The sequence below is a fragment of the Microcoleus sp. SVA1B4 genome (assembly GCF_036700545.1).
GTDB lineage: Bacteria > Cyanobacteriota > Cyanobacteriia > Cyanobacteriales > Microcoleaceae > Microcoleus.
The window spans coordinates 1-40972 of record NZ_JAUBPB010000063.1 but is presented as its reverse complement, the minus strand read 5'-3'; the positions used below and the strand labels follow the sequence as shown (position 1 = coordinate 40972).

37 protein-coding genes and 1 tRNA gene are annotated in these 40972 nt (G+C 46.2%); 20 read left to right on the top strand and 18 right to left on the bottom strand.

Features of this window, described 5'->3' with window-relative positions; all coding sequences use genetic code 11:
• Window positions 1–354: 354 nt before the first annotated feature.
• Both QT987_RS23430 and QT987_RS23425 read right to left on the bottom strand, forming a co-directional pair.
• Entirely contained in the window at window positions 355–1113 is a 759-nt protein-coding gene (locus tag QT987_RS23430) for a phycobilisome rod-core linker polypeptide (RefSeq protein ID WP_333244967.1), read from the bottom strand.
• Between the two features lie 262 nt (window positions 1114–1375).
• Entirely contained in the window at window positions 1376–1972 is a 597-nt protein-coding gene (locus tag QT987_RS23425) for a phycobiliprotein lyase (RefSeq protein WP_333244964.1), read from the bottom strand.
• Between the two features lie 135 nt (window positions 1973–2107).
• Between QT987_RS23425 and QT987_RS30045 the strand changes: the two genes are divergently transcribed.
• Window positions 2108–2371 carry an NblA/ycf18 family protein gene (locus QT987_RS30045; RefSeq protein ID WP_445242989.1) on the top strand — a complete coding sequence of 88 codons (264 nt, stop codon included), beginning with the start codon at window positions 2108–2110 and terminating at the stop codon, window positions 2369–2371.
• A gap of 231 nt (window positions 2372–2602) precedes the next feature.
• Here QT987_RS30045 and pstB read toward each other — a convergent pair whose 3' ends face one another.
• The 4 genes from pstB to pstS form a co-directional block, all read right to left on the bottom strand.
• Window positions 2603–3403 (bottom strand): phosphate ABC transporter ATP-binding protein PstB, encoded by an 801-nt coding sequence (gene pstB / locus QT987_RS23415; protein WP_333244973.1) that lies wholly within the window; start codon window positions 3401–3403, stop codon window positions 2603–2605.
• Between the two features lie 137 nt (window positions 3404–3540).
• Window positions 3541–4437 (bottom strand): phosphate ABC transporter permease PstA, encoded by an 897-nt coding sequence (pstA, locus tag QT987_RS23410; RefSeq protein ID WP_333244960.1) that lies wholly within the window; start codon window positions 4435–4437, stop codon window positions 3541–3543.
• A gap of 34 nt (window positions 4438–4471) precedes the next feature.
• On the bottom strand, window positions 4472–5428 hold the full coding sequence (gene pstC, locus QT987_RS23405; RefSeq protein ID WP_333244957.1) for a phosphate ABC transporter permease subunit PstC: 957 nt from the start codon (window positions 5426–5428) through the stop codon (window positions 4472–4474).
• 325 nt (window positions 5429–5753) lie between these two features.
• Window positions 5754–6929 (bottom strand): phosphate ABC transporter substrate-binding protein PstS, encoded by a 1176-nt coding sequence (gene pstS, locus QT987_RS23400; protein ID WP_333244954.1) that lies wholly within the window; start codon window positions 6927–6929, stop codon window positions 5754–5756.
• Between the two features lie 476 nt (window positions 6930–7405).
• Here pstS and QT987_RS23395 point away from each other — a divergent pair, with 476 nt between their 5' ends.
• The 9 genes from QT987_RS23395 (at window position 7406) to QT987_RS23355 (ending at window position 13019) form a co-directional block, all read left to right on the top strand.
• Window positions 7406–7984: a biotin transporter BioY gene (locus tag QT987_RS23395; protein ID WP_333244950.1), complete on the top strand. Its 579-nt coding sequence runs from the start codon at window positions 7406–7408 to the stop codon at window positions 7982–7984.
• 198 nt (window positions 7985–8182) lie between these two features.
• Entirely contained in the window at window positions 8183–8695 is a 513-nt protein-coding gene (gene lspA / locus QT987_RS23390) for a signal peptidase II (protein ID WP_333244948.1), read from the top strand.
• Window positions 8696–9268: 573 nt separating this feature from the next.
• Entirely contained in the window at window positions 9269–10924 is a 1656-nt protein-coding gene (locus QT987_RS23385; RefSeq protein WP_333244945.1) for a radical SAM protein, read from the top strand.
• Window positions 10925–10946: 22 nt separating this feature from the next.
• Complete coding sequence (locus QT987_RS23380) at window positions 10947–11255, top strand: type II toxin-antitoxin system HigB family toxin (RefSeq protein WP_333133871.1); 309 nt, start codon at window positions 10947–10949, stop codon at window positions 11253–11255.
• Window positions 11230–11643, top strand: a complete 414-nt coding sequence (locus QT987_RS23375) for a transcriptional regulator (protein WP_333244942.1) — start codon at window positions 11230–11232, stop codon at window positions 11641–11643. Before QT987_RS23380 ends, QT987_RS23375 begins: the two co-directional genes overlap by 26 nt.
• 41 nt (window positions 11644–11684) lie before the next feature.
• Complete coding sequence (locus QT987_RS23370) at window positions 11685–12014, top strand: type II toxin-antitoxin system RelE/ParE family toxin (RefSeq protein ID WP_333244940.1); 330 nt, start codon at window positions 11685–11687, stop codon at window positions 12012–12014.
• Window positions 12015–12018: 4 nt separating this feature from the next.
• Entirely contained in the window at window positions 12019–12372 is a 354-nt protein-coding gene (locus QT987_RS23365) for a transcriptional regulator (protein WP_333244937.1), read from the top strand.
• A gap of 13 nt (window positions 12373–12385) precedes the next feature.
• Window positions 12386–12847 (top strand): SRPBCC family protein, encoded by a 462-nt coding sequence (locus QT987_RS23360; protein WP_333244935.1) that lies wholly within the window; start codon window positions 12386–12388, stop codon window positions 12845–12847.
• Window positions 12831–13019 carry a CPXCG motif-containing cysteine-rich protein gene (locus tag QT987_RS23355; protein ID WP_006635525.1) on the top strand — a complete coding sequence of 63 codons (189 nt, stop codon included), beginning with the start codon at window positions 12831–12833 and terminating at the stop codon, window positions 13017–13019. Before QT987_RS23360 ends, QT987_RS23355 begins: the two co-directional genes overlap by 17 nt.
• 4 nt (window positions 13020–13023) lie before the next feature.
• Here QT987_RS23355 and QT987_RS23350 read toward each other — a convergent pair whose 3' ends face one another.
• From QT987_RS23350 to QT987_RS23340, 3 genes are all read right to left on the bottom strand, one after another.
• Window positions 13024–13776: a gamma-glutamyl-gamma-aminobutyrate hydrolase family protein gene (locus QT987_RS23350; protein WP_333244932.1), complete on the bottom strand. Its 753-nt coding sequence runs from the start codon at window positions 13774–13776 to the stop codon at window positions 13024–13026.
• A 229-nt stretch (window positions 13777–14005) separates the two neighbouring features.
• Window positions 14006–14668, bottom strand: coding sequence for a DUF2834 domain-containing protein (locus QT987_RS23345; protein WP_333244929.1), 663 nt, complete (start codon window positions 14666–14668; stop codon window positions 14006–14008).
• Between the two features lie 126 nt (window positions 14669–14794).
• Window positions 14795–16048 carry an FAD-dependent oxidoreductase gene (locus QT987_RS23340; protein WP_333244927.1) on the bottom strand — a complete coding sequence of 418 codons (1254 nt, stop codon included), beginning with the start codon at window positions 16046–16048 and terminating at the stop codon, window positions 14795–14797.
• A 364-nt stretch (window positions 16049–16412) separates the two neighbouring features.
• Here QT987_RS23340 and QT987_RS23335 point away from each other — a divergent pair, with 364 nt between their 5' ends.
• The 3 genes from QT987_RS23335 (at window position 16413) to QT987_RS23325 (ending at window position 19353) form a co-directional block, all read left to right on the top strand.
• Complete coding sequence (locus QT987_RS23335; protein WP_333244924.1) at window positions 16413–16637, top strand: hypothetical protein; 225 nt, start codon at window positions 16413–16415, stop codon at window positions 16635–16637.
• Window positions 16634–18025 (top strand): glycoside hydrolase family 10 protein, encoded by a 1392-nt coding sequence (locus QT987_RS23330; RefSeq protein WP_333244970.1) that lies wholly within the window; start codon window positions 16634–16636, stop codon window positions 18023–18025. The genes QT987_RS23335 and QT987_RS23330 overlap by 4 nt, the downstream gene beginning before the upstream one ends.
• A gap of 347 nt (window positions 18026–18372) precedes the next feature.
• A complete protein-coding gene (locus tag QT987_RS23325) occupies window positions 18373–19353 on the top strand; it encodes an aldo/keto reductase (protein WP_333244921.1) in 981 nt (326 codons plus the stop codon).
• Window positions 19354–19561: 208 nt separating this feature from the next.
• Here the strand turns inward: QT987_RS23325 and QT987_RS23320 are convergent, their stop codons facing one another.
• From QT987_RS23320 to QT987_RS23305, 4 genes are all read right to left on the bottom strand, one after another.
• Window positions 19562–20779 (bottom strand): M20 family metallopeptidase, encoded by a 1218-nt coding sequence (locus QT987_RS23320; protein ID WP_333244918.1) that lies wholly within the window; start codon window positions 20777–20779, stop codon window positions 19562–19564.
• A gap of 194 nt (window positions 20780–20973) precedes the next feature.
• Window positions 20974–21681: a dethiobiotin synthase gene (bioD, locus tag QT987_RS23315; RefSeq protein WP_333244915.1), complete on the bottom strand. Its 708-nt coding sequence runs from the start codon at window positions 21679–21681 to the stop codon at window positions 20974–20976.
• Window positions 21682–21741: 60 nt separating this feature from the next.
• Window positions 21742–23418, bottom strand: a complete 1677-nt coding sequence (locus QT987_RS23310; protein ID WP_333244912.1) for a serine/threonine-protein kinase — start codon at window positions 23416–23418, stop codon at window positions 21742–21744.
• Between the two features lie 418 nt (window positions 23419–23836).
• A complete protein-coding gene (locus QT987_RS23305) occupies window positions 23837–24295 on the bottom strand; it encodes a GatB/YqeY domain-containing protein (protein WP_333207777.1) in 459 nt (152 codons plus the stop codon).
• Window positions 24296–24903: 608 nt separating this feature from the next.
• Here QT987_RS23305 and QT987_RS23300 point away from each other — a divergent pair.
• The 3 genes from QT987_RS23300 to QT987_RS23290 all read left to right on the top strand — a co-directional run bounded on the left by QT987_RS23300 (window position 24904) and on the right by QT987_RS23290 (window position 27473).
• Window positions 24904–25896 carry a ribose-phosphate pyrophosphokinase gene (locus QT987_RS23300; RefSeq protein WP_333244908.1) on the top strand — a complete coding sequence of 331 codons (993 nt, stop codon included), beginning with the start codon at window positions 24904–24906 and terminating at the stop codon, window positions 25894–25896.
• A gap of 433 nt (window positions 25897–26329) precedes the next feature.
• Window positions 26330–27025 (top strand): DUF3747 domain-containing protein, encoded by a 696-nt coding sequence (locus tag QT987_RS23295; RefSeq protein ID WP_333244903.1) that lies wholly within the window; start codon window positions 26330–26332, stop codon window positions 27023–27025.
• A gap of 70 nt (window positions 27026–27095) precedes the next feature.
• On the top strand, window positions 27096–27473 hold the full coding sequence (locus tag QT987_RS23290; protein WP_333244900.1) for an S-layer homology domain-containing protein: 378 nt from the start codon (window positions 27096–27098) through the stop codon (window positions 27471–27473).
• 268 nt (window positions 27474–27741) lie between these two features.
• Here the strand turns inward: QT987_RS23290 and QT987_RS23285 are convergent, their stop codons facing one another.
• The 4 genes from QT987_RS23285 to QT987_RS23270 all read right to left on the bottom strand — a co-directional run bounded on the left by QT987_RS23285 (window position 27742) and on the right by QT987_RS23270 (window position 33373).
• A complete protein-coding gene (locus tag QT987_RS23285; RefSeq protein WP_333244897.1) occupies window positions 27742–28623 on the bottom strand; it encodes a hypothetical protein in 882 nt (293 codons plus the stop codon).
• A complete protein-coding gene (locus tag QT987_RS23280) occupies window positions 28601–32905 on the bottom strand; it encodes an AAA domain-containing protein (protein ID WP_333244894.1) in 4305 nt (1434 codons plus the stop codon). The genes QT987_RS23285 and QT987_RS23280 overlap by 23 nt, the downstream gene beginning before the upstream one ends.
• A 183-nt stretch (window positions 32906–33088) precedes the next feature.
• Window positions 33089–33161 (bottom strand) — tRNA-His (locus tag QT987_RS23275).
• Between the two features lie 29 nt (window positions 33162–33190).
• The gene (locus QT987_RS23270; protein ID WP_333244891.1) at window positions 33191–33373 is read right to left on the bottom strand and encodes a hypothetical protein; all 183 of its coding nucleotides are present in this window, start codon (window positions 33371–33373) and stop codon (window positions 33191–33193) included.
• A gap of 582 nt (window positions 33374–33955) precedes the next feature.
• Between QT987_RS23270 and QT987_RS23265 the strand changes: the two genes are divergently transcribed.
• From QT987_RS23265 to cobA, 4 genes are all read left to right on the top strand, one after another.
• Entirely contained in the window at window positions 33956–35491 is a 1536-nt protein-coding gene (locus QT987_RS23265) for a serine/threonine-protein kinase (protein ID WP_333244888.1), read from the top strand.
• Between the two features lie 196 nt (window positions 35492–35687).
• Window positions 35688–36371 (top strand): manganese catalase family protein, encoded by a 684-nt coding sequence (locus QT987_RS23260; protein WP_333244885.1) that lies wholly within the window; start codon window positions 35688–35690, stop codon window positions 36369–36371.
• 305 nt (window positions 36372–36676) lie between these two features.
• A complete protein-coding gene (locus QT987_RS23255; RefSeq protein ID WP_333244882.1) occupies window positions 36677–37420 on the top strand; it encodes a sirohydrochlorin chelatase in 744 nt (247 codons plus the stop codon).
• Window positions 37417–38226, top strand: a complete 810-nt coding sequence (gene cobA, locus QT987_RS23250) for a uroporphyrinogen-III C-methyltransferase (RefSeq protein WP_333244879.1) — start codon at window positions 37417–37419, stop codon at window positions 38224–38226. Before QT987_RS23255 ends, cobA begins: the two co-directional genes overlap by 4 nt.
• 82 nt (window positions 38227–38308) lie before the next feature.
• Here the strand turns inward: cobA and QT987_RS23245 are convergent, their stop codons facing one another.
• Complete coding sequence (locus QT987_RS23245; RefSeq protein WP_333244876.1) at window positions 38309–40561, bottom strand: transglycosylase domain-containing protein; 2253 nt, start codon at window positions 40559–40561, stop codon at window positions 38309–38311.
• Window positions 40562–40972: the final 411 nt, after the last annotated feature.

The window sequence follows — 40972 nt, the reverse complement described above, 5'->3', positions numbered from 1 at the left end:
CGCCCGTCCAAAAAGGACGGGCGGGACGCCCATCCCACAATAACAATTAAAATTGTAAGTTATTTAATTCGCGATCCGATGAAGGCAGATGCACGCAGAGGAACGCAGATACATTTCAAGATAGGAGAGCAAAGAATAGCTTCAATTCAAGTCTAATATTTATCGGTTAAATCCTGTAGATTGCTCGTTGCCGAACTTCCTTTTTTCCCCAAAAATTATGAGCCCTGAGTTTTGGATTCCAAGTTTATCAAAAAACTCAAACCTCAAAACTCAAGACTCAAAACTCTCTCAGCCTAAAAGCCGATCGATTCAGTCGATCGCCCGACACAAATAATCGCATCAGGGCAGCATCAATTACCGGCGACGGGGAACCATCGTGTCGATATTGATATTAGCCAGAGGCACGCGCTGGGGCGGAGTAGCAGGCATGGGCATATTGCGCGCCATACCCAAATAGTTCGACGGATCGCCAGCTTTCGGCTGCTGTTCTTGAGGAACAAAACGGCGGACACTTGTTTGCCAGATGATTTGCGGGAAGCCAAGCTGCGAACGGTGGTATTCGCTGTAGCGGGGCGTCTTCAAGTTGAAAGGAGTGTCTCCTCCAACTCGCTGAGGCAAAATTCGGCGCTGCTGGTAAGGTATTGTGTCATAACCGAACTTATCCAGGTACTCTTCGCTATTGACCAACTCGTCAATAAAGCCTTGAGGCCCCTTATTGGCTACGACGATCGACCAAGCAATCTTTTCGCGCTCGCTGTACACATCCCGACCCAAAATGCGCTGCACGCACATTTCTACAAATCGGTAATTGCTGTTAGTTTGATAATTCCGCTCCAAGAAAGGAGAAGAAGTCGCCAAACCGCGAATAAAGTCCCGCACAGTAATTTGGCCGAACTTGAGTTGCGACTCCAAAGACTTTTGGCGGTTGCTCTTGAGGATTTGGTGTTCGCTGTAAATCTGGCGATATCCAGCCCAAATCAAATTTTCCATGTCTCCAGACGAGAGCACATTTTCAGTTGTGAAAATTCTCGGCTGCTCGTCGCCGCCCACTTCATAACCAGCAACGCGCTGGTTTTGGCTCTTGGGGGCGTAGCTTAATAAAGGAAGCGCCACGTTAAAATCTCCGTTATCTCAAATTTCAGAAATAGTTGACACCGTGAGCTGCCAGCAAAACGGATACAACTAACCAACATACAGATTAGGGGATTCCCGCAATCTAAATCTGATTTTCCTGAATTTTTGCAACAATCTGTAACATTTGTTGACTGTTGTCAGTGGGCAGTTGGCAGTTGGCAGTGGGCAGTTGGCAGTTGGCAGATTTTAGTCAACCGTAAACAGTCAACCATAAACAGTCAACCGTTCACAGTCAAATAAATTACCAACCCAGAGCCGAATAAAACTCGCTGCCGGCCACTTGATCGGCGGCTGCTTCTGATGTTGCATCCGAGTCTGGTTGCACCCGAATTTCGGTACAAAAAGTCGATGTGCTGAAACCGCCAAAGCGCTTTACGGTACTTGTCCGCATCCGCACGTTCGGATTAGCAAACCAAAAACGCTCGATCGAACTCATCGTCTCGTATTCGGTAATCAGCAGCAGCCCATCCTCGTCATCCATCTCAAAACGGCCAGCCACCGGCACAATTTCCGCATAGCCCCGTTCGCGCAACATCAAGCCCTGTCGGGGATTTTCAGGATCGGGGACGATCGCGAACACCGTAGACCCTTTATGATTCTCATCATCCTTATCCCACGCCATCGAGCCGTGCCAAGTCACAAAAGCCCCCCCAGCAGCCCGGCTCGGATCGACTTCGTGCATCTTGCAAATATCGGCGACTCGCGCGTCATCCGCAGCTAGGGCTGTTACCTGAATATTTGAATCCCCAATCTCCGCTTGGCGGAAAGCGAGGTGGTGAGTGCTGCGCTGAGAACGCCACTCCCCAGCACTGCTTTGAAAAAACTCCATGGCATCCATACGAACTAGCTCCTTTGGCTTAGGCTTCCCTGTCTTTACGCCTTTTTATGATAAGGCTCCCCTCACTTTGATGTACTTTTGCGACACAAATTAGTTTCAAAATGTCTACTTTGGACATATTGTCAAGGGAATGTTATGATAGTTTACAATGTAGGAGACACAACAAATCCTGCGAAAGGTCATTCCGATCAATTTCGCATTAATCTCAGCAAACTGGAGGAGCGATTTATGGATATGCCTACAACCAACCTCAGCATGGAACAGCAGTTCAAACTTCAAGTGCTGCGCGAAGAAGTCAAAAGGTTAAGCCAAGACCAAGCTCAGGAATACTTGCTCGAAGTTATGCGGCAAAGTATGGTAAAAGAAAACCTGTTCAAGCATTGGATGAAGAATATGTGAACTCTTCGAGCATTTCTTCACAACAATCAGTGGCTTGTATCTGCAAAAAGTACGATCGAGCTTTTAATCATAAAACGCAGAATCCCGCTTTCTCCAAGAAAGCGGGATTCTCAATTCAGGAAAGTTTTACGCAGTTTTTTTTGTCGCTACCAGACTCAGCAAATTAAATATTTTTAATCTCTTAGAAACAAACTTCGTTTGTGTAGCGACAGGTTTCAACCTGTCGGGGACTCAACCAAAACGACCGCTGACATAATCTAAAGTAGACTCTTCTTTCGGACTTTGGAAAATTATCTCAGTCTTGTCACACTCCACAAGATAGCCAAACCGCTTCCCATCGTCAGAAAGTTTAGCATTGAAAAAAGCAGTCAGGTCAGAAACCCTAGAAGCCTGCTGCATATTGTGAGTAACGATCACAATCGTATACTTCTCCTTAAGTTCCCGCATCAACTCCTCAATCTTAATCGTAGAAATCGGGTCAAGAGAAGCGCAAGGTTCATCCATTAACACTACATCAGGATTAATCGCGATCGCCCTAGCAATACACAAACGCTGCTGCTGGCCACCCGAAAGAGAAAAACCGCTTTGCTTCAACTTATCCTTCACTTCATCCCACAAATAAGCTTGGCGGAGCGATTTTTCCACCAGCTCATCCATATCCCCCTTATAATTGTTTACCCTCGCACCGTAAGCAATATTGTCATAAATCGACTTCGGGAAAGGATTCGGCTTTTGGAATACCATCCCAATCTTGCGGCGCACCTCTACAGCATCAATATCAGGAGCGTAAAGATTTTGATCGTAGTAATCAATTCTACCCTCTAAACGAAAACCGTTAACTAAATCGTTGAGGCGGTTAAAACATCGCAGAATTGTACTTTTACCGCAGCCAGACGGCCCAATCAAAGCAGTAATGCGATTTTTAGGAATCTCCATACAAACATTTTTAACCGCGTGAAAAGCGCCGTAAAAAATATTGATATTTTCTGTCCGTAAAATTGTTTCCGTTTGCTGGTCTAAATCCATCATCATACTGCTAATTATCCAATCGAATTTTACAAAATAACAAGAAGGCGAGACTGGGAGACACAGAAAGTAGGAGACGAAAGGAAAAACAGTTAAATTCATCCGTGTATCGGTGTCCAAATCCGTGTCGTGCCCTTCTTCCTTCAATAAACTTTTTGGCGAGTAGCCCAGCGAGAAAGAATACTCGTCAGCAAAACCATAATCACCAAAATCAAAGATGCCGCCCAGGCCAATTCTTTCTGTGCCTTAAAAGGAACCGTTGCAAAGTTGTACACCAAAACCGAAAGACTCGGAGTTGGCTTATCAAATCCAGCCGGCCAAAAAGGCGAATTCAGCGCCGTAAAAATCAAAGGAGCAGTTTCTCCAGCAGCGCGAGCAATTGCCAGCGTCACGCCCGTTAAAATAGCCGGAATTGCCGCAGGCAAAACCACCTGCAATACCGTCTGATAATTAGAAGCACCCACACCAACCGACGCCCATCTAATATCTTGCGGGACGATTTGTAGAGCTTCGTCAGTAGTCCGCACAATCGTCGGCAACATCAGCACAGCCAGCGCCGCGCCTCCTGCAATTGCCGAAAAACCTCCCATATTTACCACGAACAAACCGTAGGCAAATACCCCGGCAATAATCGAAGGAACGCCACTGAGGACATTAGTAGCAAACCGCACCCAGCGAGCGATTTGGCCGCTGCTGAATTCCGATAAATAAACGGCTGCCAATACACCAAAAGGAACAGCAATTAAAGAAGCAATTCCCACCGTCATCAATGTACCGACAATTGCATTAGCAATACCGCCTCCCGATAGTCCGGGCGCCGGTGGCAGCTTGGTAAACAAGTCTAGATTCAGGCGATTGAAACCTTGAACGATGACGTAAGAAAGCACTGCAAACAAAGGCAAAAGACTAATTGCCAAACAGGCTCCTGCTAGTCCCGTCATCGCGATATTGAACAGCGATTGCGGAGTGCCTTTAACCTTCTTCAAACTGCCTGTATTCGAGGCATAAGGATTGTGATCTTCCGATGAGATATTTGACATAAATCAACACTGTATGGGAAACTGCGGCCAACTTTTAGTTGTACTTCGCTCTGACTTGAGAAACAATCCACTCTGCCAAAATATTAACAATCAGTGTCAGAATAAACAGAATTAGGCCCGTGTACATCAGAGCTGCTACTTGCAATCCCGAAGCTTCCGCAAATTGATTTGCCATCAAAGAAGCAATAGTATTTGCTGGAGCTAGCACAGAAAGACTTAACTGATTGGAATTGCCAATTAACAGAGTTGCAGCCATTGTTTCTCCCATAGCGCGACCGAGCCCAAGCATAATTCCGCCGACAATGCCGGAAAAAGCCGCCGGTACGAGCACTCTAAAAATTGTTGTCCAGCGAGTAGCTCCTAAACCCAGAGATGCTTGCCGTAATTCGGGCGGGAGACTTGCCAAAGAGTCGCGGGAGATAGCAGTAATAATGGGCAAAGTCATGACTCCCAAAATTACTCCGGCTGGTAACATTCCCGGGCCCACTGGCGGGGTGCTAAAAATCGGCAGCCATCCGAAAGTGCTGTTGAGAAACCTGCCGAGAGTGGTAATCAGGGGAATCAATACAGCAATTCCCCACAAACCGTAGACTACGCTGGGAATGGCGGCTAAAAGTTCTACTAAAAAAACTAAAGCTGTACGCACTGGCAGCGGCAAAAAATCTTCACTCAAGAAGATGGCAGTCCCTACTCCTAATGGTACAGCAATTAGGAGCGCGATCGCCGAACTGACGATCGTCCCGTAAATCATTGGCAGCGCACCGTACTCTTCCTTAACCGGATTCCAGCTACTGCCAAATAGAAATCCCAAACCGTACTGTTGAATCGCCGGTAAAGCCCGATAAGCAACGGTGAGCGCGATTAGCAGCAATATTACACCAACTCCTATACCCAAAATCCGAGTCAGCCAGATAAAGCCTTCGTCTAAAGACTTTTCTGCCCCAGAGCGCGATCTGCTCTGTGATTGAGCGCTGTGATTGTCTGAAATCATAGAAAAAAAACCAAATATATAGTAGCGGAAAATAGTCTGTTTCGGAAAAAGCTAGAAGGAAGCAGAAAGAAAGACCATAAATAAAATCAAAGAGGGGCGGGTTTATTAATCCCCTGACTTTTCAACAATTATTTTTGGTAAAACCTGACCATTGTATTTTGAAAGAGGTAAATGGCGATTTACCGTTGGGTGGGGCGGGTCGATCGGATTATTGATTTTAGGCAATTATTGTCGGTGAACCCGCCCCTACACAAATATCTCTCTTGCTTTTTTCTTTCCCCTTTTTTCCAACAGTCAACAGTCAACAGTCAACAGTCAACAATTACTATTTGGCAACCTCAATTTTGTAGTCGGGGCTGATGCCGTCGGCGGCCGCTGCTACTTTTTCTTTAACGTTTTGGGGCAGAGGAACGTAGCCCAATTCAGGGCTGACCTTTTGACCTTCATTCAAGCCGTATTCAATCATAGCTTCGATTGATTTGGCTTTGTTGGGGTCAGCAACTGTTTTGGGGATGAGCATCCAAGTGTAGCTAACAATAGGATAGGACTCTGCCCCTTCCGGATCGGGAATGAACGCCCGGAGATTCTCCGGTAGTACCACTGCTTCAAGGGTTTTGGCCCCCGCTGCGTCGTTGTAGACTACAAAATTGCCGGCTTTATTCTCCAGGGCCGCAAACTTGATATTGTTGTTCTTTGCGTAGCCGTACTCAATGTAGCCTATAGCGCCAACGGTTTGTTGAATAGAAGCTGTCACACCTTCATTCCCCTTGCCACCAATCTTACCGGCAGAAGGCCACTCTACTGTCTTGCCTTCCCCTACTTTTTCTTTCCATTCTGGACTGATGGCGCTGAGGTGTTTTGTGAATACGTCTGTCGTACCACTGCCGTCAGAACGGTGTACAACTGTGATATTTTGGTCGGGCAGTTTAGCACCCGGGTTAGCTGCTGCAATTTTGGGGTCGTTCCACTTGGTGATGTTCCCCAAGAAGATATCTGTGTAAACGGCTCTTGGCAACTTCAGTTCGGGTACGTCTGGCAGGTTGTAGGCGATCACGATACTACCAGCCGACATCGGCAGCAAGAGCACGCCTCTGTCGGCGGGCACCTTCCCAATTTCCTCGTCACTCATGGCGGTGTCGCTGGCTCCAAAGTCTACCGTACCTTTGGTAAACTGTTCGACTCCGGCGCCGCTGCCTACTGATTGATAATTGATCTGTAATTTGGGATTGGCTGTGTTGAAATCTTGAAACCAGCGCTGGTACAGGGGTGCTGGAAATGACGCGCCGGCACCCGTCAGGGCTAAGTTTGAGGCTAGGGCGAGTTTGGTGTTTGGTGCTGTGCCGGTGGCTGCAACGGGGCTAGCTGCGGTGTCGCCGGGGCTGGGGCTGCTGCCTGTTGTTGTGCTTGGGCTGCTGCAAGCTGCTACACTGAGGGCGATCGCCATACCGGAAATTGCAGTAGTCAGACGGTTTGGATTAATCAAGTTAAGACGAAAAAGCATAGGTATACAAAAGCTGCGATCGTTATATGGGTGTCCCGCATCAGCATAGCGCGCAAAAGTAAAGCTTGGGTTAAGAATCTTTACATTTAATGGCAATTTAATATTAATTAATATTATTAATTAAGAGATGATCTTGACAATTGTGATTTCATGAGATATAGGCAAGATAGATTTGTACGGAAACCAGTCGATCGCCCGTTAGCGAAGCCCTCGAAGAGGATCGCGAAAAATTCCCCATTAAATTATCACAAGATCGAGGCTTGAGAGCCAGAAAACCATACAATGGTGGTTATTTTGACAGTAGTGCTAGTATTAAGGATTTAAAAGCTGCGGGCATAGAAGCTTGCATCTGACAAATACATTCTGACGAATGCCGTTTGATGATATAGCAACCGCCCTGACGGTTAGGACGTTCTTAATTGCACAAACATAAACGGTCGATTGCAACTTCGGTCTTCCTTCTTTCTTCTGCTATAATGCCTGCTCCTATTGAATTAATCTGGGCTGTTATTGGTTTGCTCCTGACGATAGGAGGCACTTTTTTGCCTGCATCTGTCACAATTCCCATTGGGTTGTGGGACGATCGAGGACTTCAGGCCTACTCTTTAGGTGTTACCTATCAAATTGGCGCCGTCTTGCTAGTAGGCTGCATGGGGGGGAAAAATGCTGCGGCTCTCTCGCAAATTGCCTATTTGGCATTAGGATTAACTTTGTGGCCAGTTTTTTCTCAAGGCGGCGGCATTGGCTATCTCAAAGAAGCGAGTTTTGGGTATTTGCTGGGTTTTGTTCCTGGTGCTTGGGTGTGTGGCTGGGTGGCTTTTAAGGTAGCTTCGCGACTGGAATCTATGGCTTTTAGCTGTTTGTGTGGTTTGTTCACTGTTCACGCGATCGGCTTAATTTATCTAATTTTTACTTACTTGCTGCCTCCGGCAAAAAAAACACCTTTATTTGATGAGATTCTTAAATATTCGGTTTATCCTCTGCCGGGACAATTGGCGGTAGTTTGTGCGATCGCAGTGTTGTCATTTACTTTGCGCCGCTTGATGTTTTATTGATTGGGTAATTGGGAATTGGGAATTGGTAATCGGGGATTGGTTGTTGTGTCAAATAAGGTTATACTATACATTGCCCAACGAGAGAGTCATCGCGCTGCGGCTGGGATTGCTTTCCTGCACTGCATTCTGCTCATAATGACACGTGAGATTGGAGTAAATTCTCTCATGCCCGATGCCCCATTTTCTATTGCTTAATTCATGCGTTTTAAAAGAAATCCTTTGTTCTGGGTTGCTGCTGTTATCAGTTTAGTTTTAGACCACCTGGCTAAGTTTTGGGTGGTGCAAAATTTTGAATTGACGGTTCCTCCGCAGACGCAGCCGCTGTTACCCGGAGTGTTTCACTTCACTTATGTTGTTAATACCGGTGCGGCTTTTAGTCTGTTCAGCAATGGCGGGGCGATTTGGTTGCGGTGGCTGTCTTTGGCCGTTAGTGTGGGATTGATGGTGCTGGCTTGGTTCGGGCCGCGAATAAACCGCTGGGAACAAGCTGGATACGGTTTGATTTTGGGGGGAGCACTAGGGAATGGGATCGATCGATTTGTTTCGGGCCATGTTGTAGATTTTATCGATTTTCGGCTCATTCGGTTCCCCGTATTTAATCTAGCCGATGTGTTTATTAATGCTGGGATTATCTGTTTGCTGATTGCAACTTTTCACAGTGCACCGCCGACTCCGAAAAGTCAGGACGATCGCGATTCTATTTCAGACTAACTTTGGGCAAGTCAATCGATTTTCGATTTTCGATTTTCGATTTTCGATTAACCACCCACGGGCTGTACCGTTCTCAGGTTTATGGGATGCCGAGCTTTTTTTGCTTAGGCTCGCGAATTAAATAACTTACAATTTTAATTGTTCTTGTGGGATGGCCGTCCCGCCCGTCCAAACAGGCCGGGCGGGACGCCCATCCCACTTTCAAGAGTGGAAGTTATTTGATTCTCATTCCTTATCCGCTGATGAATCCGGCGGCCTCGCAACCAATTGTTTTCGGTCATTTGTCAGTTGTCTGTTACCAGAAGGTACAGGTGTCAACTTCAGGTTAGAGTCATTTATGAGCTATAATTAGATTTTTTATTGCTAAGGCTAAACTTGCCCGCGATCAAAAGCAATTTGGTCACAAACTCCCGGATTTATCCGTGGGATAAATTCCCTAAGCTGTCACGCATTTAAATTGCATATTCAGGGCGGGCGAGACGCCCACCCCACAAGAATTAGATTGTTTTTTGACATTCTATTTAAATGCACAACAGCTTAATCTAAAATCTAAAATCTAAAATCTAAAATCGGATGAATCCTAATCCATTTGCCCAAGAACGCTTACTATTTGCCCCAGCAACCCCCGATGCTGATGCTATCCCGACTATTTTTGCTTTTCCCAACGAGTACACGGTGGGTATTACCAGTCTCGGCTATCAGATAGTGTGGGCCACTTTGGCTGTGCGATCGGATATTGAAGTGGGCCGCTTATTTACAGATATCCGCGAACAACTTCCCCGACATCCAGAATTACTGGGATTTTCGCTGTCTTGGGAACTAGACTATGTAAATATTCTCAATTTATTGGAATCTCTAGAAATTCCGATTTGGGCGTCAAAACGAACTGATAATCATCCGATAGTCTTCGGGGGTGGCCCGGTTTTTACTGCGAATCCAGAACCTTTTGCCGATTTTTTTGATGTGATTTTGCTGGGAGATGGCGAACATCTCATTGACAATTTTATTGATGCTTATAAAGAAGTCCGTAGCGCCGACAGACAAACTAAATTGCGGCATTTAGCCCAAGTTCCGGGAGTTTACGTCCCCAGTTTGTACGAAGTAACTTATCTGGATGCGGCTGAGGGGATTAAATCGATTCAGCCTGTCGATTCGGGAATTCCCAGTATGGTTGAAAAACAGACGTACCGCGGCAATACTTTATCTGCTTCCACTGTGGTGACAGAAAAAGCTGCTTGGGAAAATATTTACATGGTGGAAGTGGTTCGTAGTTGTCCAGAAATGTGCCGTTTTTGTTTGGCAAGTTATCTGACTTTGCCGTTTAGAACTGCGAGTTTGGAGGATTCGTTAATTCCGGCGATCGATCGGGGTTTAGCTGTAACTAATCGTTTGGGTTTGTTGGGTGCTTCGGTGACTCAGCACCCGGAATTTGAAGCGTTGCTGGATCATTTGAATCATCCGAAATACGACGGCGTGCGGTTGAGTCTTTCTTCGGTAAGGACGAATACGGTGACAGTTAAGCTAGCAGAAATATTGACCAACAGAGACAGCAAATCTGTGACGATTGCCGTGGAAAGCGGGAGCGATCGCCTCCGCAAAATCGTTAACAAAAAACTCACAAATGACGAAATTATTCAAGCTGCTATCAATGCTAAGGCTGGCGGATTAAAGGGAATTAAACTTTACGGGATGGCGGGAATTCCCGGCGAAGAAATGGAGGATTTAGAGGAAACGGTGGCGATGATGCGGGCGATTAGAAAAGCTGTTCCCGGTTTGCGGTTGACTCTGGGATGCAGCACTTTTGTCCCGAAATCTCACACTCCTTTTCAGTGGTTTGGAGTGAATAAAGATGCGGAGAAGAGGCTGAAGTTTTTAGATAAAGAATTGCGGAAGTTGGGTTTAGAATTTAGACCTGAAAGCTATAACTGGTCTGTGATTCAGGGTTTGTTGTCAAAGGGCGATCGGCGGTTGTCTCGGCTGTTGGAATTAGTGCGGCATTACGGCGATACTTTGGGCAGTTATCGGCGAGCATTTAAGGAGTTGCGGGGACAGTTGCCGGAGATGGATTTTTATGTTTTTCAAGAGTGGGAATTGGATCAGGTTTTGCCTTGGAGTCATTTAAAAGGGCCGCTACCGGAGGCGACTTTGAAGAAGCATTTGGCTGAGGCGATGACTCATACAACACGACAGCCAAATCAAGAATGTGAGAATTCACTAAGTCGCGTTTAGTAAATTAGATTATAATAGTCTCATGCGTGTCATTAGCCGAAAACGACTAAAAGAATTTTGGGAAACACACCCCAATGCTGAAACAAGTCTGTTGCTATGGTATCAGCGTAGTTGTGATGCTGAATGGCAAAGTTTAGTAGATATTCGTAAAGTATTTCCTTCGGCTGACTTAGTAGGTAACTTTACGGTATTTAATATTGGTGGCAATAACTATCGGTTAATTGCTTTTATCGATTATGAATACCAGATAGTGTTTGTCCGCTGTGTTTTAACTCATGCAGAATATAATAAGGAGAACTGGAAAAATGACGACTGGTTTGAAAACTCCTAGTAGCTACTATATTGAGATAATCACAACTTTTCCACCGCGTCCCATTACTTGTGAAGCTGAGTTAATCGCTACACAAAATCGGATTGATTCTATTGTGAGTCGGAGAAATCTCACGCAGGACGATCGGGATTACTTAAACGTGTTGGGTAGTCTTGTTTATGATTACGAACAAAAACATGAGCCAATGCCAGTCTTGAAAGGTATCGCACTACTGAAAGCATTGATGGTTGAAGACAATATTCAAGAAAAAGATTTGGTTGATATTTTTGAATCCGAGTCTTGGGTATCTGAGGTGATGAATGGAAAGCGGGAACTGACGGCGGGTCAAATTCACAAGTTAGCTAAGTTTTTCCATCTTTCCCCTGTGGCATTTCTTGAGTATAATTAATTGCCAGGATACTGGGATGAGTGACGCACTATAATATAATTATGCCCGAAGTCCAACCGAAAGACATTCAGCGTTATACTACGCCAGATAACAAAGTGCCTTTCGATCAGTGGTTTGATTCGCTGAGAGATATCAATGCTCAAGCCAAGATTATATCTAGGCTTAACCGAATTGCTGATGGTAATTTAGGAGACTATCGCTCCGTGGGGGAAGGCGTATGCGAACTCAAAATCAATTATGGGCCAGGCTACCGAATCTATTTTGGACAAATAGCAATGACAATTGTGATTCTCATCTGCGGAGGCGATAAAAGCACTCAAGACAGAGATATCCGCCAAGCTAAAGAATACTGGACAGATTATAGGAGTTAAGACAATGCCTAAAAGCCTACCTTATCATCCGTTTTTGATTGAATCTCTGAGAAAAAACCCGGCATTGTCAGCCGCCTATATAACGGCGACATTAGAGGAGGAAGAGCCGGAAGCTGAACTGCTAAAACGAGCTCTCAGCGATGTAGCAGAAGCTCTCGGTCAACCAAAAATGACTCCTGAACAATATGAATTGCACTTAAAAAAACTGGATGAATTGCTGTCGCAGCAAGGAAGTGATGCGATTTATAATCTGGGCACTTGGCTGAATGCTTTGGGATTGAAACTAACAGTTGCTGTTTCTACTGAGACAGAGGATAATACTGCAAATGCGGAAACGCGATCGCAAATAACTGTTTAACTGAATCTAGAAAATGCCTAATTTTCGATATTCCTCCTTAATTAATGCCACCGTTGAAGCAGTATGGAACTTTCACGAAAGGCCCGACATTCTGCAACTTTTGACTCCGCCTTGGCAACCGGTGAAAATCATTCGCCGCGAAGGGGGACTTGATGTGGGTGCTGTATCAGAATTTCGCCTGTTATTGGGGCCGATTCCTGTAAAATGGGTGGCGACTCACACTCAGTGCGAACAATATCGCTTGTTTGTTGATGAACAAACTGAGGGGCCGATGGCAAGTTGGACTCACCGACACGAGTTTACCTCAGAAAATGGCAAAACTAGATTAACAGATGCGATCGCATTTTCGATACCGGGCGGCCCAATTGTCGATTTGTTGTTAGGTTGGTGGGTGGAAATGCGGTTAACAGATATGTTTCGCTACCGCCACGAAGTCACAAAAAGAGAGTGCGAGAAAAATGCAAACAACGGCTGAATATTACTGTGCTTTCTGCGGCGAACCGAGTACAACTTTTGTTGATATCAGCGGTGGTATGGAACAATCTTATATCGAAGATTGTCAGGTTTGCTGTCGCCCGAATGTTCTTTATGTCAGAATAGATGAAGATACCCTGGATATTGAAATAGATACTGACTATCAAGAATAAGTGACTATAAAAAGGTCGGAATTGCCTTTGATGCTGACTTGGTAGAATTCATAAATCTTGAAGCGGCTGCTTCTACGAAGGCCTGAAAAATTCGAGAGTTTACCGAACAGTTTGGCGACATTTCTGGGTGCCATTGAATTGCTATCATCCAAGGGTGATAGCAGTGCTCCATTGCTTCTACCAAAGTGTCAGGTGCATCGGCTACAATTCGCCAATCGGATGTTACCTTTCGCACTGCTTGATGATGCCAGGAAACAACTGTTGTTGAAGTTTTTCCCATAATTTTTGCTAGCCGACTGTTGGGTTCAATTTCAATGGTATGCTCGATCGCACGCGGGGGAATTCCCGATCCGTGATTAACCTTGTCTCCGTAAGCATCGGGTACGTGAATCACCAAACTGCCACCGCTGGCTACGTTCAGGATTTGCATACCCCGGCAAATCCCCAACACAGGTATGTCAGCCTTCAAAGCTAGCTTTGCTAAGCTTAATTCAAAATTGTCGCGTTCTGCATTAACCGAGTAAACTGTGCGATCGACATAACCGCCATAAAGTTCTGGGTTGATATCTCCGCCCCCGGAAAAAATCAACCCATCTACTGCATCCAAAATACTAGCCGGATCTAATTGATTGGGCGGCAGTAAAATCGGAATGCCACCAGCCGCCTGAACTGCATCAATATAAGTTCCATTTAAGCGATATTCGCCTGCTGGACAGCGGTTGTATGTTGTGATGCCAACGATAGGAAATTTTTTCATTTGCTACAGGGCGGGAGATAATTAATTGTGGAAGGTGCGGGCGGGCTAGAAGCCCACCCCACAAGAATATTTACTCATTGTGGAACAGGCATCTTGCCTGTTTCTTTGGGCCGGCTAGAAGCCCACCCACCATAAACTTACTTATTGTGGAACAGGCATCTTGCCTGTTTCTTGTCTGATTTATTGTAATTGATTCCTAGATTAAACTAAGAATTTCCTACACGGCTGTCTAATTTGTAACAGTTTTAGTATTAGTTTCCGGCAGCGGTTTGCGCGTACACAGATAAGCCAACGGCCCGAACAGCGGCACTAATGTTACTGCCCAAAATGCTGTAGAACTCTGCATTCCTCGGCGGGTCATATCGTCTCCTAATAAGGCAGGAAATAGTAGGCCAAGCATACAAAAGTCTAAACTCATTACATGGATAAAACGGCTGGTTTGCCACTGCCCAATAAAATCAGACCAATCGCCGTTTGTCAAGCCAAAGGCAACTAAACCAACAGCAGCTAATGTTAAGAAAAATCCAGTAAAACGGGAGTCTAATATCTTTAAAAAGATATTTTTTTGACCGGGAAATTCTGGATTAGGTTCGCGCAGGGCTAAATAAGGCAGCAAGGCAACGGCGCCGACGCCAAAGGATAAAGTGGCAAATAACCATGCAGGTATTTTCTGGCCCCTGCCGTCAGCAAATAAGACGCAACTGTAGATGAGCGGCCAGACTCCCATGAGGTTGAATAACGCTACAATTAAAGGGTTGATGTCTGCTATTTTGCCTGTGGAAATATTGGTAATTAGTGTGATGGTTTTTTCTGGGCTGTCGGGTGGTGCAAATACAAAGGCGTAGGTGATAAATGCAATCCAAAGCAGCCCAAATCCAATTTTTATGAACATAGTTAGTTTTTCTGACTTCTGATATTACTATAGCAAGCTTAAAGGGTTTTTGAATAATACTTTTTTTCTTTACCGCAGAGGACGCAGAGAACGCAGAGGAACAGAGGAGAATATTTGAATGTCTTGCTATTTGGCATTGCGGGTTTTGGGTAGATTGCTAAATTTTTGCATAAATTGGCGATCGATCCAATCTTTCCAGTACCACAGCAGCCCCGATTCCCACATGAAAGATCCGCGAGATGCGATCGCCCTTTTATTCCCAGTACCAATTAACCCTAGGTACTGTTCCTGGGGTGCAAAGGGTTTCAGCGGTTTTTCTAATAAAAACTGCTGCAAATTTTCAAACAGCGGTTTGCCCTGACGCACGGCAAACACGCCTGCTTTGGGGCGCGGATAATTAACCATCGCAGCGATATCGCCAGCCCCAAATACATTGGGGTGAGAGACTGATTGCAGGCAATCGTTGACTTGCATAAAGCCGTTTGAGTCGGCTGCTAAACCGGATTCTCTTATCCAATTGGCTGCCGATGCTTGTGTCACCCAAAATATGCGATCGCACTCTAATTTTAAACCAGATTCACAGGAAATTTGGTAATTGGTAGGGAAGTGAAGAGTGGTTTCCCTCTCGATTTTTTTTACAGCACAAACTTTTTCCTTTAAATGCAATTGAATGCCGCGACGTATGAGAATTTCTTGAAGGCGGCGACGCACTCGATGGTTATGTGCAGGCATTAATTCAGCACCGCTGTGCAACAAATGTATTTCTAGTTCTTCTTCTTTTTTCCCCCTTGCCTCTTCCCTGAATCCCCATCCGTTAAATCCGTTAAATCCGTTACACAATCTGTTGCCGAACCCTTCTTCCTTCCCCAATCGAAACTGCATATTTAATGCTAATTCTACGCCGCCTGCACCGCCGCCCACAATGGCAATTCGCAGCGGTTTCTGGGGATGGTTTTGCCTTTCGGAAATTAACTGATTCCAGCTAGTTAAAAACTCCGGTACGGGTTTAGCTGCAATTGTATATTCTGCCGCACCCGGTACAGATAAAGTCGCAGGAGTGCTGCCGATATCCACAGAAAGCACATCAAAATTAATCGGAGGCCGAGTTTGACAAATAACTAAATTTTTGTTAAGGTCGATCGCGATCGCCCGATCGATTAATATTTGACATCCGGCAAATTCCGCGAGCGATCGCAAATCGATGTGACATTCATCATAATCGTAAAACCCGGCAACGTGTCCCGGCAGCATCCCCGAATAAGGTGCGTGCAGCACGTCGCTAATCAGAGTCAAACGCACTCCCGGCAGCGGGTTGATACCGAACATTTTTAATACGATAGCATGACTGTGACCGCCGCCAATTAACACTAAATGTTTCACCAAAAAACTGGGTCTGAAGCCCCGTCCTTATAGGACGGCTTTACATTGAATTAAATCCCCTTTCGGGGTCGGAGAGGGAATTTAATGCAACCTCTCCGATTTTTGGGGAATGGTTGCCCCAAACTCCCATTTCTGGGGTAAAGTTAGCTTCGACAAAGTTATAAAGGCTTGTTAGGCTAGCAGCACTGTCTCAGTGACCTTAAGACTGTTTAACCACTAGCGACAGAGCAAGGGACTAGCTTCGCATCCCAGGGTGTCGTGACCTAAATAACATAGCTATTTAAAGCTTAGTCTGGTCAGAATGGCCTGTTAGATTTCTCTTTCAAGCCTCACGCCTTTAGGCTGAGGTTTCTGACAATTACAGATGTTCGATCGAGATGTTCCAGCACCGATATTGTACAGCACTTGCACTCCTTGGGCCGCAGAGTCCGGTAAGGATAGCTGGCAGTGCGTAATTAATGATTTCCCAGCAGTTAGACAGAATGCTCTCACTTACCCTCTGTCTCAGAGATTATACGGAGCTCAGTTGCGATCGCAGCACATCAATTCACCCATTTCAGTTAACCGATTCCACATTCAGCGCAAATAGCTGTAGACTGTAGAGCGAGCAAATTTTATCACCAAATTATGCCAGGGTGTGTTTCAATAGCTAACTCACCATTCAAAACTATGACATTACGCATCATTCCGCGCCGTTGGCAGCGATCTATTAAAACTCTTTTCCCGCTTCTGTTTGCCCTCTCATTCATTATAGTATTGCTGGCGAACAACTTCATTCCGGCGATCGCCCAGCCACCCCGCCAGGAAATTCGCGGCGTTTGGATGACGACAAACGACAAAGACATCCTCAGAGATCGTCGCAAACTAGGAGATGCTGTCAGCAAACTAAAACGGTTAAATTTCAACACAATCTATCCCGTAGTCTGGAATTCAGGCTATGCAATGTATCCCAGCAATGTAGCGCAGCAAAAAGACATTCAACCCTTTGTTTACAGAGGGTTAGAGGGACAAGATATGATCGGAGATTTGATAGCTCAATCTCACCGCCAAGGCCTGCTAGTAATTCCTTGGTTTGAGTTTGGTTTCATGGCTCCTCCCACCTCAGAATTAGCCTTAAATCATCCCGATTGGCTGACACAAAAACAGGACGGCAGCCAAACATCAATCGGTGCAGGTGGCGAAGTAGTTTGGCTCAATCCCTTTCATCCAGAAGTTCAGCAATTCATTACCAAACTCGTACTAGAAATTACCACTCAATATAACGCCGACGGCATTCAATTTGACGATCACATGAGTTTGCCGTCTGAATTTGGATACGATGACTACACAGTTGCTTTGTATACCAAAGAAACCAAAAAAGCTCCGCCCAAAGATTTTCAAAACCCAGCATGGGTGCAATGGCGAGCCAATAAAATTACCGCTTTTATGTCACAGCTAAATCAAGCCGTCAAAGCAGTCAAACCCAATGCAATTTTCTCAATTTCTCCCAATTACTACGAGTTTGCTTACAAACATCACCTGCAAGATTGGCTGGCTTGGGTGCGTTTGGATATTGCCGACGAGCTAATCGTGCAAGTCTACCGTTCCAATCTAGAATCATTTGTAGACAAGCTTAACCGTCCAGAAATGCAAGAAGCACAGCAAAAAATTCCCACCGGAGTTGGGATTATGACTGGTTTGAGAAATAACCCAGTACCGATTCAGCAAATTAAATCTCAGGTGCAAGCAGTCCAAGAATACGGCTTAGGCGCCGCTTTCTTCTACTACGAAAGCTTGTGGGAATATGCACCAGAACCTCTAGCAGTTCGACTTTCTCAATTTAGTGCTTTCTTCCCGTCTTCTGCATTCCGAACAGCGCTACAAATACCCAGACGCGCGGCGACTTTCCCTCCGCCTGCGCCACCAAAACCAGACCCCAAAGCTAAGCCAGAGGAACCTACCAAAAACAGCCCACCTTCGCCATCACCAACCACGTAAAAGAATTAAAGAGTCATCAGTCATTAGTAACTTTGTAGGGTGTGCAAGTAGTCCGACAGTCCGACAGGGGTTTAAACCCCTGTCTCATAGCTGAAGTCGTCTTTAGACGACTGTAGCAATTCTATCAAAGCTGTTTTTCTATAGAGTTAGCGCAGAATATATGTGTAACTCTACTTTTGAAAATTGAGATTACTATTTGAGTCGGTTTTAACCGACTTATGCTATTAGACAGGGACTTGAGTCCCTGGCGGCCAGTGGCAGAATGAAACAGCTCTGCTGGGGGCGAGGGGATACCGAGTTATGTTCCTATAAAATATCCGTATTACCAACAACTACCCTCAATAAAAATGCCAACAAAGCAAAAATTTTTACTGCCAAAAATGGGCTGCGGCACTTGGGCCTGGGGCAACAGATTGCTCTGGGGATACAATGAAAGTATGGACGAGGAATTGCAAGTCGTTTTCAATCTTTGTGTTAGTAACGGTGTCACCTTATTCGATACTGGCGACTCTTACGGAACTGGGAAATTAAATGGACGCAGCGAACAGCTTTTGGGGCAGTTTTCTCAACAATATCAAGGTGCAAACAAAGACAGTATTTGTATTGCGACAAAACTGGCTGCTTATCCTTGGAGACTGACGCGACAATCAATGATATCGGCTTGCAAAGCCTCTGCTGCGCGCCTCGGAAAAAATGTAGATTTGGTGCAAATGCACTGGTCTACAGCTAATTACGCTCCTTGGCAAGAAAGCGCTCTTTTAGACGGTTTGGCTGACCTTTATGAGCAAGGATTGGTCAAGGGAGTGGGCTTGTCTAATTACGGGCCGAAACGGCTGAAATGGGTGCATCAAAGATTTAGCGATCGCCAAATTCCTATTGTTACTTTACAAGTGCAATATTCGCTACTTTCCACCTATCCCGTGACCGAACTAGGGTTGAAAGATGTTTGCGATGAATTGGGGATTAAAATGATTGCTTACAGTCCTCTAGCCTTGGGGTTGCTGACGGGTAAATATTCCGAAAACGGCTCTCTTCCTAAAGGTATCCGAGGTTTGGCGTGCAAGCAGCTACTTCCGGGAATGCGATCGCTTCTGGAGTGTTTGCGAGAAATAGCGGCATTCAGAAACAAGACTGTTTCGCAGGTAGCAATCAACTGGTGTATCTGCAAAGAAACTATTCCGATTCCGGGGGCGAAATCTGCTGCACAGGCGATGGATAATATTGGTGCTTTGGGCTGGGAGTTAGACTCCGGGGAGATTGCCGAATTGGATAAGGCGGCGGCGAGTGTAGATAAGAAAATGGTGCAGAATATCTTTCAAACTCGGTAAAAAGACTCTCGCGTGGGGTGGGGGCGGGTTTATTTAAGCTGTCTGCATTCTTTAAATCTTTTGGTGAACCCGCCCCTACAGTTTTTTGACGGCGGGTGTAAGAGATCGGGTTAAATAGATATGATTGCTGTAGGGGCGGGTTTTACAAACTATCATTGCCTAAAATCAATAATCTCATAAACCCGCCCCCACCGGATGACACAATCTTTCATTGATTCACACAAAAATTTTCCACACACCGCACAAACATTTCTACACCCATCCCCAGCGCAGTTTCATCAAAATCAAAGCGCGGGTGATGGTGCGGGTAAGCCAAGTTTTTCTCTGGATTTGCTGAACCCAAAAAGAAATAGCAACCGGGGACTTCTTGCAAAAAGAACGACATATCCTCGCCGCCCATTGTTTGACATTCGGGAACGATTCCGGCAGGAGTTTCGACGACGGATTCTGCCACGTCGCGCACCAATTCAGCTATTCTCGAATCATTAATAACTGGCGGATAAAGCGCACAATAATCTAATTGGTAATTAGCGCCGTGACTCTGACAAATTCCGGCAATTACTTGCTCGATTCGGTTTGCAAAATAACCTTGATATGCTGGATTGAAATAGCGCACCGTGCCACCGATTTGAGCAGTATCGGCAATCACGTTGTGGGTGTGGCCTGCGTGGAATTTGCCGACAGTTACTACCGCTGAGTCGATCGGGTCAATATTCCGCGCGACAATTGCCTGCAAAGCGCTGACAATTTGGGCTGTAACTACGATCGAGTCCACAGTCTGATGTGGCATTGCGCCGTGTCCACCTTTGCCAAAAATCGTGCAGTCAAAAACTTCCACAGCCGCCATCAGCGCGCCGCTGCGGACGCCTACAGTGCCTAAAGGTAGATTGTTCCACAAATGCAAGCCGACGATCGCATCAACATCAGGATTCTTCAAAACACCCGCCTCAATCATCGGTTTTGCGCCTCCTGGCCCTTCTTCGGCGGGCTGAAAGATAAATTTTACTTTACCCGAAAAGCTGTGTTTGTGCTTGGCAAGATAACAAACAGTACCAAGGGCGATCGCAATGTGGCCGTCGTGGCCGCAAGCGTGCATAATTCCATCATGCTGCGATCGATAATCCACCTCATTTTCCTCTTGAATCGGCAAAGCATCCATATCAGCCCGAATTGCCAAAACCCGCCCCGGTTTGCCGCTGTCTATAGTGGCGACAATACCAGTTTGAGCAATATTAGTTTCATGATCTATTCCCCATTCCTGCAACTTTTGTGAGATAAACTGCGCCGTTAAATTTTCATCAAAACTCAACTCCGGCCTTTGATGCAAAAGGCGACGCCATTCAACTAGCTGAGGCTGCAAATTTCTAATTTCCAGCCGCAACTGAGATAAATCGACAGAGGTTAAATTCGGTAAAGTAGAAACCATGTTTTATTCTCCTTATAGCAATTTGTAAAACTCTCTCTTTTCTTTCTCTGTGCTCTCTGCGCTCTCTGCGGTTAAAAGAAAATCTTCTTCAATCCTATCTGAGTTGTGCCGGAGATTTTTTTTTAATGAACCGCAGAGGACGCAGAGTACGCAGAGGAAGAGAAGAATGAGAAAGAGATGTGTTGAGAATAGGGTTATTTAGAAGTCTGAGGAACTAAATTAACCCCTGGTAGCAACCGCTCTAAATCTAAATCTGAAGCAACTTTAGCTAATTTAGCAAGGTCAGTCGGGTCATCTAAATGCGGCAAAATACCCAACACAGGTATTTGAGTCAGCGACTGGATTAAATCAACGGGCGCTAAATCGGCAATTTCTTGTTCAGAATAAGCTTTAACGCAATTGAGCACAATTCCTCTCAGCTTAAAACCAGTGTGTTTGGCGAGAGCAACATTCGCCACAGCTTGCCCGATCGCCCCCAACTTCACAGGTACTACCAAAACCCCTCTCAGCCGCCAATCCCTAGCAATATCGGCCACCGTCAGTTCCCACGTTACAGGCGATCCCAGCCCTCCCAAAGCTTCCACCAACACAAAATCCTTGCGTTCAGAGAGGCTTTGCCACGCTGTCCAGACCTTTTCGAGTTCGATACGTCTCCCCTCCCGTTCGGCCGCAATCGGCGGTGCTAGAGGCGCATCAAAGTGCACCGGATTGAGTTCTTGGGGGGATTGGTCGAGGGAAAACAAACGGGTGTAAAGTTCGCGATCGCCCGTTCCTGTTTGCAACAGCTTCATAATTCCCAAACTGCGATCGGGAAAATACATTTGCCAATAAGCAGCCAGAGCGCTGGTCAAAACAGTTTTGCCCGCGTCGGTATCAGTTCCAGTAATTAGCAGCGAGTTCATTGGCAAAAAGCTAACAAATAATTGGCCTCAACCTCAGTCTAGGGGAATTTTGCCAGAAGTTTAGAGTTCTGGTGATGGTGCGGGTGTTGGTGCTGGTTCGGGTTCCGGCGCGGGCTCCGGTTCGGGTTCCGGCGCGGGTTCCGGTTCCGGTTCCGGCGACGGTGCCGGAGTTGGGGCAGGTTCCGGCGATGGTGCTGGTGTTGGGGCAGGTTCCGGTGTTGGTGCGGGTGTTGGTGCGGGTGTTGGTGCTGGTGTTGGCGACGGCGCGGGTGTTGGTTTGGGTGCGGGCGCCGGTTTGGGCGCTGGAGTCGGCGCTGGAGTCGGCGCTGGAGTCGGCGCTGGAGTCGGAGTTGGCGCTGGGCTTGGTTCTGGGCTTGGTTCTGGTAAAGGTTCTGGGCTTGGTTCAGGCAAAGGTTCTGGGTTCGGTTCTGGTAAAGGTTCTGGGCTTGGTTCCGGCAAAGGTTCTAGGGTTGGTTCCGGCAAAGGTTCTGGGCTTGGTTCTGGCACAGGTTCTGGGCTTGGGGTTGCCAAAGGTTGCGGGGTTGGGGTTGGCAAAGGTAGCGGGTTTGGTACCGGAGTTAGTGTCGGCGTCGGACTTGTAAGTGCTGGCGGTGTCGGAGTGGGTTTGGGGCGCGAATTGTTGAGAAATGAGCCGACTAAAGCCCAGGAACCAAAGCCAGTCAAGATTACTAAGCCGGCCAGCAGTCCGATCGCAGCGATGGGATTGTCCCAAAAAGAGCCCCCAACAGGCTCACTTAACGGGTCTGGCTGGTTTGGCGGGGGGGAACTCTGGGCGACGGGCTCTGGCGGCCTGCCCACGGCCACCGTTGCTATTAGCGAAGGGTTTGTCTGCACCACTACTGGCGCGGGCGGTACAGTTGGCTGGCTAGGTTTAGGATTAGTTTGGGCGTCGAGTGCTTGGGCGACTTCGCTGACAGATTGATATCGATCGCCCGGAGATCGGCTCAACATCCGATTTAGCACCAAAGCCAAACCCGTGCTCACCTGCGCTTGCTGCTGCCAATTCCACTGCAGCGTTGTTTGATCGAGCAATTCCTGCGGTTCTTTGCCTGTCAGCAGGACGATCGCCGTTACGGCTAAAGCGTAGAGGTCGCTGCTGGCAGTTGCCCGCCCGCTTTGCAACTGTTCCATCGGCGCGTAGCCGATTTTACCGACAGTTGTCGCGTGGGCTGTTCCTTCGGGAGACTGGACTTTGGTGGCGAGTTCTTTTACCACTCCAAAGTCAATCAGCACCGGCAACTGGTCGTTTTCCCGCCGAATTATATTTTCTGGGGAGATGTCGCGGTGGATGATGCCGCGGGCGTGGATGTGAGCGAGTACCGGCAACATTTGCCGGATAAATACCAAGACTTCGGCTTCAGTGAAACTGCGACCATTGGAAGTTCGATCGAGCAACAGTTCGCGGTAAGTCATCCCTTCCACGTAATCCTGCACTAAAAACAAACGCTGGTTCTCTTCAAATATTGCTCGAAACTGGGGAATTTGTGGGTGCCCAATTTGGTAAAGTATTGCCGCCTCTCTTTGGAACAATTCCTTCGATTTTTCCAAAACGTATGGCCCGCTTTGCACCGGGATCAATTCCTTCAGGGCGCACCGTTCTTGAAACCGTCCCAAATCTTCTACTAAATAAGTCCGGCCAAATCCTCCTTGACCTAAAATATTCACCAAGCGGTAGCGGTTTTGTAGGAGAGTTCCAATAGCAATAGGTGGCTGCATAAGTTTAAGTAGAAACTGTTAAAAAATAGACGATCGCTCACAGACTTAGTAATGCTAGGTCTTTAATGCTCTTGAGCATACTTCACTATCTGTAGTCCCCAGTCCCGACCAAAGTTAGTATTTTACATTTTTTATGACATTCTTGGACGCAATGATGGTCAGAAACCGGGTTTTTTCACGAAAACACAGAGGTTGCCACCTGCAGATCCGATCAAAAACCCGGTTTCTGCGTCAATATCTCAAGGGAGAAATGCACGATTTTTCGTAGAAACCGGGTTTTTTGGCCTTAGCCCTAATAAATTGTCGCCCCTCGGCCTAAGCCATACATCTCTATAAAGCTTGAGATGATTTATCGGAGATGTCTAATGACTAATGACTACTGACTACTGACTACTGACTACTGACTACTGACTACTGACTAAGGACTAAGCTTTGCTTTCACCATGTCTTGAATTCTGTTACCGTCTGCTTTGCCCTTAAGCTGCTGCATTGCCTTGCCCATCACCTTGCCCATATCTTTTGCAGAAGTAGCGCCAACCGAAGCAATCACTTCGTCAACTACTTGACTCACCTCTTCGTCTGACATCTGCGCCGGCAAATACTCTTCAACAATTGCCAACTCCGCCTCCTCTTGTGCCACTAAATCTTCGCGGCCACCTTTGCGGTATTGTTCGATCGAATCCCGGCGCTGTTTGGCTATTTGCATCAAAATTTCCATTTCTTGAGCTTCTGTCAGCGTTTCTTGCCCGGAGGGACGGAGGCTGACTTCTTTTTCGAGAATAAATTTCTTGATGCCGCGAACTGTTTCCAAGCGAACTTTGTCCTTGGACTTCATGGCTGCTTTGATTTCTGCGTCAATGCGTTCTCTTAAGCTCATCGATTTCTACCTTGCTTTGCCCGATCTCAAAAATCTGAAGTATGCTTCCGATTCTTAACTTTTTTTACAGTATTTTTCAAGTTTATTGCCTGTTGGTGGCTTTTTTATCGCATGGAACCCGGATGCCTTCGACTTTCGACTGAATTTTGGGCCGCTAGACTTCCCGCCTCAGCCCCAAATTGACTCACGGTAGAACTTTTAGACCCAGGGACACCAGTGCGATCGTACTTCTGCCATTACAGAGAGCGCTAGAACCCACATTCCGCACGCTGGGCTGTCACACAGCATAATTACGCAGAATGCTTGATCTTTACAGTAATAAATTATGCCTTTAAAAAGTAATTTATCCGTTAATGTACGGTATTATAGTATAACTTATAGTTTTATGGGTGGATAAAAATAAGTAAAAACCGATTGTGACCGTTGAGGGTGCCGAAAGAGGGCTAGAAACCCGGTTTCTCGGACATATTTCTGCAAGTCCTATTCAATTCGCCTAACTTCACACTTGTGGTCGCCTCGAAAGTTAAATCTATTAAAAAATTGGCTGAATATTTCTAGTTTCAGATGGTAAGATAGCGATGGAATAAACGTCCTGCAAGAGGCCTGCTGTGATCCGTTCTGCTACTTTACCGCTTCCGCTTCCCGAGCCGCCGGTTTCCGCTCATGACCGTCTGCGGCTGTTCTCCGGTTCTGCTAATATTCCCCTCGCCCAAGAGGTGGCTCGCTATCTGGGGATTGATTTGGGGCCGATGGTTCGCAAGCGGTTTGCTGATGGGGAACTCTACGTTCAAATTCAAGAATCGATTCGGGGTTGCGATGTTTACTTGATTCAGCCAACTTGCTGTCCGGTAAACGATCGCCTGATGGAATTGTTAATTATGATCGATGCTTGTCGCCGCGCTTCGGCTAGACAAATTACTGCTGTCATTCCCTATTACGGATATGCTAGGGCTGACCGCAAAACGGCCGGAAGAGAGTCGATTACGGCAAAATTAGTGGCTAATTTGATTACGGAAGCTGGGGCAGGTCGCATTTTGGCGATGGATTTGCACTCGGCTCAAATTCAAGGTTATTTTGACATTCCTTTCGATCACGTTTACGGTTCGCCGGTGCTTTTGGATTATCTGGCGAGCAAGCAATTGACGGATATTGTTGTGGTTTCGCCGGATGTTGGCGGAGTCGCTAGGGCGAGAGCTTTTGCCAAAAAGCTTGGTGATGCTCCCCTGGCAATTATTGACAAGCGCCGCCAAGCTCACAACGTCGCCGAAGTGATGAACCTCATCGGTGATGTCAGGGGCAAAACTGCTGTGTTGGTGGACGACATGATCGATACTGCCGGCACGATTTCTGAGGGCGCGAGATTGTTGCGCCACGAGGGTGCGAGGCAGGTTTATGCTTGTGCTACTCATGCGGTGTTTTCGCCTCCAGCCATCGAGCGTTTGTCTAGCGGGGTTTTGGAAGAGGTAATTGTTACGAATACAATTCCTGTACCGGAAGAAAACCGTTTTGAGCAGTTGACGGTGCTTTCGGTAGCCAATTTGCTCGGAGAAACTATTTGGCGGATTCACGAAGATAGTTCTGTTAGCAGTATGTTCCGCTAGAGGGCAAAGACACTTTTTGAATGTTTGTTTGAGGGTGCGTTAACAAGAGTGTAACGCACCGTTTTTTTTGTGAATAGTGCGATCGTTTCCCGCAAGTAATCAGCCCAGGCTCATCTAAATTTTACTGTCAAGTCCCCTCAAATTCTTGTGGAGTGGGCGTCCCGCCCGCCCGGAAAATACAATTTAGATGCCGAACAGCTTATCAAGTTCCTCGGTAAAATAACGGTTATAAGTTTGTACTGAGGACTCAAGTCCTCATACAATTCGCTCGGACTTGAGTTTTCACTACGAACCAATTTGACGATCGCCGATCGATCGCACTTGGTACCACCGGAACAAGAGATGGTAAAATTCTATCTTGTTGTTGGAAGAGGGCGACTTTTTTATATTCTAGATAAGTCTCATCACAATAAGGAGCCAATAGGGAAAAATCATGAAACATTCACTTGTACGAACAGTGGCCGCACTGGCAGGTTCAGCAATTTTAACACTTGGCGCGATCGGTTCGGCTAAAGCATTTACTTTTGACGAAACCGAAATTAACCAAGACCGAGTAATTGTCATCGCCCAACCCCGCCCTTCCGGCGGCTACCAATTGCTAATTGTAGAACAGGTATCTAACACGCGACAATGCTGGAGCGAAAGTGGCTCTAATCCCGTGAAAGTCGATCCATTATTAGTTAGTTTTGATTTCACCGGTATTTGTGGTCGCGCAACAGACAGCAACGGCTTTTCAATTCGCATGGCAGGCACCGATTTAGCATTAAAATACGCCCTGACTTTGGAAATTGTTGATGGCAATGTTCTACTAATTGGAACTCCCGTAGATTACCAAGGTAAATCGGTGGTGATAGGCCGCACAAATGGCGATGCTAACGAATTTATGAAAATCACTCTCGATCCTGCTTGGCGCTTGAGCAAAAGAGCTTATCAAGGCCGCACATTAGGTCACTTTTATTTCACTACCAATCAACCCGCACCGGAAGAAATTGGCAATACCGGAGGCAATACCGGAGGCAATACCGAAGTAATACCGCAGCCAATACCAATACCAATACCGCAGCCAATACCGCAGGAAATACCGCAGCCAATACCGCAGGAAATACCGCAGGAAATACCAATACCGTAGGCAATACTAGCTTTTCTACAACTCGGAGATAGCTACCGAGGATATCTACGCTTCCGAAATTAAAGAAGCTGTGGGCTTTGGGTTTGTAGCCCGGTTTTTTCACAATAATACCTTTCGATCGCAATTTGCGGTTACCAGAGAGCAATTGGTATCTTTAGTTTGGGAATCTTTGAAAGGAATACAATGTGGTAATATCACATTTCCTAGCTATGTTTCTATCCCTCCCTATAGCGACGTTCCTATTTCCCACTGGAGTGCCGGAAAACTTCTATTTGCGCGGGACAACAAGATAGTTAGCGGCTATCAAGATGGAACTTTTAAACCTACCCAGCCCGTCACTCGCGCTGAATTGATGGGGGTGCGCCGTCGAGAGGCGGAATTCGGTTTTTCGGCGGGAATGCAGCCAAATTTAGTTGCTAAAGAGCCGTCTAAAACTTTTTTAGAATAACGGCTCATTAATGTCTGAAGGTATTGACGATATTGATCTAGTCTGTCCCTTATACAATCACCTCATTTGTGGGTTAATAGTTATATGTTGTACTCTTGTCAAGAACGGGCAAGATGCCCGTTCCACAAAATTTGATTTTATTGTGGAATGGGCATCTTGCCCGTTCCTAAACAAGTAATTGAGAAGGGTGCAAGATATCAGTTAATCAGGACTAAAGTCCTGATTACAAACCAGTTCGTAATCAGGACTTTAGATTTCATCATATCGTTTACTTGGGTTTCTTCTTAGATAGCTTTTTAGGAGTTTTCGGAACCGGGATTGTCTCTAATTCTTGCTGTGCGATATCTGAGGTTGAGTTACAAAAGTCATTTAAGGAAAGTTTTTGTTGCGATTCAAGTTCGTTTAGCAAGTTTGAAGCAGTTTCTAATATTTGCTTTCCCTGTCGGACTTGAATAGTAGTTTTATTTTCGATCGCATCTAGCAACACAAAAATCGAGACTGTTTGCCAAATATCTAAATCGTCGCCCACGACATCGCAAGCAGAGACAATTTTGCCGTTTTGTGGGGCGTGAATTCCTAAGCCGGAATCTTGAATTAACGGCTGGATTTCTGCTAGACTTAAATTCGCAAGGTCGCTAATTTTATGTTCGAGCGATACTAAATCTGCTAAATCGGGTAAGTTGACAGATTCGGCCGCTAAAGCATCGAACTTGAAGGTAAGAGTTTGATTCAGCGGATCGGAAATGGCATAAAGTGATTGAATTTGCGATCGACTAACCGCACCTTTCTCGAAAAAATCTCTACCTTGCGGGGCGATCGCAATTTTTCCATTTTCAGCCACCTCCAAGGTTTCCAAACTAACCAGAGTCGCCGCCGTAGTCTTCACAAAAATCTCGTCCAACCCCAGCAAATCCGCCAATTCCTTCAAAGTTGGCGCAGGTTCAAACTCAACGCCCGCCCGCAAAATGAACTCTTCCAACACGTTAAACTCGCGCGGTTCGCTAATCGCCACCTCCAGCGGAGTTTGGCGGATTGCAAAGCGGAATTGACGCGCCGCCAACACTGACAAACCCGGATTTTGTTGCTCAATTTGTTCGGCTAGCGAACTTAAATTTGAGTCAATTGTTTTAGTTGAGGACGCTAGAAACATCTACAAAACCTCCGCAGTGACGCACCGTTTTTGAAACTTCCTGATACATTTTTCCCACAGTACCTAGTTGTTGAGTAAATAAATCGTGGCAGCCGACAACTACCAGCAATTCTTGAGCGCGGGAAAATGCCACATTCACCCGTTCCGGTTCCTTAGCAAATCCAATATCGCCCCTAACATTATTGCACACTGTGCTGACAATAATTACAGGTCTTTCCATACCTTGAAATATGTCAACCGTACCAGTGCGGATGCTCAAAGCAGGGAATCTTTCGCCTTCGATTCTGTCTTTAATTGCATTTAATTGAGCAGCATAAAAAGTGATAATTCCGATTTCTTTCGGTGGTTCACCGTCGGCAACTTTGGGCTGCCAAGCTATCTCCATTTGTTCGCACAAACGCTCGATCGCATCAATCTCCTTGACATTCAACCGCGAAGTACCCTGTTTTTCCTCTTCAAATCCTTGTCCGATGGGCGTTTTCACCCACAGAATATGATTATTTTCTTGAATGATTCTACCTGCGAGGTTGTGGGCGCGCTTGGTGTCAGCTTCCTGAATGCCACAGTTGAGTTTTTGCTGGTAAAACTGATTGATTGCGCCCATGATTTGTGGGTGCATTCGATACTGAGTTGTCAGCATTTTTTTGATGCTGTCGCTGGCATTTTCAAACAAAACTTTGAACAGCGATTCTTTGATAAAGCTAAGTTCGTCTCCGGTACAGCCGATGTCTTCGGCAATATCGTCGATCGTACTTTGATTAAACATCGGCGGCAATTGCCTGTGATCGCCCACTAATACTAACTTTCTGCCTTTCAAAGCGGGGATTAATAACTCTGGCGGAGTGCATTTGCTAACTTCGTCAATGATAACTGCATCAAAGCTGGGAAAGTTTTTAGTAAAATCGAAACTAGCAGCTTGCACGCAAGTAATGCCGATCACGTTGGCATTGTCAATATAAATTTGCTTTAAATCGTTGCGGTCTTTTTCTGATGGATTGCGGAGTTTTTGAATCCAATCTGTCACAAACGTTTGAGAGCGATTTAGTGCGGTTTCTTCTTGTTCTAATTTACGTTGCCAAGTTTTGAATAAACGCTTAATTTTGTTCAAAAAAGCTACGGTGAATAATCCTGTATTCGGAACTTCTGGCTGATATTGAGTCGGGATAGTTTGCCATGCTGACTCCCACCAATTTCTCTCGACAAGTAATGCTGCTGTTGGTTGCTGCTGTTGCAGTTGAGCATTAATTTCGCTCAATTCTGCTTGTAGTTGAGCGAGTTGCTGCTGCGAAGTTGCAGCCGCAATTTGTAGCGGGGATAAATGCTCGTCAAGGGTGTTTTTGATTGTCTCCAAAACCCCAAAAGGATCTAAGTCAGCAATGGATTTTTCAAGCTGAATCGTGGTTGATTTCCAAGCCTCAACTTGCTTGACAAACTGCTGCGGTTGCTCCCAAATATTCGATTTTTGGGCGAGATATTGTTCGGATAAAATTCGCAATTTTTCAGGTACGTTTGGCTGTTGGACAATTGCTTGCAACAAAGTAGTAACTTCGCTAATTTTTAAGTTTGCCTCTTGCTGCGCTGTTTCTACCTGAAGTTTAGCGGCGGATATTTGCTGCTGGCTCAAGGTTTGACCGATTTTATCTAATAACTGTTGCTGTTTTATAAGCTGCTGTTCGGTTTCGGTTTTCAGGGGAACCACGCACTGACGGGCGTTTGCGAGGATACTGTGCAGCAATTCTTTGACTAGGCGATCGAAGGTAGCCTGGATATGATTTGGGTGCAAGGATTCACTATAAAATTGTTGAATGCTGCTTAAGAAAGTGCGAGCTTTTTCGATGATAAATTTGCGCTGACTTTGGCTGACTTGGGAATAGCTGGCGAAGTCTTTGGCTAGTTGCTGCCACTGTGTACGATCGCCCGCAGAGAGTACGATCGGCGTTTGACTCAAATTTAGGTGCAGAAACTCGCTAAACCGGAACTGTTGCCCTTGTATGTCCTTAAAACCTGCGCTTTCTTCGTGGGATATAGCCTTTTGCAACCGATCCAAATCGGGCAAATTGATTTTGCATTTGGGCGGTACGATCGGCAATTTGAGCGATCGGGCAATTTTCAGCAATCCTGTCGGCAATTCTACCATATCATCCGTCAGCATTGCGCCCGTTTCCCAGCAAGTTTTCACGACTTCATAGAGCCCCGTATCTGCTGTCTCAATCCACTGTGCAACGGCGACGACAACGGCTGCAATTTCCGCTTTTCGCAGTTCCAAATTCTTGATTTTCTGTTCGAGATTTTGGCGATGTGTCTGATTTTGCCGATCGCCCAATTCGAGTTGATTCACAGCCTCAGACATCTGCCGCGACACCCGCAACGACTCCGCAACCGCCGACATAGCGTGACAAACATCATCAGCGCGATCGAATGCCGTCTTAAATTCCGATATTTGCGCTGCTACAGTTTCCTGCAGCCAAACAGCAATCCCAAACGCGCCGCAAGCAGGGCGATCGAACCCTATTTGAATAGCATTGCTAGCGGCAATCCGCACATTTGCCATAAAGTTTTCTACTAAAACATTGCCTTCTGAATAGGGTTTTAGTCGGGGCATAAACTCGGCAACTTCTGGAGATTCCCAGTTAACTTGCGGCGCATCCAGCAAACTTTCTAGCCCACTAACTAGAGATTCAATCTCGCTTTTTTTGGTTAAAGCCTCTTCATAAGCTGCTGCTTGCTGACTGCATTTTTCCTCAATATTTGCTTGACTGTCGTGCAGATGTTTGAGCTCATTAAAAAAATCTCTCTCTGCGGCACAGTAGGCGGCAAATCGCTCTGATTCTGCCACCAACTGCCGCAAAGATGTGATATTAGTCAGGCGCTGCGAGAGCTTTTCTTCGCAGTCAGTCGCCGTATTTTGCAGCCAAGTGCCGATCGCATTTTCCTCCAAAAACGGCTGCCCTTCCTCCTGCACCTTATGAGCTTTTCCCTTCCGCAAAGCCCGAATCGCCGGATTGTGAACTAACCGACTCAAAGCATTGTCTACAGCCAAATTTGCTTGCGAAGCAATGAGCGTTTTGCCACCCTGACGGGCAATTTGATAGCAAATCTCCGCAATCACAGTCGTTTTGCCCGTTCCCGGCGGCCCTTGAATCAAAATTAAATCCCGCGCCGAAAGCACAGTTTCTACGGCAGCAAGTTGGTCCTCATTAGCATTGCGATTTAATAAGTTTTCCCGATCCAATTTAATCAGTTTTTCGGGCATTCTCGCCTGAGAAGAGTCGAATAAAAACTCACTCAAATAGGGATTTTGAGCGCGACCATCTGTCAGCATTTTTAAAGCTTTTTTCTTGCGTTCGATCTGACTGATATCGCCCGCCGCCTCAAAATACAAGAATCCTTGTTTGGGCATTTGATATCTGCCACCCGCCATGCGAGATCCTAAATCAACATCTAACTTAATGCGTAATTTACCATGTTCAAAGTCAATTTCAGCGATGCTGCCTAATGTCTCTCCATCTCGGCTGCTTCTACTTCCGGGCGGCGAATCAAACAGAATAATTTCTTCATTTCGCGCCTTTTTTAGCCTTTCGCGAAAGTCGCCCAATTCTAAGGAATTTTCCTCATAGCCGTCAAGAGTTGCGGAATTACGATCGATTTCAAAAGTGACGATTTTAAAGCCTGAACCGTAATTGTGCGCTCGGAAAGGCACGCAAAATTGACGCGCTTCGGCGATGCGTTTTTCCACATTTAAAAAAGTATGCCAAACTTTTAGTTGTTCCGTAGTTGGTATGTGTCTCTCGTCCCAAAATGGCATTTGTTGGACGCGGGCGATCGACTTTACAGGAATTGGCGATCTACTGTTAGCCAAAAGTCGCAACTGCACCGGCAAAGCATACCCATCTTTCCTTCCTCTGGGAACCGCCACCAAACCAGCATCCAGCAGTTTTAAACCGCCAATTCCGTCTTCACAGCGTACAGTTGCTAACAACCGCAAAGTGCGATCGGCTTTTTGCAACAATTGGGGTAATTCAAAATCATCTCCATCCGTAGCAAGGAGCAATTCCCAGATTTCTTCTTCCGAAAATCTCTCATTTACCTTTTGGCGGCGCACGTAGAAAAGATTGTGGGATTTCCCAGCTATCTCCGACATCAGAATTTCCGCACGCTCTTTGCATTCCCAATCGCAATATTTCCCTAAAGCCGCTTCTCCTTCTATATCGCGAATAAACTTATTAATTGTGCGATCGCCACTAAATTTATATCCCCAATCTTCTGTTACTAAAGATGGCATATTTTGATTTTAGATTTTAGATTTTAGATTTTAGATTGGATTTAAGATTAGCACATCGGAACTTGTGCCGACAGAACCGCGACCTCCCAAAAAAAAATTAAGGTGTGCATTGCACACCCTACGACCATCGCAAATTACCGTACAGGCAACGGGCGATCGAATTAAACAGTTGAGAATCAAAAGGGCGAACGATGGGACTTGAACCCACGAATGGTGGTACCACAAACCACTGCCTTAACCACTTGGCTACGCTCGCCGTATCAGTTTTAACTATAGCATCATATCTCAGCACAAGTCTAGGGGTAAGGCAAAAATATTTTGAAATATTTCTGAGCGTCCCTGAACCGGACAGATCGATGGTGCCTCAAATTCCAAGCACAGTAGGAGTTTAGCACAATTTTCGCTCTGTGCGATCAGGGTGAGCGATCGACCTGTGCGATCGGCAATTATCTCGCCCCCAGCACTCAATCGATTTTAGATTTTAGATTTTAGATTTTAGATTTTAGAATTGAAGCATTGACTTGCGCGAGATAAATTCGGGGGCTCCTTTATCGGATACAGGTTTTTTATGTCTCCACGGATGAACCACGTGGCGGGTATCCTGGATGCTTTCGGTCATGGGGCCTAGGTTCGGTAGCTTTGGCAGCGTCCCGATTCGATCCCGCGCATTAAAATAGCCTTATCAGCCCAGGCGCATCTACAGTCCAGCTTGATAAAACTCACCTCTGACACCATTTTTAAGAACAGGCAAGATGCCTGTTCCACAAAGAATGAATTTCTTTTAGGGTGGGATCTTCTAGCCCGCCCCTAAAAGCCGGATTGAGAATGGTGCAACATCTCAGATGAAATGCTTGTGGGGTTTCCCGCCCGCCCGAAAAATACAACGCAAGAAGCCGGACAGCTTATCCCACACTGCATGAGTTATCAACCATCCCTCTTGTCTCTCTTCTCTCTTCCCTCTTCCTTCGCGCAGCTTCGCGTCTTCGCGGTTCGTTTAAAAAAAAGTCTTCTGTGCAATCTAAAATCTAAAATCTAAAATCTAAAATAGATATGAGCTACTGTGTGAACCCTGAATGTCAAAATCCTCAAAACTCCAACGCCGCACAATTTTGCTTAAACTGCGGCTTTAACCTGTTGCTGAGACAGCGATATCGCCCGATTGAACTTTTAGGTAGAGGCGGATTTGGTAAAACTTTCCTAGCAATTGATGAAGACATCCCATCTCTACCCCCCTGTGCAGTCAAGCAATTTTATTTTTACGACCGTGATCCCGAAATTTTCAACAAAGCCGTTGAATTATTTCGGCAAGAAGGCGTCCGTTTAGACGAACTCGGAAAACACCCGCAAATCCCCACATTATTAGCCTGCTTTGAACAAGAAGGTCATATTTATTTAGTTCAAGAGTTTATAGAGGGATCGACTCTTAAACAAGAATTAGACCAGAGTGTCTACGATGAAAATCAAATTTGGCAACTGCTGCAAGACTTATTGCCCGTGCTGCAATTTATCCATGAGAAGCGCGTCATTCACCGGGACATCAAACCTGAAAATATTATCCGCCGCCAATCGGACAACAAACTCGTATTGATCGATTTCGGCATTGCCAAACTGCTGACTGATTCAGCAATACTCCGTTCAGCAACGCTCATCGGCAGTCAAGATTATGTAGCTCCAGAACAAATGCGCGGCAAAGTATTTCCTGCTAGCGACCTTTACAGTTTAGGGGTTACTTGCATTCGCCTGATGACGCAAGTTCCTCCCTTGGATATGTACGACTGCAACAACGAGCGCTGGTGGTGGCGCGAGTTTCTCCCCAAAGCCACGAGTATTAGCGACGAGTTAGGTGAAATTTTAGATAAATTGCTGCAAACTCGTCTCACTCAGCGGTACAGTTTTGCTACGGAAGTTTTGGACGATATCAAAGCAGCTTTAGATATTCGCCATCAAAATTTGCTTTCGCCCCAAAAGCCGATCGCTCCTGCTCTTAATAATAGCGACAACTCTGCCGATATCAACGCGCTACAAACTCCTGATTCTCCGATTTTACCCACAAATGCCGTAGCCAATTCCGCAGAAACTTTTCCCTTATCTGTTACTTCAAATACTTCAAATCTCGATCCAACCCTAATTTCTGCACGGGGAATTAATTATACCAAACTGCGAGATTTTTTGTCAAACAAAAAGTGGAAAGAAGCCGATCGCGAAACTTGGACTCTGATGTGTCAATCTCTTTCCCAGCAACCGGGAACTCAGCTAGAAATTAGCCAAATTTACCAGATCCCTTGCGAAGATTTGCAAACAGTCGATCGCCTGTGGCTGCACTACAGTCAAGGTCGGTTTGGCTTCAGCGTCCAAAAGCAGATTTACGAAAGCGTTAAGGGAGACTATATCAGATTTTGCGATCGGGTCAACTGGCAAACCTACAATTCTGCTACTACTTTAGGGCAGATTAAATTTAGTCAGCAAGCACCAATCGGACACCTCCCCTCTCGCAGTTGGGTTGGCGGCATTCAGTGGCTGCGACACCTCGATGCCCTATCAGCAAAATTAACCGAGTGCGACAATAATCCTGCTCCTAAATTGTAATTCGGTCTACCGACTCACTAAGTATAATTTCATATTTAAACTCTACCGGAAAGCAGAGAAATTTGTTGAGCTAGATGTATCCATCGACCGAGGCTCGGTGCGATCGATTGTCGCACAATGGATTCTGAAGGTGAACACAGCTACAAGTCTGCAATCCTGAGACTGTAGCAACAGAATTAAAGAGAGGTATCAATCCATGTTTTTTCACAAAAAACAATTAATGGCTGCGGTGACTGTAGACCAACCCAACCCCCGTTTTGCCCAATTGCTGCTAGAACAGTTTGGCGGAGCAACCGGAGAACTGACAGCAGCTCTGCAATACTGGGTGCAGTCTTTTCACTGTGAAGATGCAGGGATTAAGGATATGCTCCAAGATATTGCAATAGAAGAATTCAGCCACTTAGAAATGGTGGGTCAACTCATAGAAATGCACACCAAAAACGTTGACCAAACAGAAGCTTACAAAAGCACTTTGTTTGCGGTGCGTGGCGTAGGCCCACACTTGTTGGACAGCCAAGGTCAAGCTTGGACGGCAGCTTATGTCAACGAAGGTGGCGATGTGGTGCGCGATTTACGCGCTAATATCGGTGCAGAAGCAGGAGCTCGCCAAACCTACGAAGAGTTGATTAAACTAGCACCGGATATGGGAACGAAAAAGACGTTGCAGTTTCTGTTGACTCGCGAAATTTCTCACACTCAAATGTTCATGAAAGCTCTGGAAGCGCTGGGCAAACTCACCGATCCGATGTTCGGCAATATTCCGCCAGATTCCACTGTGGATCTCTACTTTAACTTGTCCACAAATGGCAAGGATGAACGCGGCCCTTGGAACTCGGAACCTACTTTCAAATACATTGCCGATCCCGCTCCAAAAGCTTAATTTGAGAGTTGTTTAGCGTGTGGGGCTTAAAAGATTTAAGCCCTGTATTAAGTAATTTTTCAGCCGCCCGCCTTCTTTTGTAAGGTGGGCGGCTTAGAAAATTTAAGCCCTGTGTTGAGTGCGTAGGTTGGGTTGAGGAACGAAACCCAACATTTTCTCTACAATTTTCCTTAACTGAACCTTATTGATTTTTAAGCCGCGCACCGTAGGATATCGAACTTTTGTGTTGAGTATTTTTCAAGTCACGGGCCCAACGGTGTTATAATTATTTGAAATTCGGCTCGAACATTAACATCAAATCCATATTGAAATTGCGCTCATCCACCTATTTATTAGTTTCTCACGGCAGCCGTGACCCCAGACCCCAACAAGCTTTGGAAAACCTAGGTCAACTGCTGTCTCAAAATTTGGCTGACTCCTTCCCCGCAGTAGCAACCGCCACCTTAGAACTCGGGCCCGCACCGCTGCACGAACAAATTTGCAGTTTTGGCGAACGTACCCTGTCGCTGGGACTGACAGAATTGCAAATCCTGCCTGTATTTTTATTGCCGGGAGTTCACGTCGCCGAAGACATACCGGCAGAGGTGGAAATTGCCCAAAAAACTTTTGGTGACAAGCTAAAAATTGAATTGCGCCCGCATTTAGGTTCCCAGGAAGCAGGCTTAACAAAATTGGTAAAAAGTCAGATGCAAGAGGTGAGTTTTCTCCCCAATCTGCTATTGCCAAAATGGATTTTATTATCTCACGGCAGCCGTCGCCCCGGAGGTAACTCGATTGTTGAGGAAATTGCCAGCAAACTCGGTGCGCTGACAGCTTATTGGTCGGTAAAGCCGAGTTTGGAAGAGCAAATTGACAGTTTGGTTCGTGGTGGACAGCAGCAAATAGGGATTGTGCCATACTTCTTATTTAATGGAGGAATTACAGATGCGATCGCCAAAAATGTAGCACAGCTAAAGCAGCAATTTCCTGCGGCGGAACTTCATCTCGCAAATCCTCTAGGCGCAAGTGTAGAATTAGCAGACTTAATTGGGAATTTAATTCAAAAATGAACCGCAGAGGCACAGAAGAGGTAAAGGAACCAAGAAAAATGTCTTTAGGAAAAGTGTATTTAGTAGGTGCGGGGCCCGGAGATCCGGGTTTGATGACCTTGAAGGGAAAAGCTTTGTTAGAGTGCGCGGATGTGGTGATTTACGACGCTTTAGTCAGCCCTCAAATTTTGGCAGCAATTAACCCCCAAGCAGAACGAATTGATGCCGGAAAACGCAAAGGGCGTCACTCGTTAATGCAGGACGAAACAACTCAGTTAATGATAGAAAAAGCTGGAGATAATGCGATCGTAGTTCGTCTCAAAGGCGGCGATCCGTTTATCTTCGGCCGCGGTGGCGAAGAAATGGAAGAGTTGGTAAAAGCTGGAGTGTCTGTAGAAGTTGTGCCCGGTGTAACTTCTGGGATTGCGGCCCCTGCTTATGCGGGAATTCCTTTAACACATCGATCGTACAGTTCCTCAGTCACCTTTGTCACCGGCCACGAATCAGCGGGAAAATATCGACCGGAAGTAAATTGGCAGGCGATCGCCCGTGGCTCCGAAACCATTGTAGTATACATGGGAATCCACAATTTGCCTTACATTATCGGCCAGTTAACAGCAGCAGAATTAAGTGCAGAAACGCCCATAGCGTTAGTGCGCTGGGGAACGCGGCCGGAACAAGAAGAATTGATCGGGACTTTGGGTACAATTGTAGAGCAAGTTGAGGCGATCGGATTTGCAGCACCTGCGATCGCGGTAATCGGAAATGTCGTTAATTTGCACTCGATATTGTCTGGCTGTCGGCCAGTTTCTCAGACTGTAGAATAAGCGCAGAAATTGCCCCTAAATCCTCGTAGGGTGCGTACTGCGTACCCTACTTACTACTTTTGATGCGTCTGTGCTGTTGATTTCAACGCGCCACCTGGCGCATATACTCCCCCCACAACTGAGCGGCATTTGCACTACCTCCGGCAGTCGGAGAATTATCATCATTTCCCAACCAAACTCCTGTCACCAGTTGCTGACTCGGAATATAACCGACAAACCACAAATCTCTATTATCATTAGTCGTGCCTGTTTTTCCAGCTTCTCCCAACCCCAAAGCAGCACTGCTACCCGTACCTCCCCGCACAACACCTTGCAGCATATCAGTCATCGTATCCGCTACGGCTTCAGAAACTAACTGCCGATTGGCAATGCCATCTTTTTGATACTCATAAATCACCCGGCAACTGTTAAAATCATTTCGATCTTTGCAATCGCTGCTGTCAATAATTCGCTTAATTACGTGGGGGCGATTTCCTAAACCCCGATTGGCCAAAACCCCGAAAGCACCCGTTAATTGCAACACATTAACTTCACTTTCACCTAATACTAAACCAGGGTTAGAACGCAGTTCCGAAGTAATTCCCAAACGTCTTGCCATTCCCACTACATTGTCTAAACCGACATCTTGTGCAATTCTCAAAGCAACTGCATTTTCCGACTGTGCTAAACCCCGATACATATCAGCATTACCGCTGGTTCTTTCGCAGCCGCTGTAACTTTGTCCGCCCCAAGAAAGGGGGGCGCAAGAATAAGTTTTATCGGGTGAGATTCCCTGTTCCAGGGCGGCTGCATAGCTGAAAATCTTAAATGTAGAACCGGGCTGTCTCAAAGCTTGGGTAGCCCGATTAAACTGACTTTTTAAATAATCTACGCCCCCAACTAAAGCTAAGACTTCCCCGGTTGTACTATTGAGAGTTACCACGGCTCCTTGAGAAAAACCTGCACTGGCTCCCGCATTTTCAACAGCATTTCTGAGGGAAGTTTCCGCCAACTTTTGCAGGCCGGGGTTCAAGCCTGTTTCTACAATAAAATTGCCTTCTCTGGCTAACTGCTCCCCCAGCAAAAACTCCAATTCGTCAAATACATAACTGTAGAAATAAGGAGCGATCGTACTTTGCAGATATTGGCGAGCTTTAGGATTGATCTCAATTCGCGATCGCCTCGCGCGATCGGCTTCTTCCTGAGAAATCGTCCCCAGTGCGCGCATCCGTTCGATCACTCGATCGCGATACTGCACCGCCAACTGATAATTTTGAATCGGATTAAAACTGTTGGGAGCAGGCAAAATCCCTGCCAAAGTCGCCGCCTCTGACAAAGTTAAATCCCTGGCAGACTTCCCAAAATAAAACCGAGCCGCATCCTCAAAACCGTAAAGATCAATCCCCAAAAACACCCGATTTAAATAAGTCAGCAACAGCTCATCTTTGCTGTAATAATTCTCCAGTTTCAACGCCACTACAGCTTCCCGTAACTTGCGTCCCGCCGAATCTTGAGTTCCCACATAATCTCGAAACAAACTCCTCGCTAATTGCTGCGTCACAGTGCTGCCGCCTTCGCGAATTCCTCCCCCGCGAACATTGGTCAAAAGCGCGCGCAAAACTCCGATCGGATCTACTCCCAAATGCCAATTGTAACGACTGTCTTCCGAAGCAAGTACCGCCTTGGATAAATAGGGCGAAAAATCCTGCAATTGCTTTAATTCTAAGTGAGCGTTATTCTGAGGAGGACGTAGGGGAGTTTGCCCATCGCGGGCGTAAACAATCACGGGGCCATTGATACTTCTCGGCAGAGGCCGCACTTGAAACTTTGTCGATTCAGCACCTACCAACACGGCAATCAAAGCGGTGATTCCGCTGACGCCGTAAAAGCTGTAACGCACAAGTTGCACATACCAAGGCGGCGGATATACGTACTGAATTCTGACAGCGGCGGCTAGTTCCGGCGGCCCTAAAGTGAACACGTCTCCGTGACGCAGGGACATACTTTTAACTCGCCTTTTGCCATTGTAAATGCCGTTTGTGGAGTCTTCATCTTTGATGACAAAAGGAGTCCGCCGCCGAGTATCCCGCGACAGGGATAAGTGCACGTGACTGACAACGGGATTGCGAACTACTATATCTGAAGATTTGGACGATCGACCTAACAAATATCGATCGCCCAACAGCGGATAAACCTCAGCTTTAGCTGCACCCGCATCCTGAACCCACAGTTCGGGTACTTTGGCATTAGGTTTCAGCGCTAGCTGGTTAAAATTAACCTTGGCAATAGTCTGGACTGCTTGGGTAATTGCACCCAAGACGGTTTGAGGTTTGCGGGGCGGCGGCGGTGGGGTCATATTTCGCTGTGCACTACGATCGAGCGATCGGCTCTTGCACCATTCTACTCGCAACTTTTGGCTAATTTCACGATCGGCTCACACTCTTAGGGCGATCGTCGGCTAATGGCGATCGATTTTGGGGTTATTGGTGAACCCGCAAGGCCAGCAGTTGATTGAGCAAATCTCCACCCAGCCACAACAAATCCCGATCTCACCAGGAAATTAAATTATCATAAACTTGCCCAAAAATTAATACTTTCGATAACATTTATAGCGGTTCTCAAGCGTGGTGAGGTATGGGGTGAGTCCTATGCCCTATGCCCTATGCCCGCGAGAGCACCTCATGTTACTGAGGATCGCGAATTAAATAACTTACAATTTTAATTGTTATTGTGGGATGGGCGTCCCGCCCGTCCTTTTTGGACGGGC

Bases quoted from the DNA above. Each gene is read 5' to 3' on its own strand.
- QT987_RS23425 (WP_333244964.1), bottom strand. From the start codon at position 1,972: ATGGATGCCATGGAGTTTTTTCAAAGCAGTGCTGGGGAGTGGCGTTCT.
- QT987_RS30045 (WP_445242989.1), top strand. From the start codon at position 2,108: ATGATAGTTTACAATGTAGGAGACACAACAAATCCTGCGAAAGGTCAT.
- pstB (WP_333244973.1), bottom strand. From the start codon at position 3,403: ATGATGATGGATTTAGACCAGCAAACGGAAACAATTTTACGGACAGAA.
- pstA (WP_333244960.1), bottom strand. From the start codon at position 4,437: ATGTCAAATATCTCATCGGAAGATCACAATCCTTATGCCTCGAATACA.
- pstC (WP_333244957.1), bottom strand. From the start codon at position 5,428: ATGATTTCAGACAATCACAGCGCTCAATCACAGAGCAGATCGCGCTCT.
- pstS (WP_333244954.1), bottom strand. From the start codon at position 6,929: ATGCTTTTTCGTCTTAACTTGATTAATCCAAACCGTCTGACTACTGCA.
- QT987_RS23395 (WP_333244950.1), top strand. From the start codon at position 7,406: ATGCCTGCTCCTATTGAATTAATCTGGGCTGTTATTGGTTTGCTCCTG.
- lspA (WP_333244948.1), top strand. From the start codon at position 8,183: ATGCGTTTTAAAAGAAATCCTTTGTTCTGGGTTGCTGCTGTTATCAGT.
- QT987_RS23385 (WP_333244945.1), top strand. From the start codon at position 9,269: ATGAATCCTAATCCATTTGCCCAAGAACGCTTACTATTTGCCCCAGCA.
- QT987_RS23380 (WP_333133871.1), top strand. From the start codon at position 10,947: ATGCGTGTCATTAGCCGAAAACGACTAAAAGAATTTTGGGAAACACAC.
- QT987_RS23375 (WP_333244942.1), top strand. From the start codon at position 11,230: ATGACGACTGGTTTGAAAACTCCTAGTAGCTACTATATTGAGATAATC.
- QT987_RS23370 (WP_333244940.1), top strand. From the start codon at position 11,685: ATGCCCGAAGTCCAACCGAAAGACATTCAGCGTTATACTACGCCAGAT.
- QT987_RS23365 (WP_333244937.1), top strand. From the start codon at position 12,019: ATGCCTAAAAGCCTACCTTATCATCCGTTTTTGATTGAATCTCTGAGA.
- QT987_RS23360 (WP_333244935.1), top strand. From the start codon at position 12,386: ATGCCTAATTTTCGATATTCCTCCTTAATTAATGCCACCGTTGAAGCA.
- QT987_RS23355 (WP_006635525.1), top strand. From the start codon at position 12,831: ATGCAAACAACGGCTGAATATTACTGTGCTTTCTGCGGCGAACCGAGT.
- QT987_RS23350 (WP_333244932.1), bottom strand. From the start codon at position 13,776: ATGAAAAAATTTCCTATCGTTGGCATCACAACATACAACCGCTGTCCA.
- QT987_RS23345 (WP_333244929.1), bottom strand. From the start codon at position 14,668: ATGTTCATAAAAATTGGATTTGGGCTGCTTTGGATTGCATTTATCACC.
- QT987_RS23335 (WP_333244924.1), top strand. From the start codon at position 16,413: ATGTTCGATCGAGATGTTCCAGCACCGATATTGTACAGCACTTGCACT.
- QT987_RS23325 (WP_333244921.1), top strand. From the start codon at position 18,373: ATGCCAACAAAGCAAAAATTTTTACTGCCAAAAATGGGCTGCGGCACT.
- QT987_RS23320 (WP_333244918.1), bottom strand. From the start codon at position 20,779: ATGGTTTCTACTTTACCGAATTTAACCTCTGTCGATTTATCTCAGTTG.
- bioD (WP_333244915.1), bottom strand. From the start codon at position 21,681: ATGAACTCGCTGCTAATTACTGGAACTGATACCGACGCGGGCAAAACT.
- QT987_RS23310 (WP_333244912.1), bottom strand. From the start codon at position 23,418: ATGCAGCCACCTATTGCTATTGGAACTCTCCTACAAAACCGCTACCGC.
- QT987_RS23305 (WP_333207777.1), bottom strand. From the start codon at position 24,295: ATGAGCTTAAGAGAACGCATTGACGCAGAAATCAAAGCAGCCATGAAG.
- QT987_RS23295 (WP_333244903.1), top strand. From the start codon at position 26,330: ATGAAACATTCACTTGTACGAACAGTGGCCGCACTGGCAGGTTCAGCA.
- QT987_RS23285 (WP_333244897.1), bottom strand. From the start codon at position 28,623: ATGTTTCTAGCGTCCTCAACTAAAACAATTGACTCAAATTTAAGTTCG.
- QT987_RS23280 (WP_333244894.1), bottom strand. From the start codon at position 32,905: ATGCCATCTTTAGTAACAGAAGATTGGGGATATAAATTTAGTGGCGAT.
- QT987_RS23265 (WP_333244888.1), top strand. From the start codon at position 33,956: ATGAGCTACTGTGTGAACCCTGAATGTCAAAATCCTCAAAACTCCAAC.
- QT987_RS23260 (WP_333244885.1), top strand. From the start codon at position 35,688: ATGTTTTTTCACAAAAAACAATTAATGGCTGCGGTGACTGTAGACCAA.
- cobA (WP_333244879.1), top strand. From the start codon at position 37,417: ATGAACCGCAGAGGCACAGAAGAGGTAAAGGAACCAAGAAAAATGTCT.
- QT987_RS23245 (WP_333244876.1), bottom strand. From the start codon at position 40,561: ATGACCCCACCGCCGCCGCCCCGCAAACCTCAAACCGTCTTGGGTGCA.